Origin of the sequence: Trinickia terrae (assembly GCF_005144415.1) — a bacterium.
In the GTDB taxonomy this organism is placed as follows: Bacteria; Pseudomonadota; Gammaproteobacteria; order Burkholderiales; family Burkholderiaceae; genus Trinickia_A; species Trinickia_A terrae.
Genome location: NZ_SWJE01000001.1, coordinates 1 through 57,671 on the forward strand (window position 1 = coordinate 1; position 57,671 = coordinate 57,671).

General features: G+C 65.6%; 44 protein-coding genes (1 of these 44 running past the window's edge). 29 read left to right on the forward strand and 15 right to left on the reverse strand.

The features are described 5' to 3' along the window. From FAZ69_RS00005 to FAZ69_RS00020, 4 genes are all read right to left on the reverse strand, one after another. The coding region (locus tag FAZ69_RS00005; protein ID WP_304571674.1) for a citrate/2-methylcitrate synthase at positions 1–260 on the reverse strand (260 nt) is incomplete at its 3' end. A 24-nt stretch (positions 261–284) separates the two neighbouring features. Further along, complete coding sequence (gene prpB, locus FAZ69_RS00010; protein ID WP_136891916.1) at positions 285–1,172, reverse strand: methylisocitrate lyase; 888 nt, start codon at positions 1,170–1,172, stop codon at positions 285–287. Further along, positions 1,169–2,185, reverse strand: a complete 1,017-nt coding sequence (locus tag FAZ69_RS00015; RefSeq protein ID WP_136891917.1) for an HpcH/HpaI aldolase/citrate lyase family protein — start codon at positions 2,183–2,185, stop codon at positions 1,169–1,171. Before FAZ69_RS00015 ends, prpB begins: the two co-directional genes overlap by 4 nt. Positions 2,186–2,440: 255 nt before the next feature. After that, positions 2,441–3,424: a malate dehydrogenase gene (locus tag FAZ69_RS00020; RefSeq protein ID WP_136891918.1), complete on the reverse strand. Its 984-nt coding sequence runs from the start codon at positions 3,422–3,424 to the stop codon at positions 2,441–2,443. A gap of 453 nt (positions 3,425–3,877) precedes the next feature. Here FAZ69_RS00020 and FAZ69_RS00025 point away from each other — a divergent pair, with 453 nt between their 5' ends. From FAZ69_RS00025 to leuB, 11 genes are all read left to right on the forward strand, one after another. Next, positions 3,878–4,681: a GntR family transcriptional regulator gene (locus FAZ69_RS00025; RefSeq protein ID WP_136891919.1), complete on the forward strand. Its 804-nt coding sequence runs from the start codon at positions 3,878–3,880 to the stop codon at positions 4,679–4,681. 146 nt (positions 4,682–4,827) lie between these two features. Continuing rightward, positions 4,828–5,244, forward strand: a complete 417-nt coding sequence (gene sdhC, locus FAZ69_RS00030; RefSeq protein WP_136891920.1) for a succinate dehydrogenase, cytochrome b556 subunit — start codon at positions 4,828–4,830, stop codon at positions 5,242–5,244. Between the two features lie 3 nt (positions 5,245–5,247). Further along, complete coding sequence (sdhD, locus tag FAZ69_RS00035; protein WP_136891921.1) at positions 5,248–5,616, forward strand: succinate dehydrogenase, hydrophobic membrane anchor protein; 369 nt, start codon at positions 5,248–5,250, stop codon at positions 5,614–5,616. Between the two features lie 4 nt (positions 5,617–5,620). Next, a complete protein-coding gene (gene sdhA, locus FAZ69_RS00040; RefSeq protein ID WP_136891922.1) occupies positions 5,621–7,396 on the forward strand; it encodes a succinate dehydrogenase flavoprotein subunit in 1,776 nt (591 codons plus the stop codon). Between the two features lie 87 nt (positions 7,397–7,483). Then, positions 7,484–8,188, forward strand: a complete 705-nt coding sequence (locus FAZ69_RS00045; protein WP_136891923.1) for a succinate dehydrogenase iron-sulfur subunit — start codon at positions 7,484–7,486, stop codon at positions 8,186–8,188. Position 8,189: 1 nt separating this feature from the next. Further along, complete coding sequence (locus tag FAZ69_RS00050) at positions 8,190–8,462, forward strand: FAD assembly factor SdhE (RefSeq protein WP_136891924.1); 273 nt, start codon at positions 8,190–8,192, stop codon at positions 8,460–8,462. Positions 8,463–8,533: 71 nt separating this feature from the next. After that, positions 8,534–9,835, forward strand: coding sequence for a citrate synthase (gltA, locus tag FAZ69_RS00055; protein ID WP_136891925.1), 1,302 nt, complete (start codon positions 8,534–8,536; stop codon positions 9,833–9,835). A gap of 311 nt (positions 9,836–10,146) precedes the next feature. Then, on the forward strand, positions 10,147–11,481 hold the full coding sequence (argG, locus tag FAZ69_RS00060) for an argininosuccinate synthase (RefSeq protein ID WP_136891926.1): 1,335 nt from the start codon (positions 10,147–10,149) through the stop codon (positions 11,479–11,481). Between the two features lie 262 nt (positions 11,482–11,743). Further along, entirely contained in the window at positions 11,744–13,153 is a 1,410-nt protein-coding gene (leuC, locus tag FAZ69_RS00065) for a 3-isopropylmalate dehydratase large subunit (RefSeq protein WP_136891927.1), read from the forward strand. A 26-nt stretch (positions 13,154–13,179) separates the two neighbouring features. Further along, positions 13,180–13,830 (forward strand): 3-isopropylmalate dehydratase small subunit, encoded by a 651-nt coding sequence (gene leuD, locus FAZ69_RS00070; RefSeq protein WP_136891928.1) that lies wholly within the window; start codon positions 13,180–13,182, stop codon positions 13,828–13,830. A gap of 34 nt (positions 13,831–13,864) precedes the next feature. Beyond that, positions 13,865–14,932, forward strand: coding sequence for a 3-isopropylmalate dehydrogenase (gene leuB, locus FAZ69_RS00075; protein WP_136891929.1), 1,068 nt, complete (start codon positions 13,865–13,867; stop codon positions 14,930–14,932). 130 nt (positions 14,933–15,062) lie between these two features. Here the strand turns inward: leuB and FAZ69_RS00080 are convergent, their stop codons facing one another. Beyond that, a complete protein-coding gene (locus FAZ69_RS00080) occupies positions 15,063–15,326 on the reverse strand; it encodes a hypothetical protein (RefSeq protein ID WP_136891930.1) in 264 nt (87 codons plus the stop codon). Between FAZ69_RS00080 and asd the strand changes: the two genes are divergently transcribed. The 13 genes from asd to FAZ69_RS00145 all read left to right on the forward strand — a co-directional run bounded on the left by asd (position 15,325) and on the right by FAZ69_RS00145 (position 30,908). After that, positions 15,325–16,446: an aspartate-semialdehyde dehydrogenase gene (asd, locus tag FAZ69_RS00085; RefSeq protein ID WP_136891931.1), complete on the forward strand. Its 1,122-nt coding sequence runs from the start codon at positions 15,325–15,327 to the stop codon at positions 16,444–16,446. The two genes, FAZ69_RS00080 and asd, sit on opposite strands and share 2 nt — an antisense overlap. A 181-nt stretch (positions 16,447–16,627) precedes the next feature. Further along, the gene (locus FAZ69_RS00090; RefSeq protein ID WP_136891932.1) at positions 16,628–19,183 is read left to right on the forward strand and encodes a FimV/HubP family polar landmark protein; all 2,556 of its coding nucleotides are present in this window, start codon (positions 16,628–16,630) and stop codon (positions 19,181–19,183) included. A gap of 11 nt (positions 19,184–19,194) precedes the next feature. Then, positions 19,195–20,004: a tRNA pseudouridine(38-40) synthase TruA gene (gene truA / locus FAZ69_RS00095; protein ID WP_136891933.1), complete on the forward strand. Its 810-nt coding sequence runs from the start codon at positions 19,195–19,197 to the stop codon at positions 20,002–20,004. After that, on the forward strand, positions 19,980–20,693 hold the full coding sequence (locus FAZ69_RS00100; RefSeq protein ID WP_240702041.1) for a phosphoribosylanthranilate isomerase: 714 nt from the start codon (positions 19,980–19,982) through the stop codon (positions 20,691–20,693). Before truA ends, FAZ69_RS00100 begins: the two co-directional genes overlap by 25 nt. A 65-nt stretch (positions 20,694–20,758) precedes the next feature. Continuing rightward, positions 20,759–21,952: a tryptophan synthase subunit beta gene (trpB, locus tag FAZ69_RS00105; protein WP_136891934.1), complete on the forward strand. Its 1,194-nt coding sequence runs from the start codon at positions 20,759–20,761 to the stop codon at positions 21,950–21,952. Between the two features lie 146 nt (positions 21,953–22,098). After that, complete coding sequence (locus FAZ69_RS00110; RefSeq protein ID WP_136892462.1) at positions 22,099–22,947, forward strand: DNA-methyltransferase; 849 nt, start codon at positions 22,099–22,101, stop codon at positions 22,945–22,947. Positions 22,948–22,991: 44 nt separating this feature from the next. Then, positions 22,992–23,807 (forward strand): tryptophan synthase subunit alpha, encoded by an 816-nt coding sequence (gene trpA / locus FAZ69_RS00115; protein WP_136891935.1) that lies wholly within the window; start codon positions 22,992–22,994, stop codon positions 23,805–23,807. A 135-nt stretch (positions 23,808–23,942) separates the two neighbouring features. After that, positions 23,943–24,815 (forward strand): acetyl-CoA carboxylase, carboxyltransferase subunit beta, encoded by an 873-nt coding sequence (accD, locus tag FAZ69_RS00120; RefSeq protein ID WP_136891936.1) that lies wholly within the window; start codon positions 23,943–23,945, stop codon positions 24,813–24,815. Between the two features lie 168 nt (positions 24,816–24,983). Then, positions 24,984–26,294, forward strand: a complete 1,311-nt coding sequence (gene folC, locus FAZ69_RS00125) for a bifunctional tetrahydrofolate synthase/dihydrofolate synthase (RefSeq protein WP_136891937.1) — start codon at positions 24,984–24,986, stop codon at positions 26,292–26,294. Between the two features lie 29 nt (positions 26,295–26,323). Further along, positions 26,324–27,298, forward strand: a complete 975-nt coding sequence (locus tag FAZ69_RS00130) for an SPOR domain-containing protein (protein WP_136891938.1) — start codon at positions 26,324–26,326, stop codon at positions 27,296–27,298. A 15-nt stretch (positions 27,299–27,313) separates the two neighbouring features. Then, complete coding sequence (locus FAZ69_RS00135; protein WP_136891939.1) at positions 27,314–27,808, forward strand: CvpA family protein; 495 nt, start codon at positions 27,314–27,316, stop codon at positions 27,806–27,808. A gap of 57 nt (positions 27,809–27,865) precedes the next feature. Beyond that, positions 27,866–29,413 (forward strand): amidophosphoribosyltransferase, encoded by a 1,548-nt coding sequence (gene purF, locus FAZ69_RS00140; RefSeq protein ID WP_136891940.1) that lies wholly within the window; start codon positions 27,866–27,868, stop codon positions 29,411–29,413. Positions 29,414–29,717: 304 nt separating this feature from the next. Beyond that, positions 29,718–30,908, forward strand: coding sequence for an O-succinylhomoserine sulfhydrylase (locus tag FAZ69_RS00145; RefSeq protein ID WP_136891941.1), 1,191 nt, complete (start codon positions 29,718–29,720; stop codon positions 30,906–30,908). A 78-nt stretch (positions 30,909–30,986) separates the two neighbouring features. Here FAZ69_RS00145 and FAZ69_RS00150 read toward each other — a convergent pair whose 3' ends face one another. From FAZ69_RS00150 to FAZ69_RS00160, 3 genes are all read right to left on the reverse strand, one after another. Further along, complete coding sequence (locus tag FAZ69_RS00150; protein WP_169708511.1) at positions 30,987–32,597, reverse strand: S8 family serine peptidase; 1,611 nt, start codon at positions 32,595–32,597, stop codon at positions 30,987–30,989. Between the two features lie 406 nt (positions 32,598–33,003). Then, the gene (locus tag FAZ69_RS00155) at positions 33,004–33,786 is read right to left on the reverse strand and encodes an AraC family transcriptional regulator (protein ID WP_136891943.1); all 783 of its coding nucleotides are present in this window, start codon (positions 33,784–33,786) and stop codon (positions 33,004–33,006) included. A gap of 10 nt (positions 33,787–33,796) precedes the next feature. Continuing rightward, positions 33,797–34,138, reverse strand: a complete 342-nt coding sequence (locus FAZ69_RS00160; RefSeq protein WP_136891944.1) for an FKBP-type peptidyl-prolyl cis-trans isomerase — start codon at positions 34,136–34,138, stop codon at positions 33,797–33,799. A 124-nt stretch (positions 34,139–34,262) separates the two neighbouring features. On the opposite strand from FAZ69_RS00160, the gene FAZ69_RS00165 reads away from it, so the two are divergent. The 3 genes from FAZ69_RS00165 (at position 34,263) to ilvD (ending at position 38,535) form a co-directional block, all read left to right on the forward strand. After that, complete coding sequence (locus FAZ69_RS00165; RefSeq protein ID WP_240702042.1) at positions 34,263–35,030, forward strand: sensor histidine kinase; 768 nt, start codon at positions 34,263–34,265, stop codon at positions 35,028–35,030. Positions 35,031–35,179: 149 nt separating this feature from the next. Next, positions 35,180–36,514, forward strand: coding sequence for a hemolysin family protein (locus tag FAZ69_RS00170; protein ID WP_136891945.1), 1,335 nt, complete (start codon positions 35,180–35,182; stop codon positions 36,512–36,514). Between the two features lie 158 nt (positions 36,515–36,672). Beyond that, positions 36,673–38,535, forward strand: a complete 1,863-nt coding sequence (gene ilvD, locus FAZ69_RS00175; RefSeq protein ID WP_136891946.1) for a dihydroxy-acid dehydratase — start codon at positions 36,673–36,675, stop codon at positions 38,533–38,535. A gap of 481 nt (positions 38,536–39,016) precedes the next feature. Here the strand turns inward: ilvD and treY are convergent, their stop codons facing one another. From treY to glgX, 4 genes are read right to left on the reverse strand one after another with little or no spacing between them, the layout of a single operon-like run. Further along, positions 39,017–41,854, reverse strand: coding sequence for a malto-oligosyltrehalose synthase (gene treY, locus FAZ69_RS00180; RefSeq protein WP_136891947.1), 2,838 nt, complete (start codon positions 41,852–41,854; stop codon positions 39,017–39,019). Then, positions 41,851–44,106, reverse strand: coding sequence for a 4-alpha-glucanotransferase (malQ, locus tag FAZ69_RS00185; protein ID WP_136892464.1), 2,256 nt, complete (start codon positions 44,104–44,106; stop codon positions 41,851–41,853). Before malQ ends, treY begins: the two co-directional genes overlap by 4 nt. Before the next feature lie 41 nt (positions 44,107–44,147). Next, positions 44,148–46,085, reverse strand: a complete 1,938-nt coding sequence (gene treZ, locus FAZ69_RS00190; protein ID WP_136891948.1) for a malto-oligosyltrehalose trehalohydrolase — start codon at positions 46,083–46,085, stop codon at positions 44,148–44,150. A 53-nt stretch (positions 46,086–46,138) separates the two neighbouring features. Then, complete coding sequence (glgX, locus tag FAZ69_RS00195; protein WP_136891949.1) at positions 46,139–48,331, reverse strand: glycogen debranching protein GlgX; 2,193 nt, start codon at positions 48,329–48,331, stop codon at positions 46,139–46,141. A 204-nt stretch (positions 48,332–48,535) separates the two neighbouring features. Here glgX and FAZ69_RS00200 point away from each other — a divergent pair, with 204 nt between their 5' ends. Together FAZ69_RS00200 and FAZ69_RS00205 are read left to right on the forward strand one after the other, a co-directional pair. Continuing rightward, positions 48,536–49,738 carry a DUF6402 family protein gene (locus tag FAZ69_RS00200; RefSeq protein WP_240702043.1) on the forward strand — a complete coding sequence of 401 codons (1,203 nt, stop codon included), beginning with the start codon at positions 48,536–48,538 and terminating at the stop codon, positions 49,736–49,738. Next, complete coding sequence (locus FAZ69_RS00205; RefSeq protein ID WP_240702044.1) at positions 49,735–50,241, forward strand: hypothetical protein; 507 nt, start codon at positions 49,735–49,737, stop codon at positions 50,239–50,241. Before FAZ69_RS00200 ends, FAZ69_RS00205 begins: the two co-directional genes overlap by 4 nt. 15 nt (positions 50,242–50,256) lie before the next feature. Here FAZ69_RS00205 and glgB read toward each other — a convergent pair whose 3' ends face one another. The 3 genes in view from glgB to FAZ69_RS00220 are tightly spaced (each overlapping or abutting the next) and all read right to left on the reverse strand, a layout consistent with a single transcriptional unit that may run on beyond the window. Continuing rightward, positions 50,257–52,503, reverse strand: coding sequence for a 1,4-alpha-glucan branching protein GlgB (gene glgB / locus FAZ69_RS00210; RefSeq protein WP_439654730.1), 2,247 nt, complete (start codon positions 52,501–52,503; stop codon positions 50,257–50,259). After that, entirely contained in the window at positions 52,496–55,972 is a 3,477-nt protein-coding gene (gene treS / locus FAZ69_RS00215; RefSeq protein WP_136891950.1) for a maltose alpha-D-glucosyltransferase, read from the reverse strand. Before treS ends, glgB begins: the two co-directional genes overlap by 8 nt. Then, a protein-coding gene (locus tag FAZ69_RS00220) for a maltotransferase domain-containing protein (RefSeq protein ID WP_136891951.1) crosses the window boundary here: on the reverse strand, positions 55,962–57,671 show its end. Its footprint extends 1,827 nt past the window's final position; only the last 1,710 of its 3,537 coding nucleotides appear in the window; its start codon lies beyond the right edge, outside the window; its stop codon occupies positions 55,962–55,964. Before FAZ69_RS00220 ends, treS begins: the two co-directional genes overlap by 11 nt.

Below are 57,671 nucleotides of genomic sequence, written 5' to 3' on the forward strand. Positions count from 1 at the left end.
TTGAGCTTGGTCTTGTAGGCGGTGAGCTCGGCTTGCGTCGGCAGCTTTTCGTGCACGAGCAGGTGGGCGATCTCCTCGAACTCGCAGGTGGTGGCGACGTCGAGGATGTCGTAGCCGCGGTAGTGCAGATCGTTGCCGGTGCGCCCGACCGTGCACAGCGCCGTGTTGCCCGCCGTCACGCCCGAGAGCGCGACCGATTTCTTCGGCTTGAAGCCGGGGCCGCCTTGTGCTGCGCCGGCCGGTTGCGTCGTCTCGCTCATCTGTTCCCGTCTCCTTGCGCCTCGTTACGCCTTGTCCTTGCTGAACAACGCGTCGAGCTTCTGCTCGTAGGCGTGGTAGCCGATGCTCTGGTAGAGCTCCTCGCGCGTTTGCATCGTGTCCAGCACGGCCTTTTGCGTGCCGTCGCGGCGAATCGCGCCGTAAACGTTTTCGGCTGCCTTGTTCATCGCGCGGAATGCGGATAGCGGGTACAGCACGAGCGAAACGTCCGCGCCGCGCAGCTCGTCGACCGTAAAGAGCGGCGTCGAGCCGAATTCGGTGATGTTCGCGAGGATCGGCGCCTTCACCGCCTGCGCGAACTGCCGGTACATGCCGAGCTCGGTCATCGCTTCGGGGAAGATCATGTCCGCGCCCGCTTCGACGCAGGCGCAGGCGCGGTCGATCGCGGCCTGCAGCCCAACGACTGCGAGCGCGTCGGTGCGCGCCATGATGACGAAGTCGGGATCGGTGCGCGCGTCGACGGCTGCCTTGATGCGGTCGACCATCTCGTCCTGCGTGACGATCGCCTTGCCCGGCCGGTGGCCGCAGCGCTTCGCGCCGACCTGGTCCTCGATGTGCATTGCGCCCGCGCCTGCCTTGGTGAGCTCCTTGACGGTGCGCGCGATGTTGAACGCCGAGGGGCCGAAGCCGGTGTCGACGTCGACGAGCAGCGGCAGGTCGCAGACGTTGGTGATGCGTCGCACGTCGGTCAGGACGTCGTCGAGCGTCGAGATGCCGAGATCGGGCAGCCCGAGCGAGCCGGCGGCAACGCCGCCGCCGGACAGGTAGATCGCCTTGAACCCGGCGTGCCTGGCGAGCAGCGCGTGGTTCGCGTTGATCGCGCCGACCACTTGCAGCGGCTTTTCAGCGGCGACGGCCGCGCGGAACGCGGCGCCGGCGGAGGGGGAGTTCATCGTGCGGTCTCCTTCGAGAGGTCGTCCGGGCCGAACAGCGGCGCGGCTTCCGCCGGCACCGGCCGGCCGGTCGCGCGCGCTCGGCGCAGCACCGACCAGTAGTACCGGTAGCTCGCGCGGTCGTGGAGGGTATCGCCGTGGCGCGTCGGTCCCCATTGCGCCGCCTGGGCGGCGAGCAGGATCTCGGCGGCCGTCGCGATCTCCTCATCGCGCGGCGCGAATGCGGCCACGATCACGGGAATCTGCGCCGGATGGATGCTCCACATCCGCGTATAGGCGAATTCGTTGCGGGCGCGCGCGGCGTCGTTGGCGACGACGCCCATGTCGCGCACCTCGGTGCTCACGTTGTGCGACGGCACCTTGCCGTGCGCGTGGCAGGCGGCGGCGATCTCCAGCTTCGCGCGGCGCACGAGCGGGTGGTCGAACTGGCCGGGCGAGCGCATCGCCGAATCGGGAATCGCGCCGTTGTGCGCGGAGACGAAGTCCATCAGCCCGAACGAAAGCGCCTCGACGGCCGGCAGCGCGGCGAGCGCGAACGCCTGCGCAAGCGCGCCGTGCGTCTCGATCAGCACCTGGACGGGAATCGGCTTCGCGATGCCGAGCTCGCGGCGCGTGGCCTCGATGAACGCGCACATTTCGGCGGCGTCGCCGGCGTCGCGGACCTTCGGCAGCGTGATGTAGGCGGGCGCGCGGACCGCGCCGCGCAGGATCAGGCGCACGTCGTCGCGCCAATGCGGGTGGTCGAAATCGTGGATGCGCACGCCGACGCGGCCGAACTTGTCGTGCTCGCTGCCGACGAGCGATGCGACCAGCTCCGCATGCTCGGCTTCGCGGCCGACTTCGGCGCCGTCCTCGCAATCGAGCGTGACGTCGAACACGGGCCCAAGCTGCGCCTGCAGCGCGAGCGATTTGAGCATCAATTTCTCGCTGCCCGCGTAGTGGTCGCAGGCGGGCAGGATGGCGGGTGGCGCTTCGCCGTCAAACAGCACAACGGCAGGGAGGAGTGCGCGCATCTTCGGCGTCAGGAGCGTGGGTCGTCGGGAAGAAAACCTGATTCGGACGGGTTCTGTCGCGTTGGATCGTCGCCGGCAGCGAGCCTCGGCTAACGATAAAGCCGGCGTAGTTGCACCGGGATTAGCTGCAAAACGCGTCCGAATCAGGTGCGAAGGCCGGCGTTGCCGGTCCGCTCGCGCGGACCTTCGGCGTCTGCCTTCGCAGAAAACTGCCGGAAACCCGTCGATGACAACGGGCTCCGGCGCATCGGGCGATCAGCCGAGCAGGTGTTGCACGCCGTCGCGCTCTTCGAGCAGCTCGGCCAGCGTGCCGTCCATCTTCTCGCGCGAGAACGCGTCGATTTCCAGGCCTTCGACGCGCTTGTATTCGCCGTTTTCGCAGGTCACGGGCACGCCGTAGATGATGTCTTCGGGGATGCCGTACGAGCCGTCCGACGGGATGCCCATCGTGACCCACTTGCCGTTGGTGCCGAGCACCCAGTCACGCACGTGGTCGATCGCGGCGTTCGCAGCCGATGCCGCCGACGACAGGCCGCGCGCTTCGATGATCGCCGCGCCGCGCTTGCCGACGGTCGGGATGAAGGTGTTGCGGTTCCATTCGTCGTCGCTGATCAGCTTCAGCAGCGATTCGCCTTCGGCGCTCGCGAAGCGGAAATCGGGGTACATCGTCGGCGAGTGGTTGCCCCACACCGCGAGCTTTTCGATCGACGCGACCGGCTTGCCCGACTTGGCGGCCAGTTGCGACAGCGCGCGGTTGTGGTCCAGGCGCAGCATGGCGGTGAAGTTCTTCTTCGGCAGGTCCGGCGCCGACTTCATCGCGATGTAGGCATTGGTGTTGGCCGGGTTGCCGACCACCAGCACCTTCACGTCGCGGCTGGCGGCTTCATTGAGCGCCTTGCCCTGCACCGTGAAGATCTCGGCGTTGGCCGAGAGCAGGTCCTTGCGCTCCATGCCCTTCGAACGCGGACGGGCGCCGACCAGCAATGCGACGTCGGCATCCTTGAAGGCGACCTTCGGTTCGTCGGTGACCACGACGCCCGCGAGCAGCGGGAACGCACAGTCTTCGAGCTCCATCACGACGCCTTTCACGGCGGCCTGCGCTTGCGGCAGGTCGAGCAGTTGCAGGATGACCGGCTGGTCCTTGCCGAGCAGATCGCCGTTGGCGATGCGGAACAGCAGCGAGTAACCGATTTGACCTGCGGCGCCGGTGACGGCGACACGCTTTGCGGGCTTAGCCATTGAGAAATCTCCAGGACGATGCGTTGGACGCTAGGGAAAACGCCATTCTATGCGCGTTACGCGAAGCGTGAATGAAGCACGGTGCAAAAGCGCTGCGCGATGGGCCCGGAAACCGCGCCGGGCTTGGCGCTGCGGCCAATGCCGCCGTGCCGGATAACCGGTGCCGCAAAGGGGGCGGCGAAGCGGGGAATGGGGATGTTCGAAGGCGATCGTCGACGCCTGCCGGACGCGCGAGGGCGCCGGCGACTGCAGCAGCGCGCGTTTCGCGAAGGCCGCGGCCCAAGCGTTCCGCGGCTGGCGGGAAGCGCTTCGCACGACCCGCAAACCCTGGCTCGCGTTGGAGTTTAGGAGGGGGGCACTACAAAGTCAACAGTATCATATGTCTTATATAAGACATATGAATCGCAGGGAAAAATCTGGACGCGAAAGCGGCGTTTGTGATGAAATGCGCGGATGAATGCGAACCCGGCGAGCACAGCGAATCCGATCGGCACGGCGGCCTCCGGCGGGGGCGGCGCGGGTGACGGCTCGAGCGCGCCATCGCCGACCTTCAGCCCGCTCTACCGGCAGATCAAAGGGCTCATCACCCAGAGCCTCGAATCGGGCGAGTGGAAGCCCGGCGAGATCATCCCGAGCGAAGTCGAACTGGCGGCCCGCTACAAGGTGAGCCAGGGCACGGTGCGCAAGGCCATCGACGAGCTCGCCGCCGACAACCTGCTTGTGCGCCGCCAGGGCAAGGGCACGTTTGTTGCGACGCACAACGAAGACCGCGCCCAGTTCCGCTTTCTGCGCCTGCTCGCCGACGACGGCGCCGAACATCCCCACATCAGCAAGCTGCTCGAATGCCGCCGCCTGCGCGCGCCGGCCGAGATCGCGCGCCAGCTCGACCTGAAGCCGGCCGACCCCGTCGTGCTGATCAGGCGCCTCCTGGAATTCGACAGCGAAACTACCGTGCTCGACGAGATCTGGCTGCCGGGCGCCGTGTTCCGCGGTCTCACGCTCGAGCGCTTGAGCGAGTATAAAGGCCCGCTGTACGCGATGTTCGAGACGGAGTTCGGCACGCGCATGATCCGCGCCTCGGAGAAGATCCGAGCGGTGGCGGCGGAGCCGTCGGTGGCCGACCTGCTCGGGGTGCCGGCGGGTTTTCCTTTGCTGTCGGTCGAGCGCGTGTCCTATACCTATGGGGACCGGCCGGTCGAGGTGCGGCGTGGTTGGTATGTCACAACCGGGTATTACTATCAGAACGACTTGAGTTGAGTGGTGCCCGCCGCGCCTTTGTGGGGACGGGTTTCAAGGCGTCATTGTTGCGAGCTCGGCAAAACTTCAGCGTGGGTTTTCGCTGCGCCGCGATATAAAAAGGCGCTAAAATCGCGGATTAGTGTGACTACAAGTAGGGGTCTAGCATGGCAGAAGCCGTAAAAAAACCGAGGCCGGAGTACCGGAATATCGGTATCGGTCAGATATTGACGGCATATCGTCTCCCGCTAGCGGGGCGCGTGTCGATCTTGCACCGCGTAAGCGGCGCGTTGCTCTTCGTGTTCCTTCCGTTCCTGCTTTACCTCTTCGATCAAAGCCTGACTTCCGAGCTCAGCTTCGAAGTCTTCAAGGGCTTCCTCTCCAACATCGTCGTCAAGCTCATCACGCTGGTTCTCGCGTGGGCCTTCCTGTTCCACTTCTGCGCCGGCATCCGTCACCTCGTGATGGACACCAATCACAACGCCGTCACCAAGGAAAAGGGCAAGCAGACCTCGCTCGTCGTCGTCGTCGTGTCCTCGATCCTCACGATCGCCTTCGCGCTCAAACTGTTCGGAGCTTTCTAAAACATGTCAGCCAATAACCGAATCGGCTCGAAGCGCCTTGTCGTGGGCGCGCACTACGGTCTGCGCGACTGGCTCGCGCAGCGCGTCACCGCCACGATCATGGCGATCTACACGATCATCCTGCTCGCCTGGTTCTTCGGCGCACAAGCGTTTTCGTATGACGGCTGGGCCTCGATCTTCGCCACGCAATGGATGAAGCTCGCGACCTTCGTCACGTTGCTGTCGCTCTTCTATCACGCGTGGGTCGGCGTGCGCGACATCTGGATGGACTATGTGAAGCCCGTGGGGGTGCGTCTGGTGCTGCAGGCGCTGACGATCGTCTGGCTGCTCGCCTGTGCGGGCTACGCTGCGCAGATTCTCTGGAGAGTGTAAAAGAATGGCTGCAATCAAGAATTCTCTGCCGCGTCGCCGCTTCGACGTGGTCATCGTCGGCGCAGGCGGCTCGGGGATGCGCGCCTCGCTGCAACTCGCGCGCGCCGGCTTGTCGGTCTGCGTGCTCTCGAAGGTGTTCCCGACTCGCTCGCACACGGTCGCCGCGCAAGGCGGCATCGGCGCGTCGCTCGGCAACATGAGCGAAGACAACTGGCACTACCACTTCTACGACACGATCAAGGGCTCCGACTGGCTCGGCGATCAGGACGCGATCGAGTTCATGTGCCGTGAAGCGCCGAACGCGGTTTACGAGCTGGAGCATTTCGGCATGCCGTTCGACCGCAATGCGGACGGCACGATCTACCAGCGCCCGTTCGGCGGCCACACCGCGAACTACGGCGAGAAGCCCGTGCAGCGCGCGTGCGCGGCGGCTGACCGTACCGGTCACGCGCTGCTCCACACGCTGTACCAGCAGAACGTCGCGGCGAAGACGCAGTTCTTCGTCGAATGGATGGCGCTCGACCTGATCCGCGACGCGGACGGCGACGTGCTCGGCGTAACCGCGCTCGAAATGGAAACGGGCGACGTCTATATCCTCGAAGGCAAGACCACGCTGTTCGCGACGGGCGGCGCAGGCCGGATCTTCGCGGCTTCGACGAACGCGTTCATCAACACCGGCGACGGCCTCGGCATGGCGGCGCGTGCGGGCATCGCGCTGCAGGACATGGAATTCTGGCAGTTCCATCCGACCGGCGTGGCCGGCGCGGGCGTGCTGATCACGGAAGGCGTGCGCGGCGAGGGCGGCATTCTGCGCAACTCGGACGGCGAGCGTTTCATGGAGCGCTACGCGCCGACGCTGAAGGACCTGGCGCCGCGCGACTTCGTTTCGCGCTCGATGGACCAGGAAATCAAGGAAGGCCGCGGCGTCGGTCCGAACAAGGATCACGTGCTGCTCGACCTGTCGCACATCGGCGCCGAGACGATCATGAAGCGTCTGCCGTCGATCCGCGAAATCGCGCTGAAGTTCGCGAACGTCGACTGCATCAAAGAGCCGATCCCGGTCGTGCCGACCATTCACTATCAGATGGGCGGCATTCCGACCAACATCCACGGCCAGGTCGTGGGCACGTCGAAGGGTTACAGCGATCCGGTCAACGGGTTCTATGCGGTCGGCGAATGCTCGTGCGTGTCGGTGCACGGCGCGAACCGCCTCGGCACGAACTCGCTGCTCGACCTCGTGGTGTTCGGCCGTGCGGCGGGCAACCACATCGTCAAGCACGTCAAGGAAATCAAGGAGCACAAGCCGCTGCCGGCCGATGCCGCCGATTTCGCGCTGTCGCGCCTCGCAAAGCTCGATCAGTCGAGCTCGGGCGAATACACGCAAACGATCGCGAACGACATCCGCAAGAACATGCAGGCGCACGCCGGCGTGTTCCGCAACTCGCAACTGCTCGCCGAAGGCGTCGAGAAGATCCAGGAACTGAAGGAGCGCGTTGCGCACGTGCACCTGAAGGACAAGTCGAAGGTGTTCAACACCGCGCGCGTCGAAGCGCTCGAGCTGGCGAACCTGATCGAAGTGGCGCGCGCGACGATCGTGTCGGCCGAGGCCCGCAAGGAAAGCCGCGGCGCCCACGCGCACAACGACTACGAGCATCGCGACGACGAGAACTGGCTGCGCCACACGCTGTGGTTCAGCGAGGGCGACCGCCTCGACTACAAGCCGGTGCAGATGAAGCCGCTGACGGTCGAATCGGTGCCGCCCAAGGCGCGTACGTTCTAAGCGCTCCTGTACTTGATTGCTTGACGCCGCGGCGAACCTTCGAGGCCGCCCGGCGCTTCCTAGAGAGCCAAATCAAAGGACTCTGAAATGGCAAAACGCATTTTTGAAATCTACCGCTACGATCCGGACAAGGACGCGGCACCGCGCATGCAGACGTACGAGATCGAGATCGATTCGCACGAGCGCATGCTGCTCGACGCACTCGTGAAGCTGAAGGCGCTCGACGAAACCTTGTCGTTCCGCCGCTCGTGCCGCGAAGGCGTGTGCGGTTCGGACGCGATGAACATCAACGGCAAGAACGGCCTCGCGTGCCTGACGAACCTGAACGACCTGCCGCAGAAGATCGTGCTGCGTCCACTGCCGGGCCTGCCCGTCGTGCGCGACCTGATCTGCGACTTCACGCAGTTCTTCAACCAGTACCACTCGATCAAGCCGTACTTGATCAACGATACGCCGCCGCCCGAGAAAGAACGCCTGCAGTCGCCGGAAGAGCGTGACGAGCTCGATGGCCTGTACGAGTGTATTCTGTGCGCTAGCTGCTCAACGTCGTGCCCGAGCTTCTGGTGGAACCCGGATAAGTTCGTGGGTCCCGCCGGCCTGCTGCAAGCCTATCGCTTCATCGCGGACAGCCGCGACGAGGCGACCGGCGAGCGTCTCGACAACCTGGAAGACCCGTACCGTCTGTTCCGTTGCCACACGATCATGAACTGCGTCGACGTGTGCCCGAAGGGCCTCAATCCGACGAAGGCGATCGGCAAGATCAAGGAATTGATGGTGCGCCGCGCGGTCTGAGATGGACGAAACTTCGCACCAATCCGACCCGCTTCGCCGGGCGCGCCTTCGCTGGCGCGCCCGGCGCGGATTGCTGGAAAACGATCTCATCTTCGAGCGTTTCTTCAGCCGATATGAGCATGACCTCAGCGACGACGACGTAGGCGCGCTCACGCGCCTGCTTGAGCTGAGCGATAACGACCTGATGGACTTGCTTCTCTCGCGCAAGGAACCGGATGGCGACCTTGCCGACCCGGACGTGGTCCGAGTGCTGGGGCTGTTGCGCGCTGCCTGAGCCCTGCGTAGTCAGTGGAGCCGCGTGCAATTTATCGAAAACCCGTAATAAAACCTTCGATTGAGGATGCTATGACCCCGTCAGAAGTAAAAGCCACGCTATCGTTCAGCGACAATTCGCCCAGCGTCGAGCTGCCGATCTACAAGGGCACGATGGGCCCGGACGTGATCGATATTCGCAAGCTCTATGGTCAAACCGGCAAGTTCACTTATGACCCGGGCTTCATGTCGACGGCGTCGTGCAACTCGGCGATTACTTACATCGACGGCGACAAGGGCGAGCTGCTCTATCGCGGCTACCCGATCGACAACCTCGCGCAAAACGCCGACTTCCTCGAGACTTGCTACCTGCTCCTGAAGGGCGAGCTGCCGAACGTCGAGCAGAAGAAGGAATTCGTCGAGACCGTCACGAAGCACACGATGGTCCACGAGCAGATGCAGTTCTTCTTCCGCGGCTTCCGCCGCGACGCGCACCCGATGGCGATTCTGGTCGCCGCGGTCGGCGCGCTGTCGGCGTTCTATCACGACTCGCTGAACATCAACGACCCGCGTCACCGCGACGTGTCGGCGATCCGCATGATCGCGAAGCTGCCGACGCTGGTGGCGATGGCGTACAAATACAGCATCGGCCAGCCGTTCGTGTATCCGCGCAACAACCTCTCGTACAGCGCGAACTTCATGCACATGATGTTCTCGAACCCGTGCGAGGAGTACAAGGTCAACGACGTGCTGGTGCGCGCGCTCGACCGCATCCTGATCCTGCACGCGGACCACGAGCAGAACGCGTCGACCTCGACGGTGCGCCTTGCCGGTTCGTCGGGTGCGAACCCGTTCGCGTGTATCGCGGCCGGCATCGCGTGTCTGTGGGGCCCGGCGCACGGCGGCGCGAACGAAGCAGCGCTGAACATGCTGGAAGAGATCGGCTCGGTCGACAACATCCCCGAGTTCATCAAGCAAGTGAAGGACAAGAATTCGGGCGTGAAGCTGATGGGCTTCGGTCACCGCGTGTACAAGAACTACGATCCGCGTGCGAAGCTGATGCGCGAAACGTGCCACGAAGTGCTCGAAGAGCTGGGCCTGCACGACGATCCGCTCTTCAAGCTCGCGATGCAGCTCGAGAAGATCGCGCTGGAAGACGAATACTTCGTGTCGCGCAAGCTGTATCCGAACGTCGATTTCTACTCGGGCATCGTGCAGCGCGCGCTGGGCATCCCGACCTCGATGTTCACCTGCATCTTCGCGATGGCGCGTACGGTGGGCTGGATCGCGCAGTGGAACGAAATGATCTCGGAACCCGAGCAGAAGATTGGCCGTCCGCGTCAGCTCTTCATCGGCGAAACGCCGCGCGAAGCGAAGCCGCTGGCGCAGCGTTGATGCGCGGTTGAGCGGGCAGGGCGCGCGGCGTGAGACCGTGTGCTCGGGCTACCGCTCGGCGCCCACGCAAGCCGTATGAAAACACCCCAATGGCGTACGCCGTTGGGGTGTTTTTTTGTGTTAGCCCGAGGAGGAACCGGGACTGCTTCCCCAGGCGGTTAAAATGCAGGGATCGCACCATGCCGCGCGTAAGCAGCGGGCCTGTCCAGCCTGCCCGATTCCGCCAATGCGTCCAGGCTTGCCTCGCTGCCGGCTCGTGTTGAATACTTCGACGTGAAATTCCATTTGACCTCCATTTAACGGTTTTCCTCATGAGCACCATTCTTCAGAATCTCCCGGCCGGTCAGAAGGTCGGTATCGCGTTCTCCGGTGGCCTGGACACGAGCGCCGCGCTTCACTGGATGCGCCTCAAGGGAGCCGTCCCGTATGCCTACACGGCCAATCTGGGGCAGCCGGACGAGGACGACTACGATTCGATCCCGCGTCGCGCGCTCCAGTACGGCGCGGAAGGTGCGCGGCTGATCGACTGCCGCGCACAACTGGTGGCGGAGGGCATTGCGGCGTTGCAAAGCGGCGCATTCCATATTTCCACGGCCGGCGTGACCTACTTCAACACCACGCCGATCGGCCGTGCGGTCACGGGCACCATGCTCGTCGCGGCGATGAAGGAAGACGGCGTCAACATCTGGGGCGACGGCAGCACGTACAAGGGCAACGACATCGAGCGCTTCTACCGCTACGGCCTGCTCGTCAACCCGGACCTGAAGATCTACAAGCCGTGGCTCGATCAGACGTTCATCGACGAGCTTGGCGGCCGCAAGGAAATGTCGGAGTTCATGATCCGCTCGGGCTTCGAGTACAAGATGTCGGTCGAAAAGGCGTATTCGACCGATTCGAACATGCTCGGCGCGACGCACGAAGCCAAGGACCTCGAAAGCCTCGGCAGCAGCATCAAGATCGTCTCGCCGATCATGGGCGTCGCATTCTGGTGCGATGACGTGCAAGTCAAGGCCGAAGAGGTCACGGTCCGTTTCGAGGAAGGCCATCCGGTTGCGCTGAACGGCGTCGAGTTCGCCAATCCGGTCGAACTGCTGCTGGAGGCGAACCGGATCGGCGGCCGCCACGGCCTCGGCATGAGCGACCAGATCGAGAACCGGATCATCGAGGCGAAGAGCCGCGGAATCTACGAGGCCCCCGGGCTCGCGCTGCTTTACATCGCCTATGAGCGGCTCGTCACCGGCATTCACAACGAAGATACGATCGAGCAGTACCGCGAGAACGGCCGCAAGCTCGGCCGCCTGCTGTATCAAGGCCGCTGGTTCGACTCGCAGGCGATCATGCTGCGCGAGACGGCGCAGCGCTGGGTGGCGCGTGCGGTGACGGGCGAAGTGACGATCGAGCTGCGTCGCGGCAACGACTATTCGATCCTGAACACCAGCTCGCCGAACCTGACGTACCAGCCGGAGCGGCTCACGATGGAGAAGGGCGAATCGACTTTCTCGCCGCGCGATCGCATCGGGCAACTGACGATGCGCAACCTCGACATCACCGATACGCGCGACAAGCTGCGCATCTACACGCAAGCGGGCTTGCTGACGCCGGGCGAGGCGTCGGCGCTTCCTCAGATCAAGGGCGACAGCGAGTAAGCGCAAGCCGGCCCGAATAAGCTGCATCAAGCATCGAACTGGATACGGAGCCAGGCTCCGTATCCAACCCCCCGGCGCAAAGAAAAACGACTCGAAAGCGCCCGTGCGAATAACCGGGTAATGCCGATCCAGGTATCGCGACTACCACCCAACCCACTGTTTTTATTCACTTTTCTGCGAAGCTTTGTGCGCCGCAGGCGTGTTGTGCGTGGCATAATCGACCGAACCGGGATTGCCCGATGTCATTACTACCCCGCATACCATGGCACAGACTCTCTACGACAAATTGTGGAATTCGCACGTCGTCCACACTGAAGAAGACGGCACGACCCTGCTCTACATCGATCGCCATCTGCTGCATGAAGTCACGAGCCCGCAGGCCTTCGAAGGCCTGAAGCTGAACCAGCGTCCGGTGTGGCGCATCAGCGCGAACCTCGCGGTGTCGGACCACAACGTGCCGACCACCGATCGCAGCCACGGCATCGCCGATCCGGTCTCGAAGCTGCAAGTCGACACGCTCGATGCGAACTGCGATTCCTTCGGCATCACGCAGTTCAAGATGACCGACACGCGCCAGGGCATCGTTCACATCATCGGGCCCGAGCAGGGTGCGACGCTGCCGGGCATGACGATCGTCTGCGGCGATTCGCACACCTCCACGCACGGCGCGTTCGGCGCGCTCGCGCACGGCATCGGCACGTCGGAAGTCGAGCACGTGCTGGCCACGCAAACGCTGCTGCAAAAGAAGAGCAAGAACATGCTCGTGAGGGTCGAGGGCCAACTGCCGCGCGGCTGCACCGCGAAAGATATCGTGCTCGCGATCATCGGCAAGATCGGCACCGCGGGCGGCACGGGCTATGCGATCGAATTCGGCGGCTCGACCATCCGTTCGCTGTCGATGGAAGGGCGCATGACCGTCTGCAACATGGCGATCGAGGCGGGCGCGCGCGCCGGCATGGTCTCCGTCGACGACACCACGATCGAATACCTGAAGGGCCGTCCGTTCTCGCCGACCGGTGTCGAGTGGGATCAGGCGGTCGAATACTGGAAGACGTTCAAGTCCGATCCCGATGCGCAGTTCGATCGCGTCGTCGAGCTGAATGCCGCCGAGATCGTGCCGCAGGTGACCTGGGGCACGTCGCCGGAAATGGTGACGTCGGTGGATGGCCGCGTGCCGGACCCGGAGAAAGAGAAAGATCCCGTCAAGCGCGACGCGATGGAGCGCGCGCTGCAATACATGGCGCTCGAACCGAACCTGCCGATCGAATCGATCAAGCCGGACAAGATCTTCATCGGCTCGTGCACGAACGCGCGCATCGAAGACTTGCGTGCTGCTGCGTATGTCGTGAAGAAGCTGGGCCGCCGTGTCGCGTCGAACATCCGGCTCGCGATGGTCGTGCCGGGCTCCGGTCTCGTGAAGGCGCAGGCCGAGCGCGAAGGGCTCGACAAGGTGTTCACCGAGGCGGGTTTCGAATGGCGCGAGCCGGGCTGCTCGATGTGCCTCGCGATGAACGCCGACCGGCTCGAGCCGGGCGAGCGCTGCGCGTCCACGTCGAACCGCAATTTCGAAGGGCGCCAGGGCGCGGGCGGCCGCACGCATCTGGTGAGCCCCGCGATGGCCGCGGCAGCGGCGATCGAAGGGCACTTCGTCGATATCCGCAAGCTGGGTTGATGGCAATACGAGTCGAGTGATAGATCATGGATAAATTCGTTGTGCACACGGGCCTCGTTGCGCCCCTCGATCGCGAGAACGTCGATACCGATGCGATCATCCCGAAGCAGTTCCTGAAGTCGATCAAGCGCACCGGCTTCGGCCCGAACGCGTTCGACGAGTGGCGTTACCTGGATCACGGCGAGCCGGGCCAGGACAACTCGAAGCGTCCGCTGAACCCGGACTTCGTGCTGAACCAGCCGTGCTATCAAGGCGCATCGGTGCTGCTCGCGCGCAAGAACTTCGGCTGCGGCAGCTCGCGCGAGCACGCGCCGTGGGCGCTTCAGCAGTACGGTTTCCGCGCGCTCATCGCGCCGAGTTTCGCGGACATCTTCTACAACAACTGCTTCAAGAACGGTCTGCTGCCGATCGTCCTGACCGAGCAGCAAGTCGATCACCTGTTCAACGAAACCTACGCGTTCAACGGCTACGAGCTGACCGTCGATCTCGAAGCGCAAGTCGTGCGTTTGCCGAACGGGACCGCCTATCCGTTCGAAGTCGCGGCGTTCCGCAAATACTGCCTGCTGAACGGTTTCGACGATATCGGCCTCACGCTGCGTCACTCTGACGAAATCCGTAAGTTCGAGGCCGAGCGGCTTGCCAAGCAGCCCTGGCTCGATCACCGCATCGTCGGCTGATGCAACCACTCCCAAAACACACAGGAAACCTCGAATGAAGATCGCATTGCTGCCCGGCGACGGCATCGGCCCGGAAATCGTCAACGAAGCCGTCAAGGTGCTCAACGCTCTCGACGAAAAATTCGAAATGGAAGAGGCGCCCGTCGGCGGCGCGGGCTACGAGGCCAAGGGCCACCCGCTGCCGGACTCGACGCTCGCTCTGGCGAAGGAAGCCGACGCGATCCTGTTCGGCGCCGTCGGCGACTGGAAGTACGACTCGCTCGAGCGCGCGCTGCGCCCGGAGCAGGCGATTCTCGGCCTGCGCAAGCATCTGCAGCTGTTCGCGAACTTCCGTCCGGCGATCTGCTATCCGCAGTTGACGGATGCGTCGTCGCTGAAGCCGGAGATCGTCTCGGGCCTCGACATCCTGATCGTGCGCGAGCTGAACGGCGACGTCTATTTCGGTCAGCCACGCGGCGTGCGCCAGTCGCCTGACGGCGTGTTCGCGGGTGCCAAGGAAGGCTTCGACACGATGCGCTATTCGGAGCCCGAAGTGCGCCGCATCGCGCACGTCGCGTTTCAGGCGGCGCAAAAGCGCGGCAAGAAGCTGACCTCGGTCGACAAGGCCAACGTGCTCGAGACGTCGCAATTCTGGCGCGATGTGGTGATCGACGTCTCGAAGGAGTACGCCGATGTCGAGCTGTCGCACATGTATATCGACAACGCCGCGATGCAGCTCGTGAAGGCGCCGAAGGCGTTCGACGTGATCGTGACGGGCAACCTGTTCGGCGACATCCTCTCGGACGAAGCCGCGATGCTGACGGGCTCGATCGGCATGCTGCCGTCGGCGTCGCTCGATGCGAACAACAAGGGCTTGTACGAGCCGTCGCACGGCTCGGCGCCGGACATCGCCGGCAAGGGCGTCGCGAACCCGCTCGCGACGATCCTCTCGGCTGCGATGATGCTGCGCTACTCGCTGAATCGCGCCGAGCAGGCCGATCGGATCGAAAACGCGGTGAAGAAGGTGTTGGAGCAGGGCTACCGCACCGGCGACATCGCGACGCCGGGCGGCAAGCAGGTCGGCACGGTGGCGATGGGCGACGCGGTGGTCGCTGCGCTGTAACTGTAAGTTTTACCGGGATGCGCAGTCCGAAACACGCAGTTTCCGGCACACAGGACTGCGCATCAATCCACGAACGGACCGCTGCACAAAGCGGTCCGTTCGTGCGAAATACGCCATACAGGGTGTGACTTTACGCAAACGTCACGTTTCGCGAAGGCCGCCAAACGCGGGTTTTCGTGTATATTGTCGCGATGGCGCAGATTTCCAAAATCTCTTCGATTGCAAACTTCCACGGCAAAACGGCCCGTGCGAGCGCATTCGCCATTACCGTCATTAAATCGATTACCCGTAAAACGATCACGAAACGCTGATCGTCCGTCGTGCCCGCTCGTCTTCCCCGCGCGGTCACGCCGGGCAAAGTTGCGGGGAAGCGTCCACTCCAAGGGTTAGTCATGAATGTAGGTCTCGTAGGTTGGCGCGGCATGGTCGGCAGCGTCCTGATGCAGCGTATGCAAGAGGAACGCGATTTCGACCTGATCGAACCGGTGTTTTTCAGCACCAGCAACGCGGGCGGCAATGCGCCGTCGTTCGCCAAGAACGAGACCAAGCTCAAAGACGCGACAAGCATCGACGACCTCAAGAAGTGCGACGTCATCATGACTTGCCAGGGCGGCGACTACACGAACGAGGTGTTCCCGAAGCTGCGCGCGGCGGGCTGGAACGGCTACTGGATCGACGCGGCGTCGTCGCTGCGCATGAAGGATGATGCGGTCATCATCCTCGATCCGGTGAACCTGGACGTGATCAAGGACGCACTCGTCAAGGGCACGAGGAACTTCATCGGCGGCAACTGCACGGTCAGCCTGATGCTGATGGCGCTGGGCGGCCTGTTCCGCGAGAACCTCGTCGACTGGATCACGGCGATGACGTACCAGGCCGCATCGGGTGCGGGCGCGCAGAACATGCGCGAGCTGCTGAGCCAGATGGGCGCGCTGCACGGCGCGGTGAAGAGCGAGCTGGCTGACCCGTCGTCGGCGATTCTCGATATCGACCGCAAGGTGCTCGCCACGATGAACAGCGACAGCATGCCGACCGATCACTTCGGCGTGCCGCTCGCAGGCTCGCTGATTCCGTGGATCGACAAGGATCTCGGCAACGGCATGTCGAAAGAAGAATGGAAGGGCGGTGCCGAAGCCAACAAGATCCTCGGCAAGCCGGCGATGGGCACGCCGGGCTGCGTGCCGGTCGACGGCCTCTGCGTGCGGATCGGCGCGATGCGCTGCCACTCGCAGGCGCTGACCATCAAGCTCAAGAAGGACGTGCCGCTCGACGAAGTCGACAGCATCCTGGCCTCGGCCAACGATTGGGTGAAGGTCGTGCCGAATACGCGTGAAGCGTCGATGCGCGATCTGTCGCCGGCCGTGGTGACGGGCACGCTGTCGGTGCCGGTCGGCCGTGTGCGCAAGCTCGCGATGGGCGGCGAGTATCTGTCGGCGTTTACGGTCGGCGATCAGCTGCTGTGGGGCGCTGCCGAGCCGCTGCGCCGCATGCTGCGCATTCTGCTCGACAAGTAAAGTAAACTACGCGGTCACGACGCGTAGAAAACCAAAAGCGTCGCGCTTGCCGCGGCGCTTTTTTCATTTGCACTTCATGTCCTCTCCCCAACGCCAACCAGGGCCGCGCTTTGCCGCGCCGAAAGTACCAATGATCGTACGATTTACTTCGCATGATGTTGTGCGCACGTCCGTTCGTTTGATGTCCGGCAAGACGACTGCGATCGCGATGGCGTGCGCGTTGTTTGGCGCGGCGGCCGTCGCGCAGGCCGCTTCGGTCGATGCCGGCGCTGCCTCGGCAAGTGCGGCGGCGAGCGCTCCGGCCGCTGCAAGTCAGGCGATGGCGTCCTCCGCCACGCAATACACGGTCAAGCCGGGCCAGTCGCTCAACGATGTCGCGATCGACGTGACGCAGTCGCACGACCGGAACGTGCTCGCGCATGCCGCGAAGGTGCTGTTCGACGCGAATCCGAAAGCGTTCATGGGGAACGATCCGAGCCGGATGAAAGTCGGCGCGGTGTTGAGTGTTCCGGCCCTCGATGCGTCGGGGAATGTGGCGGCGTCGGAGACTGCGGTTGCCGGTGCGGCGCAGGGTGTCGCGGCGTCCGGTGCGGCGGCGGGTGTGGCGGCTTCGGCGGCGGCAGCTTCGAGCGTTGCGGTTCCCGCGAGCGGCGCAGCCGGCGCTTCGGCTGCGGTGGCTGCGCTTGCGGCATCCCATCCGGATGCGGCCAGCGCCGCGCAGCCGGCATCGGCGGCGAGTGCGGGGCAGGGGGCGGTGCAATTGGCCGCCAGCGGGCCTGTCGAAGCCGCAGCGAGTGCGGTAGCGGCTTCGGGCGCGTCGGCGCCCGCCGTTGCGGCGGCATCGGCCGTACCCGCATCGGCCGCATCCGGTGCGCAGCCGCATGTGTCGAGTCTTCAGCAACTGCTTGCGCTGAAGAATCGTGTCTTGATGGCGCTGCAGCAGCACGGTTTCGGCTCGGCTCAACCCGCGACGGGCAATCGCGCACAGGCTGCCAATGCGCAAGCTGCGACCGACCAGCAAACGACGACTCAGAGCAGCGCGCCGTCGACGACGGCTAACGCCGCGCCTGTCGTTGGATCGACGGCCGCGCCCGTGCTGCGGGTCGGAGGCGGCGAGCTGAGCTTCAACGGATGGCAGATCAATATCGGTGCGCTCTCGGCGGTCGTCGCGGCGCTGCTCGCGCTGGTCGTCTGGCTGGTGATGCGCGGCCGCAAGCGCGCGGCTGAGGCGGCTGCGTCTGCAGAAAGCGTCGAACGGCGTGCGCGCGTGGCGTCGGAAGAAGGGGGGGCGATTGAGGGCGATAAGCCCGAGGCCGACGAGGCGAAACACACAGCCGAGGACGGCAGCGCGGATGTCGCCATTTCGCAGCAAGGCCGTGACGCCTCTGCCGACGTGTCGACGGAGTCCGCCGAGGCCGAATTTCTCGCGACGCTCGAACAAAGCCCGAACAGCAAGAGCGCGCTGATGGGCCTGGCCGGCATTTACGCGGAGGCGCGCGACATCGTCCGTTTCGACGATATTGCAAAGCGCGTCTGGCAACTGTCGGGCGGACGTGGCCCGAATTGGAAACACGTGGCGTCGTTGGGGCGTCAGCTCGATCCGCACAACCCGCTGTATGCCGATCCCGCGGCTGGTCCGAGCGCAGGACCTGCACCGCTCGAGCCGAGCGGCGGCGCGGGGGCTTCGCTCGATGCGTCGGCTGGCGAGCGGGCATCCGATGCGAGCGCGGAACATGCGCAGATCGAGCCGCTTTCGCCCGGCGTGACGCTCGGCGAGGCTTCGCCGAGCGCTGCCGATCTTGTTTCTCGGGAGGAACAGGCTGCGCCGCAGGCCGAGGAGCCGGCGTCGAACGCAGAGCGCGACACGGCAGGCACGCCTGTGGCCGAGCAGGCCGAGTCGCACATCGAAGAAGCCGCGCCGCAAATCGCCGATGCCGATTCCCAAGCGAAGCGCGCCAACGCGATCGCGGAGCGTCTCGAAGCGATTGCGGCACGTGTCGAGGCGGCCAAGCGCGACGGCGACACCGCGCCGCCTGCGCCCGATCTGGCGTGGCCCGACGCCGAGCCTCAGCATGCCGAGCCGTCCGCGGCGTCACACGACGATGACGCGGACCTGCTCCCGCCGCCCGTCGCGCCCACGTTCGGCGATGCGAACCGGAACACCTCGGCCTCGCCGTTGGCCGAGCCGTTGTGGCCGCTCGATGGTGCCGGGGCGTCGGATTCCAGCGACGAGCTGCTCGAGCCGCCGCCGCTCCCGCCGGACGCGATTTCCGCGCTCAACAGCCTCGACTTGTCGCTGCCTCCGCGTTTCGATGAGCCCGGCGAGATGGCAGCGCCGTCCCCGGTTTCGTTGGCGACCCAACCCGTCGTCGCGCCCGAGATCACCGAGCAGCAGGCCGTGCCTCCGTTCGCGCCAGAAGCGCCGCGGGCCGCCGAAGCGATCGAAGCTGGCATTGCCGGTCCCGCCGCAGTGGCCGGACTCGGCGCGGCGCGCTTCGGCTCGATGAACCTCAGCTTCGATCTGGACCTGCCTGCCTCAATGCCGCCGTTGCCGACCTTCACGCCGGAAGAGCTCGCGCGGATCGCCCGCAACAAGCTCGATCTCGCGGCCGAATACATCGAGCTCGGCGACCTGGCTGGCGCGCGCACGCTGATCAACGAAGTGATCGAGTCGAACGACGCCGCGACGCGCAACGACGCCCGTGCGCTCCTGTCGACGCTCGCGCCGCTGTCCTGATGCCGGGTTCGATGCGTATCGCTCTCGGCATCCAGTACGACGGCACGGCGTTTTGCGGCTGGCAGTCGCAGCCGCACGGCAAGACGGTGCAGGACGTGCTCGAGCGGGCGCTGCGCGAGTTCGCGCGGATGCCTTTGCAAACGGTCGTGGCCGGCCGCACCGACACCGGCGTGCACGGGCTCGGCCAGGTCGTCCATTTCGATACGGAGCTCGACCGCGAGGAGTTCTCGTGGGTGCGCGGGACGAACGCGTTCTTGCCGGAGACGGTCGCCGTGCAGTGGGCGAAGGTGATGCCGGAGACGTTTCACGCGCGCTTCTCCGCATTCGAGCGGACCTACTTCTACGCGCTCTACGTGAACCCGGTGCGCTCGCCGATGCTCACGGGCCGGGCGGGCTGGATCCACACGCCGCTCGACGTCGACGCGATGCGCGCCGCGGCGGAGTGCCTGATCGGCGAGCACGACTTCTCGGCGTTTCGCTCGTCGGAATGCCAGGCGAAGACGCCCGTCAAGCACCTGTACCAGGTCGACATCCGCCCCCAGGGCGACCTGATCCATTTCCGCTTTCGCGCGAATGCGTTCCTGCACCACATGGTGCGCAACCTGATGGGCAGCCTCGTCGCGGTCGGGCGCGGACGCTATCCCGCGTCCTGGCTCGTCGAGGTGCTCGCAAGCCGCGACCGCAACTTCGCCGCGCCGACGTTCATGCCGGAAGGGCTCTATCTCGCCCATGTCGGCTATCCTGAGGCATTCGCTGTCCCGCCTACCCATCTCGGCAGCGCGCCATGGAGCGACATATGGAACGACCGGCCGGCACCATGAACGAAACCACGCTCCGGCAGTCTGCCGCAGTTGTGCCACACCGCACCCGGATCAAACTGTGCGGCCTGTCCCGCCAGGAAGACGTCGCCTATGCGATCGAGCTGGGCGCCGACGCGATCGGCCTCGTGTTCTATCCGCCGAGTCCGCGCGCGATCGGCGTGGCCGAAGCGCTCGAGTTGACGCACGACATCCCGCCGTTCGTCTCGGTGGTGGGCCTGTTCGTGAATCCGGCGTCTGATTGGTTGAGCGAGGTCACGAGCAACGTGCCGCTCACGATGCTGCAATTTCACGGCGACGAGACAGCAAAAGAGTGTGAGAAGCTCGCCAATCTCGCGGGTTTGCCATGGTTGCGCGCGATACGGATCGCAGCGGATACTCGGCAGGCCGATTTGGTAGAATCGGCACTTAACTATTCAGCAGCTAGCGGCCTCCTGCTCGACGCGCACGTCGAGGGCTACGGCGGCGGCGGGAAGACTTTCGATTGGTCACTTATTCCAGCAGATCTCGGGCATCGGGCCGTTTTGAGTGGTGGCTTGAACGCGCAAAACGTCGGTGATGCGATCCATCGCGTGCGTCCGTTCGCGGTCGATGTCTCGAGTGGCATCGAAGCGCCGGGCGCCAAGGGCGTGAAGGATCACGCCCGGATGGCGGCGTTCGTATGCGCAGTGCGCGAAGCGGACGCCGGATGATCAAAGCGGCGCGGCTCGAAGGGTTCGAAAAATTCGCCACGCCGCCCTCTGCCAAGAGTGACAACATGTACAACTTACCCGATCAACGCGGCCATTTCGGCCCCTATGGCGGCACGTTCGTTGCCGAAACGCTGGTGCACGCACTCGACGAGCTGCGTGCTGCCTACGAGAAGTTCCAGAAAGATCCCGACTTCGTCGCCGAATATCAGCGCGAGTTGAAGTATTTTGTCGGCCGTCCGTCGCCGATCTATCACGCGCAGCGTTGGAGCGAGCTGCTCGGCGGCGCGCAGGTGTTCCTCAAGCGCGAGGACCTGAACCATACCGGCGCGCACAAAGTGAACAACGTGATCGGCCAGGCCCTGCTCGCCAAGCGCATGCGCAAGCCGCGCGTCATCGCCGAGACGGGCGCGGGCCAGCACGGCGTCGCCACCGCCACGATCGCCGCGCGCTTCGGGATGGAATGCGTCGTCTACATGGGCGCCGAAGACGTGCGCCGCCAAGCCGCGAACGTCTACCGGATGAAGCTGCTCGGCGCGACAGTGGTGCCGGTCGAGTCCGGTTCGCGCACGCTGAAGGACGCGCTCAACGAAGCGATGCGCGACTGGGTCACGAACGTCGAGAACACCTTCTACATCATCGGCACGGTGGCCGGGCCGCACCCGTATCCGATGATGGTGCGCGACTTCCAGCGTGTGATCGGCGACGAATGCAAGGTGCAGATGCCCGAGCTGACCGGCCGCCAGCCCGACGCGGTGATCGCCTGCGTCGGCGGCGGCTCCAATGCGATGGGCATCTTCTATCCGTATATCGACGACGCGTCGGTCAAGCTGATCGGCGTCGAAGCGGCCGGCGACGGCATCGAGACCGGCCGCCACGCCGCCTCGCTGACCGCAGGCAGCCCCGGTGTGCTGCACGGCAACCGCACGTACCTGATGCAGGACGAGAATGGCCAGATCATCGAGACCCATTCGGTGTCGGCGGGCCTCGACTATCCGGGCGTCGGCCCCGAGCACGCGTGGCTCAAGGACAGCGGGCGCGCCCAGTACGTGACGATCACCGACGACGAGGCGCTGAAGGCGTTCCACGACTGCTGCCGGATCGAAGGCATCATTCCGGCGCTCGAGTCGAGCCATGCGTTGGCGTACGCGGCGAAGCTGGCCCCGACGCTTGGCCGTGACAAGCACTTGCTCGTCAACCTCTCGGGGCGCGGCGACAAGGACATGCACACGGTCGCCGAGCGATCGGGCATCCAGTTCTGAGCGCCGCGGCGATGCGCGACCTGTTCGACGAATTCGACGAGCCGCAGCCGGCCGCCGCTGCCGGGGCGGCCGAGCGGCCGCCGGCGAAAGCGAAGGCACAGTCAGAGCCGAGGCTGCAATCACAGGCCCCGGACGCGGTCCCCGCCATGGAGACCGAGGAGACCGCGCCGCCAGTTGCAACGGCGGCGTCGCCCGATTTGCCTGAGCTTCCGCGCGGCATCGACATTCGCAACCGCGATTTCCTGACCGATGCGGCAAGCGTGCCGGACGCGTCGATTGACCTGATCGTCTCCGATCCGCCATACGGGCTCGGCAAGGACTACGGCAACGATTCGGACATGCTCACGGGCGAAGCCTTCCTCGCGTGGACGCGCGGCTGGCTCGACGTGGCGGTCCCGAAGCTGAAGCCTTCCGGCTCGCTCTATATCTTCTGCACCTGGCAATACGCGCCTGAAATCTTCTCGTTCCTGAAGACGAAGCTCACGATGGTCAACGAGATCATCTGGGACCGGCGCGTGCCGAGCATGGGCGGCACGACGCGCCGCTTCACGTCGGTGCACGACAACATCGGCTATTTCGCGGTATCGAAGGATTACTACTTCGATCTCGACCCGGTCCGCATCCCGTACGACGCCGCCACCAAGAAGGCCCGCTCGCGCAAGCTGTTCGAAGGCAGCAAGTGGCTGGAGCTTGGCTACAATCCGAAGGATGTCTGGTCGGTCTCGCGCCTGCATCGTCAGCATGCGGAGCGCGTCGATCATCCGACGCAAAAACCTTTGGAAATCGTCGAGCGCATGGTGCTCGCGAGCTGTCCGCCGGGCGGTCGAGTACTCGATCCGTTCATGGGCAGCGGCACCACGGCAGTCGCCTGCGCGCGTCATGCGCGCGAGTTCGTCGGCTATGAGATCAACGAAAGTTACTGCGCGATAGCGCGCGAGCGCGTCAGCGCCGTCTCCGGACGGCTCGAAGCGTCCGCTGCGCCCGTTGCGGGCTAGGCCCGCCGGTTCGTGCATCAGCTAACGATTCCAGAGAAAATTCCATGTCCCGTATTCAAAACACACTCGCGGCGCTCGCCGCACAGGGTAAGAAAGGGCTGATCCCGTTCATCACCGCGGGCGACCCGGACCCAGCGAAGACCGTCGACTTCATGCACGCGCTCGCCGCCGGCGGCGCGGACGTGATCGAATTGGGCGTGCCGTTCTCCGACCCGATGGCCGACGGCCCAGTGATCCAGCGCTCGTCGGAGCGGGCCCTCGCGCGCGGCGTCTCGCTGCGCCAAGTGCTCGCCGATGTGAAGCGCTTCCGCGAGCGCGACGACAAGACGCCTGTCGTGCTGATGGGCTATGCGAACCCGATCGAGCGGATGGGCGCCGAAGCGTTCGCCGCAGCGGCCAAGGAAGCGGGTGTCGATGGCGTGCTGGTTGTCGATTATCCGCCGGAAGAGTCGGTCAACTTCGCTGAACAGATGCGATCTGCCGGCATCGATCCGATATTTTTGCTGGCGCCGACCTCGACCGAGGAGCGCATCGCCCAGGTCGGCAAGATCGCAAGCGGGTACGTCTACTATGTGTCGCTAAAGGGCGTGACCGGCGCCGCAAATCTGGACGTTTCCGATATCGCGAGTAAAATCCCGGCCATCAAGTCGCGCGTACCCCTGCCGGTGGGCGTCGGCTTCGGCATCCGCGACGCCCAGACGGCGCGCGCCGTGGCCGAAGTCTCCGATGCCGTCGTGATCGGCAGTCGTATCGTGCAGTTGCTCGAAGACACGGCGCCCGAGGCTGCCGCAGAGAAGCTGACCCAGTTCATCGCCGAAATCCGGCGCGCGCTGGACAGCATCGGCGCAACTGCCGCTTAATCACGGTATTCAGCGCGATATCCACCTTCATCCGGTTCGGGCGTCCGCCGGTTTTCGCAGTTGCCCGCCTCGCGCGGTGCGGAAACCGGAGCATCGCAGCATGTTGCGGGCGCCGAACCTCTATAAGGACACACGATGAGCTGGCTCGACAAACTGTTGCCGCCGAAAATCAAGCAGACCGATCCGAAGAGCCGCAAGGGGATTCCCGAAGGCCTGTGGGTCAAGTGCCCGTCGTGCGAAGCGGTGCTGTACCGCAACGACGTCGAGGCTAATCTGCACGTCTGCCCCAAGTGCAGCCACCACATGCGCATCGGCGCGCGCGAGCGTCTCGACAGCCTGCTCGACGCCGAAGGCCGCTATGAGATCGGCCAGGAGATCGTGCCGGTCGACGCGCTCAAGTTCAAGGACAGCCGCAAGTATCCCGATCGCATCAAGGAAGCGATGGAGGATACCGGCGAGACCGACGCGATGGTCGTGATGGGCGGCGCGATTCACACGCTGCCGGTCGTCGTCGCATGCTTCGAGTTCGCGTTCATGGGCGGCTCGATGGGCTCGGTGGTCGGCGAACGCTTCGTGCGCGGTGCGCAGAACGCGCTCGAGCAGCAGGTGCCGTTCATCTGCTTCACCGCTTCGGGCGGCGCGCGCATGCAGGAGAGCCTGCTGTCGCTGATGCAGATGGCGAAGACGACTTCGATGCTCACCAAGCTGGCGGACGCGAAGCTGCCGTTCATCTCCGTGCTGACCGATCCGACGATGGGCGGCGTGTCGGCGAGCTTCGCGTTCCTGGGCGACGTCGTGATCGCCGAGCCGAAGGCGCTGATCGGCTTCGCCGGCCCGCGCGTGATCGAGCAGACCGTGCGCGAGAAGCTGCCGGAAGGCTTCCAGCGCGCCGAGTTCCTGCTGCAAAAGGGCGCGATCGACATGATCGTCGATCGCCGCAAGCTGCGCGAGGAGATTGCGCAGTTGATCGCGCTGTTGACGCGGCAGCCTGCCGACGCAGTGGCTTGAGAGCGATAGCGTTATCGATCGGCCGCTCCGTGAAACACCGCGCCGGATAGCGAAAGCAGTCCATAAACACGCGCGCCGCTTGAATCGGATTCAAGCGGCGCGCTGTCATTTCCGCGATAATTACGCGTTTCAGAAAGCGGGCGTTCGACCGCACAACCGATTCATCCGATGATCACATTCCCCACCCTGGACGCCTGGCTGGCGCATCTCGAGACCGCGCATCCGGTCGGCATCGACATGGGGCTCACCCGCATCGGTAAGGTCAAGGACGCGCTGAAGCTGTCGTTCGAATGCCCGGTGATCACGGTCGGCGGCACGAACGGCAAGGGCTCGACCTGCGCGATTCTCGAATCGATCCTGCTGCGCGCCGGCTACAGCGTCGGCTGCCATACGTCGCCGCATCTGCTCGCGTTCAACGAACGCGCACGCGTGAATGGCCAGATCGCCACGGATGAAGACCTCCTGCCGCATTTCGAAGCGGTCGAGGCCGCGCGCACGAGCTTTGCGGAAGCCGTCTCGCTGACCTACTTCGAGTTCACGACGCTCGCGATCATGCATTTGTTCGCCTCGCGCGGGCTCGACGCCGTGATCCTCGAAGTCGGCCTCGGCGGCCGGCTCGACGCGGTCAACATCATCGATACCGATTGCGCGATCGTCACGAGCATCGACATCGATCACACCGAATATCTCGGCGATACGCGCGAGAAGATCGGCTTCGAGAAAGCCGGCATCTTCCGCCCCGGCAAGCCGGCAGTCTGCGGCGATCCCAGCGCGCCGCAGACGCTCGTCGATCATGCGGAAAAGATCGGCGCCGACCTGTGGCTCTTCGGGCGCGATTTCCGCTACGAAGGGCAGGCGGGCAGCGAGCGCCAGCAATGGAGCTACGTCGGCCGCACGCTGCGGCGCTCGGCGCTCGCCTATCCGGCGCTGCGCGGCGCGAATCAGCTGATCAATACGTCGGCGGCGCTCGCGGCGCTCGAGGCGCTGCGCGAGCGGCTGCCGGTATCGGCGCAGGACATCCGCCTCGGGCTCGCCAACGTCGAGCTGCCGGGGCGCTTCCAGGTGCTGCCGGGCAAGCCGTCGATCGTGCTGGACGTGGCGCACAACCCGCATGCCTCCGCCGTGCTCGCGCAAAATCTCGGCAACATGGGCTATTTCCCGTACACCTATGCGGTCTTCGGCGCGATGCGCGACAAGGACATCGCAGGCGTGCTCGCACACCTGAAGGGCGAGATCGACCACTGGTGCGTGACCGACCTGCCGCTGCCGCGCGCCGCCTCGGCGGCGGACCTCGAAGCCGCGCTGCGCCAGGCGGGCGTGACCGATGGCGCGGACCGCAGCGTGACGCGCTTCGCCACCCCTGCCGACGCATATCAAGATGCGCTAAAACGCGCGTCCGAGAATGATAGAATCGTGGTTTTCGGCAGTTTCCATACGGTAGCGGGCGTCATGGCCTATCGTAAATCGCAGCAACACTGACGCGTCAGCCTCGAACACAGCCACCATTCATGGGACTTTTCTCGTTCGGCAACAAAGACGACGCGCCTGGCCGGCGCGGCGCGAATGCCAGCTCCCGCCGCAGCTCTCGCACTGAGTCTTCCCCCGGGGCGCGTGTCGAGCGCCGAACCCGGCGCACGGAACGCGCGGGCGATGTCGACGCGATGATGCTCGATCCCACCCTCCCGGAAAAACAGCGCGCGCGGCGGCGTCTCGTCGGTGCAATTGCGCTGGTGGTCGCGGCGGTCGTCGTGCTGCCGATGGTGCTGGATTCGCACCCGAAGCCCGTCACCGACGACATCTCGATCGATATTCCGAACCGTCCCGCGCACGAGGCGCGGGCCGCGGGCGACGACGATACGCAAGCGGGCGTCGCGCCCGACAATCCCACGCCGGAGGCGACTGCGGCGGCATCAGGCGTGGCGCTGGCCGCGCCGTCGGCCAGCGTCGCCGGCGCCGACAAGGCCGCGGCGAGCGGCCTTGTCACTCAGCAGGCGGCCGCGCAAGCCAATTCGAAATCGCCTGTGCAAAGCAGCGGCGCTCAGGCCGCGGGCCAGTCGACGAAACAGGCCGCGAACACGGCAGCGCCTCAAGCTTCGACGAAGAAGCCTGCCACGGCGCCCGCACAAAGCGCCGCCGCGAAACCGCAGGCGCCCGCTGCGCAACCCGCTCAGCAATCCGCTGCGAACACGGCCGCCCCGAGCGCGCCCGATGCCGATTCCGGCACGCCTGCGGCACCGCTCGGCGCGCGCTTCGCGGTGCAGCTCGGCTCGTTCCCGGACGACGCGACCGCGCGCAATTGGGCGGCGAAGCTGAAGGCCGCAGGCGTGCCCGCCTACACCGAACACTATAAGCAGCCGAACGGCTCGATGCGCACGCTGCTGCGCGCCGGCCCGTTCGCCGATCGCGCGGCGGCGTCCGCGGCCATCGCGAAGGTGCGCGAGGCCGGCCTCGCCGCGAACGCGGGCTCCGGCTCTGCGCAATAAGGGGCGCCAAGACCGATGCTCACCGCGTTCGACTACGCCGTGATGGCCGTGATCGGTCTGTCGGCGCTGCGCGGGGCGTGGCGCGGCTTGCTGTCCGAAGTGTTCGGGTTGATCGGCTGGATCGCGGCTTTTTTTATCGCCTGCCGTTGTGTTGGGCTCGTGGTGCCCTATATTCCAGCTAACTGGCCGGGCGGCCCATTGACGCAATGGGTGATCGCCTTCGCCTTGATCGCCGTCGGCGTCGTGCTGGTGGCCAGCGTCGCGAATGCGCTGCTCGCGCGGATCGTCGAAGTGAGCGGCCTGGGCGGCGTCGACCGCTCGCTCGGATTGATGTTCGGCCTCGCGCGCGGGGTCATATTGGTGGTGCTCCTGGTCGCCGTTGCCGGCTTGACCGAGCTGCCGCAACAGGAATTCTGGCGCAAGGCGCTGCTGCGGCCGTATGCCGAGCAGGGCGTGCGCGAGCTGAAGGCGCTGCTTCCCGAACCGCTTGCCGATTACGTCCGCGTTTGACCCGGCAGCGTGCAGTGACCCGGCGGTTACCTTTTTCGTATCTTTGAAGGACATGCCATGTGCGGCATCGTAGGCGTAGTTTCCCAGTCCCCGGTCAATCAGCTGATCTATGACAGCCTGCTGCTCCTGCAGCATCGCGGTCAGGACGCCGCCGGCATCGCGACGGCGAACGGCAGCAACTTCCACATGTACAAGGCCAACGGCATGGTGCGCGACGTGTTCCGCACGCGCAACATGCGCAGTTTGCCCGGCACGTGCGGCATCGGCCAGGTGCGTTACCCGACCGCGGGTTCCGCGTCGAGCGAGGAGGAGGCCCAGCCGTTCTACGTGAACGCGCCGTTCGGCATCATCCTCGCCCACAACGGCAACCTCACGAACTGGCAGCAGTTGAAGGACGAGATGTTCCGCGTCGACCGCCGCCATGTGAACACGAACTCCGATACCGAAGTGCTGCTCAACGTGCTCGCGCATGAGCTGCAGCTCTCGAGCTCGGGCCTGCAGCTCGATCCGGCGGCGCTGTTCAAGGCGGTGTCGGGCGTGCATCGGCGCGTGCGCGGGTCGTACGCGATCGTGTCGCTGATCGCCGGCTACGGCCTGCTCGCGTTCCGCGATCCGTTCGGCATCCGTCCGCTTTGCCTCGGCAAGCAGGAAACGGTGCATGGCGTCGAGTGGATGGTGGCGTCGGAATCGGTGGCGGTGGAAGGCATCGGCTTCGAGTTCGTGCGCGACCTGGCGCCCGGCGAAGCCGTGTTCGTCGATCTCGACGGCAACCTGCACAGCCAGCAATGCGCGGACAAGCCGAGCCTGAATCCGTGCATCTTCGAATACGTCTACCTGGCGCGGCCGGACTCGGTGCTCGACGGCGTGCCCGTCTACAACGTGCGCCTGCGCATGGGCGACTATCTCGCCGAGAAGATCAAGCGCGAGTTGCCGGACGTCGCGATCGATGTCGTCATGCCGATTCCCGATTCGTCGCGCCCGGCGGCGATGCAGGTTGCGGCGAAGCTCGGCGTCGAGTATCGCGAAGGCTTCTTCAAGAACCGCTACGTCGGCCGCACCTTCATCATGCCGGGCCAGGCGGTACGCAAGAAATCGGTGCGCCAGAAGCTCAATGCGATGGCGATCGAGTTCAAGGGCAAGAACGTGCTGATCGTCGACGATTCGATCGTGCGCGGCACCACTTCGCACGAGATCGTGCAGATGGCGCGCGATGCGGGCGCGAACCAGGTGATCTTCGCGTCGGCGGCGCCGCCCGTGAAGTACCCGAACGTCTACGGCATCGACATGCCGACGCGCGGCGAGCTCGTTGCGCACGGCCGCACCGACGACGAAGTCGCGAAGATCATCGGCGCCGACTATCTCGTCTACCAGGACGTCGACGCGCTCAAGCAGGCCGTGCACGACATCAACCCGGCGCTGTCGCATTTCGAGGCCTCGTGCTTCGATGGCGATTACATTACGGGCGACATCACGACCGAGTACCTCGACAGCATCGAGCGCGCGCGTCTCGCGCCCGCTTCGCAGTCGGATCGCGATGCGGCCAGCGAGGCAATCGACGGCGGCACGACGCGTTCGCAATTGCACTTGCAGCTGTCGGTGGAGTGAGCGTGAGGCGCGAATGCCGCCAGCCATGCTAGGATGCGGTTCAGCGTCGATTTGATTTCAGCTTGCGGACGCGGGGCTACCCCGAAACAGCTAAAGCGAAAGGGCGGGGTTACCGCCCGACGCTCACCGCTGTGACCGCTCCCGAAGCCCGCTTATGCCGACGCGAAGCGGGCTTTTTGCTGGCCGCCGTTTTTGCATGCCTGCAAGCGCGGCTGCCAGGAATCTTGGTTGCGAGCACCGATGAAACGCGAACGCGGCGCATCGGCGCTCAAGTACGGAACACAACGCGGAAAAGACAACGAATATGGACGACTCCCTGAACTTCGACACTCTCGCCGTGCGCTCGGGCACATTGCGCTCCGAATACAACGAGCATTCGGAAGCGCTTTTCCTCACGTCGAGCTTCTGCTTCACGAGCGCGGCACAGGCGGCCGAGCGCTTCAAGCACTCGGAGGATTACTACACGTACTCGCGCTTCACGAATCCGACCGTGACGATGTTCGAAGAGCGCTTGGCCGCGCTGGAGGGCGGCGAGGCGTGCATGGCGACGGCCTCGGGCATGAGCGCGATCCTCTCGGTCGTGATGGCCGCGATGCAGGCAGGCGATCACATGGTCAGCTCGCGCAGCCTGTTCGGCTCGACGCTCGGCATGTTCTCGCAGATCTTTTCGCGCTTCGGCATCACGACGACCTTCGTCGATCCGAACGATCTCGACGCGTGGAAGAACGCCGTGCGTCCCGAGACGAAGATGTTCTTCCTCGAGACGCCGACGAACCCGCTCTGCGAGCTCGCCGACATCGAGGCGATCGGCAAGATCGCGAAGGCGTCGAACGCGATCTTCGTCGTCGACAACTCGTTCTGCAGCCCGGCGCTGCAGCAGCCGCTCAAGCTCGGCGCCGACGTCGTCATGCATTCGGCGACCAAGTTCCTCGATGGGCAGGGGCGCGTGCTGGGCGGCGCGCTGGTCGGCTCGAGGGCGTTCATCATGGAGAAGGTGTTTCCGTTCGTGCGCAGCGCCGGGCCGACGCTCTCCGCGTTCAACGCGTGGGTGCTGCTGAAGGGGATGGAGACGCTGTCGCTGCGCGTCGAGAAGCAGTCGGCGAATGCGCTCGAAGTCGCGCGTTTTCTGGAGGCGCATCCGGCTGTGCAGCGCGTCTGGTATCCGGGGCTCGAATCGCATCCGCAGTACGAGATCGCGAAGCGTCAGCAGAGCGCGGGCGGCGCGGTCGTCGCGTTCGAGCTGAAAGGCGACACGCCCGAGAAGCTGCGCGAAAACGCCTGGCGCGTGATCGACAGCACCAAGATCTGCTCGATCACCGCGAACCTCGGCGACACGCGCACGACGATCACGCATCCGGCGACCACGACGCACAGCCGCGTCGCGCCGGAAGCGCGAGAGGCCGCGGGCATCACGGAAGGGCTGATTCGCCTGGCCGTGGGGCTCGAGAACGCGGGCGATATCTGCAAGGATCTGGCGCGCGGGCTCGAAGGCTGAAAGGCCTGACCTGAAGGAGTGGGATAGGGCTTTTAAGGCGCATGCCTTCGCTTTCGTTGCGAAGGCATGCGCCGCACGTCAGGTGGAATGCTTGTCGATCCAGAGGACCGCCGAGTACACATTCGGCTGCCTGCCGATGAGGTCCTGCTCGCCATGCGTGCCGCCGGTGTAGCCCAGGATGTCGCGCATCCAATAGGGACCGAGCAGGTTTTGATACTTGGTGATCGAATAGCCTTGCAGCACCGCAAGCGCGCCAACCGACAACGGCGTGGCGCTCGACGTTCCCGAAAACGTGCTTGTGTAATTCCTGTCGTTGGACACCCTTTGCAGGCCGCCGTAGCCGGTGGTCGCCACGCTCCAGTCACCCCATGCATTGACGAGAGACGTGTAGTGCCCGTAGTTCGAGAAAGACGCGCGGCGGCCGGTGGTGCTGATGCACGCGCCGGCAAGCATGCTGCCGCTGTCGCCGTAGTCGTTGATCAAGCCGTATTCAGGGCTCAGGTTCTGCCCGCCGTTGCCCGCGGCAACGACGACCGTCGCACGGAGATTGGATAGGGCAAAGATCTTGTTCCACCACGCTTTGCTGTGGATGACGGGCACATGGACGCCGTTCAAGGAAAACTGAATGTCGAGCCCGACAATATCGCCGGGTTGCGCATCTCTCACGATCTTGTCTAAATCGCCCGTATCGTAAAAATAGAATTGGCAATCGTAGGCGATGCCGGTGACGCCGAAGCCGTTGTTGGTCGCGGCGATACACCCGGTCGACGCGGTGCCGTGGTTGCAGTCGTTGGTTTCCGGGCGGCTGTTGACGACGGTGATATTGCCGAGATCCTCATGGTTGCGGTACACGCCGTAATCGAGGTGGCGCACCGTTGCGCCCCGGCCGGTTGCCCCGGCTGTCCACGCGGCGCGAACGTTCAGGGCGATCGTTTTGGTGGTGGCCCAGTCGCCGAGATACTTCTGCCGCGACGTGAAATCGGGCGTCACGTCGCCGAGCGCGAACGGCGGGCTCGGCTCGGCCGCGCCAGTGCCGGCGCGCGGCGGTTCCTCCGGCGGTTTCATGCCGGTCGTGTCGGGTGTCACCGAGCAGTAGATGACGTAGTCGAGCGTTTCGAGCTCTTGCGCGAGCGGGATCAGTTCGTCGCGCGCGATCGCCCCGTGGATTCGGTAGAAATGGGCGAAATGCGTGCCTCCGTGCTTCGCGATGACTTCCGGCGAATAGACCAGCGAGAAGCTGAGCGCTGGCTTCAGTTTGAGAAAGGTCGACAGCGACGAACTGCCGACTTCATTCTGCAGTTTGTCGAGCCCGCCCGGCTGCAGCTTGATTTCGAGGTAATAGTTCTCGACGTTGTCGTAGAAGCAGTGCCCGCCTTTCAAGCTCTTGGCAGGGGCCGCCTGGGCGGATGCCGGCTGCGGGCTCGTGGCGGGGACCAAGAGCGGAGCCGAGTCGACGATCGACGTCGAGCCGTCGGCGAGTTTGATATGGGCCTTGGCCTGGTAGGCGCCGGGCGGCTGCTTGTCGAATTGCGCGGTTTCGCCGGGGCGGATGGCGTCCCGCTCGGCGACGACCACACCGTCCTTCAGCAACTGATAGCGGATCGATTGAACACGCTCGGCGCCGCTATAGCGGACAAATACGGCGCCGTCGAAATCCAGACTCTTGAAGATGAGAAGTTCCGTGGTCATGGCTGGGCCTTTCGTCATATGCGAATCGGATCATAAAAATGCATTCACGGTATTTTCAGCCGGAACGATATCTTTCGATATTCCGGTAATAACGTGAAATGCGACGGACCCCTTTTGCATAAAAGGGCGAAGGGGTGCAGACCTATCTTTCCAAATACTCGTTTCTTTATAACGGATTCAGCGCAACTGCCTGTAGACGATATGAAATTCGGCCCGCTTGATCAAGGTGTTTTTATATTTTCTATATTTCTCATCAAGGCAGTCGTCGCGGCGGGATTCGATTTTTATTGGATCTTTAATTATTTAAATTGTATTTTTGATTTGAAAGGATAAAGGCGTCCGTGACCTTTGGGAGGGCGATAATGCAAATTTCAACGACGGTAATGGCGCGCGGATTGCGGCAATCCTAGTGCCGCCCGGCGCGCCACTGTCCAGGCGCTCGCCCGAACCGTCTCGTGAACGCATGCGTAAACGCGCTCTGGTCGCCGAAGCCGACTTGCAGCGCGACGTCGCTCAACGTGTTGCGCGGATCGGCGAGCAGCGTGATCGCCGTATCGAGCCGCAGGCGCTGCAGATAGCGATGCGGCGTTTCTCCGAACGCGTCATTGAACAGCTGGTGGAAGCGGCGCATGCCGAAGCCGCAGTGCGCGGCGAGGTCCGCTATACGCAGCGGCTCTGCCAGACGCGCGCGCAGCCAGCGGTCGATCCGCGCGTAATCAAGGCCCGCTGCGGGCAGCGTCGTGTTCGGATCGGCGACGAGCGCAGCGCACAGGCGTGCCGCCGCGTCCCAGTGGAAACGATGCGCATCGAGCGCGTCGCCCGAGAGCGTATGGCCTGCCGCGCTTGACGCGACGTTGCGCACGAGTACGGTCAGCGCAGCGTCGATCGGCACGGCGCGGGCGCGCTCGAAGAGCCGCTCGGGCACCGCGAGCGACGTCGCGGGCAAGTCCAGCACGAGCTGGCGGTTCTCGCCGATGCCCACATAGTCGTGACGCGCGCCGGCCGGCACGAGCCACGCGGAGCGGCAGTCGATGCGCTCGCCGACGCCGTCCACCGCCATCTCCATCGAACCGTCGAGCCCGAGCACGATCTGGTGGAAACCGTGCACGTCGGACGCTTCGACGCCGCCAAAGCGGCGCAGCGAAACGGCCGGCGACAGCAACGGTTCGTGGGAATGGGCGGTGCTCATACGAGGCGCATCAAACGTCGAGCAATTCGACTTCGAACACGAGCGTCGCATTCGGCGGAATCACGCCGCCCGCGCCGCGCACGCCGTAGCCGAGTTGCGGCGGAATCGTCAGGCGCCGCACGCCGCCGACCTTCATGCCTTGCACGCCTTCGTCCCAGCCCTTGATGACCATGCCGCCGCCGAGCACGAAGGCGAACGGGTCGTTGCGGTCCTTGCTCGAATCGAACTTCTGGCCGTCGGTGAGCCAGCCGGTGTAGTGGACGCTGACAGTTTTACCGGCGACGGCTTCGGCGCCGCTGCCTTCGGTCAGATCTTCATACTTCAGACCGGATTCGGTGGTGACGATCGACATGGAAATCTCCCGTAAATATCGAAAACCGCCATTGTAGGCGTTAGAGCACCAACGCGCGGGCTGTCGCGCAGTGTGCCGTGCCTATAATTGTCTCTTGCTTCCTTTACGTGTACGAGGGTCGACTGTGACGCCTTCCCCTGCTGCCGATGCCGCACTCGACGAGCGCTTCGCGCGCCTGCGCGCCGAGGCGGCGCTCTTCATGCGCGATCACGTGCTGTCGCTGGTCTCGCACGATTTGCGCAGTCCGTTGAACGCGATTCATAGCTGGGCCTACGTGCTCGAGCGCAAGATCGATAGCGCCGATGCGACCGCGCAGCGCGCACTGGCGGGTATCCGCTCCGGCGTCGAACAGCAGGTGAAGCTGCTGGAGGATGCGGTCGACAACACGCGTGCGCAGACCAAGACGCTCGCGCTTGCGCGTGCGCCGTTCGCGCTGCGGCCGCTGCTCGAGCAGGTTGCCGCCGAAGCGCGCGTGATGCTTGCCGACACGCGGCAGGTCACGCTCTCGGTCGTGTCGCCGCTCGACGCCGAAACGCTCGACGGCGACCGCGAGCGTTTATCGCAGGCGCTGTGGGTGATGCTGATGTTCGCGGTCGAAGCGAGTGCGCCCGGCGGTGTGGTGACGCTTGGCAGCGTGGTCGATGGCGGCCATTGGCAAGTCGAGATCACGCATGCGATGAGTTTCGCCGCGCTTAACAGCGCTGAGTTGCCGCGCGCGTTCGAACCGTTCGCCTGCAAGCAGGCGACGCAGCCGCGCGACGCCGGACGGATCGCCTGGGTGCTGGCGTTGCCGCAACGCGTCGCAACGGCTCACGCCGGCAGTTTGACGCAGGGCGATAGCGTCGATGGCGCGCCGTCCACGCTGACGTTGCGCGTTCCCCTCGCGGGTTGAGCTTGCAAGAGGTGCGCATGACGCGCCCCCCGCGCACCGGATTCGGCTGCGGCCGAGTCGAATCGAATCGATCATCTCGCCCGCCGTTTTCTCTGCTCCGGCCACGACCCGCTCTATACTGAGCCCTTTCGTTTCCGGAGCCCATTGCTTTGATTCAGATCGTCGCCTTGATCGGCGCGTTGTTGCTGGTTGCCCTCAACGGTTTTTTCGTCGCTGCCGAATTCGGCCTCGTCAAATTGCGGTCGACGCGCGTCCAGGCGCTCGCGCGCAAGAACGGCATCCGCGGCAGACTGCTCGCCACGGTGCACAAGCGGCTCGATGCCTACCTCTCCGCCTGTCAGCTCGGCATCACGCTCGCCTCGCTCGGCCTCGGCTGGATCGGCGAGCCGGCCTTCGCGGACCTGCTCTCGCCGGTTTTCAGGCTCCTCGGCGTCACGTCGCCCGATCTGACGCATGCAATCTCGCTCTTCTTTGCGTTCACCGTCATCTCGTTCCTGCACATCGTCGTCGGCGAGCTGGCGCCGAAGTCGATGGCGATCCGGCAGTCCGAGCAGGTCGCGCTGTGGGTGGCGGTGCCGCTTTACGGCTTCTATTGGGCGATGTATCCGGCGATCTGGCTGCTCAATACGAGCGCGAACGCGGTGCTGAAGATCGCTGGCCTGGAGGCCGATCACGGCGGCGATTCGCACTATTCGACCGACGAGCTCAAGCTCATCCTGCGCAGCCGCCGCGGCGCGGGCGGCCCCGCGCCGCGCGTCGCGTATAACGCCGACGAATGGAACACGCTCGCGCATTCGCTCGATTTCTCGTCGATGACGGTGTCGGACCTCATGCGCCCCGCGCACGAGATGATCGGTCTGCGGCGCGACGTGCCGTTGCGCGAGAACATGCAGGTCGTCGCGCGCCACCGGTTCAGCCGCTATCCGCTGTTCGAGGATGCGTCGGGCGAGCGCGTCGCGGGGCTGATCCACCTGAAGGACTTGCTGCTCGCGCGTCATGCCGGTTCGACGCTCGAGGATCTGTCCGATTACGCGCGGCCCGTGCAATACGTGAGGCCCGATACGCCGGCGCTCGAGCTGTTTCGACGCTTCCGCCGCGGCGCGCCGCATTTTGCGCTCGTCGGCCACAAGAACCATAAGCCGATCGGCTTCTTGACGCTCGACAACCTGCTCGGCGCGCTGGTCGGCCAGATTCACGACGAATTCCGCCAGGGCGATGCCGATTGGTCCCGCATGGACGACGGCACGCTGATCGGCAAGGGAAGCCTGCCGGTGGTTTCGCTCGAGCGCGTGCTCGGGATCGATATCGACGAGGGATCGGCGGAATCGGTAGGGGGGCTCGTGATCCATGCGCTCAATGATTTGCCGTCCGAGGGACAGCGCGTGGAGTTCGAGCGCTTCGATGTCGTCGTGAAGAAGATGCACGGACCGCGGATCGTGCTCGTGCGGGTGTATCCGAAGGTGTTCGAGGATGAGGGTGGGTGAGCGAGGCTTGGGCGACTGTCGATTAATATCTTTTCCAACCTTATCGAGCCGAAAAAATATATTGGACGTCTCACCCGCGCTCTTGCACCATTCGTACCTTCCCGGCGCACGCCCGGACCCCATTCCAATTTCGATAACCACAATCCCCGAGAACACACATGCCTGACTACCGCTCACGCACTTCGACCCATGGCCGCAACATGGCCGGCGCCCGCGCCTTGTGGCGCGCCACCGGCATGAAAGACGGCGATTTCGGCAAGCCCATCATCGCCGTGGTGAACTCGTTCACGCAGTTCGTGCCGGGCCATGTGCATCTGCGCGATCTGGGCGCGCTGGTCGCCAAGGAAATCGAAGCGGCCGGCGGCGTGGCCAAGGAATTCAACACGATCGCCGTGGACGACGGCATCGCCATGGGTCACGGCGGCATGCTGTACTCGCTGCCTTCGCGCGAATTGATCGCGGACTCGGTGGAATACATGGTCAATGCGCATTGCGCCGACGCCATGGTCTGCATCTCCAATTGCGACAAGATCACCCCGGGCATGCTGATGGCCGCGATGCGCTTGAACATCCCCGTCGTGTTCGTCTCGGGCGGGCCGATGGAAGCGGGCAAGGTCAAGTCGTCGGCTGACGGCCAGGTGATCGCCAAGATCGACCTGATCGACGCGATGATCAAGGCCGCCGACCCCAACGTCAGCGACGCCGACGTGGCCGAAGTCGAACGCAGCGCCTGCCCGACGTGCGGTTCCTGCTCGGGCATGTTCACCGCGAACTCGATGAACTGCCTGACCGAGGCGATCGGCCTCGCGTTGCCCGGCAACGGCACGATCGTCGCCACGCATGCATGGCGCAAGGGCCTGTTCGAGCAGGCGGGCCGCCTGGTCGTGGACTTGTGCCGCCGCTACTATCAGGAAGAAGACACGTCGGTCCTGCCGCGCAGCATCGCCAGCAAGCAGGCATTCGAGAACGCGATGACGCTCGACGTGGCCATGGGCGGTTCGACCAACACCGTGCTGCACCTGCTCGCGGCTGCGCAGGAAGCCGGCGTCGATTTCACGATGTCCGACATCGATCGCATCTCGCGCAAAGTGCCGTGCCTGTGCAAGGCGGCGCCCGCAACCGACAAATATCACATCGAAGACGTGCATCGCGCCGGCGGCATCCTCGGCATTCTCGGCGAGCTGGCCCGCGCGGAACTGCTCGACTTGTCGTGCGGCAACGTGCATAGCGGCACGCTGGGTAACGCGATTGCCAAGTGGGACGTCATGGGCGGAGCGGGCGAAGACGCGCAGAAGTTCTTCAGCGCGGCTCCGGGCGGCATTCCGACCACTGTCGCGTTCAGCCAGGAAGCGACCTACGCGTCGCTCGATACCGACCGCAAGACCGGCTGCATCCGCAGCAAGGAGAGCGCGTATTCGAAAGACGGTGGCCTCGCCGTGCTCTACGGCAACCTCGCGGAGAAGGGCTGCATCGTCAAGACCGCGGGTGTCGACGAATCGCAGTGGATCTTCTCCGGGCGCGCGCGCGTTTTCGAAAGCCAGGACGACGCCGTCGCCGCCATCCTGGGCGACAAGGTCGTGGCGGGCGATGTGGTCGTGATCCGCTACGAAGGCCCCAAGGGCGGGCCCGGCATGCAGGAGATGCTGTACCCCACGTCGTATCTGAAATCCAAGGGCTTGGGCAAGACCTGCGCGCTGTTTACCGACGGCCGTTTCTCCGGTGGCTCGTCGGGGCTCGTGATCGGGCATGCGTCGCCTGAAGCAGCCGAAGGCGGCACGATCGGCCTCGTGGAAGACGGCGATGTGATCGAGATCGATATTCCCAAGCGCAAGATGCACCTGGCGGTGTCGGATGAAGTATTGGCGCGCCGTCGCGAAGTGATGGAGGCGCGCGGCGACAAGGCGTGGCTGCCGGTGAACCGTGAGCGCGTGGTGTCGCAGGCTTTGCAAGCCTACGCTGCGCTGGCGACCTCGGCCGACCGTGGCGCGGTGCGGGATATTTCGCAACTCAAGCGGAAGTAAGGTGGAATGGCCCTGTCGCCGTCAGGCGACAGGGCTGAATCGATCGATGAGCCGAGTACTGCCCATCGATTGCCGCGCTGGCCAGCTAACGAATCCGCCAGCGACTTTGCGCTCCGACAATAAATGACAATATTCGGAGTGCAAATGGTTGTGACTAGACAAGTCTACGGAGTATAAGTCCGGACGGACCTGAAAATGGTCCCGCATCGCGGCCTCCCCATCCATGCAATCCTGATGCACCAAGCCGCGCCTTTCAAAACAGCCCGCATGAAGCCATGCCTGTCGCGGAGTACGTGCAAGGAGTTGCCACCGGATGATTATCAGCCCCCCGTTTCTCCCACAACTGGACTCGGCGAAGATTGATCCCACCAAACCCGATACATCCCAGCGCGTCGGTGCTCCCACAAGTCATTCTCCTTCTGGATAGTATTGAATTTGTAAATTAATTCGTTTGTGCTTGCCGCACCAAGAGCTAGAAGTCCTACGCAGCCCGCACCCCTTCCTCAACCAGCACCGCCACCGGCAACGCCGCAAGCGCCTCGCTCACCCGAAGCGCCCCCGCTTCATCCACCTTCGGCGCACCGGGACTCAGCCAATCGAACAGCGCCCGCCCGGCAAGCGTGTTCGGCAGCACGACAACCGTGTCCTCCCACTTCGCCGGCTCGACATGCGGCACGTCGCGTCCCTCGTCGAGCAAGGCCATTGCAAAACGCGTCCCGATCACGATCGCATAGGCATCGCCGTGCTGGCGCGCAAACGCAATCGCATGACGCGCCAGCTTTCCGCGCACCGTCAGCGGAACATACGACCCTTCGAGAAACAGCGCCGGCGACGCCGCGCGCAGCGTCAGCGCGCGGTGCACGATGCCGAGCTTCACGCGTCCGTCGCGCCAGTTCGCAAGTTGTTCGCTCGGCGGCTCGCCCGTCAGCCACGCGTGACGCCGCGCGAAATCGACCGGGCGTCGATTGTCGGGATCGACGAGGCTGAAGTCCCACAGCTCGGTGCCCTGGTACAGGTCCGGCACGCCCGGCGAGGTCATCCGCAGCACGGTCTGCAGCAGGCTGTTCACCGCCCCCGCGCGAGCGATGCGCGCGACGAACGCGGGCAGTTCGTGCAGGAAGCCGTCGCGCCGCTGCGGCGCGAGGATGTCGAGCAGGAAGTCGCGCGACGCCTGTTCGTACGCCTCGTCGCGCGCATACCAGCTCGTGCGCAGCTTCGCTTCGCGCAGCGCCTTCTCCTGCCATCCGGCGACGCGCTCCGCGAGCGCCTTCACGCCGGCCTCGTCGCCCGGATCGAGGTCGAGCGGCCAGCAGCCGGCGAGCGTCTGATACAGCATCGCCTCGGCGGCAGGGCCCGGCGCCCAGTCGCGATCGTTGCCGTCCAGCACGCGCCGCTGCGGCGCGTTCAAGGTCGACCACGCGTGCCGCGCCGCATTCCATTCGTGCGCAATCTCGCTCAGCACCGCGAGGCGCGCGCGCACGTCTTCGCCGCGCTTGTGGTCGTGCGTGGCCGTGGTGAGCATCGTGTGCGGGAAATGCTTCGCGCGTGCGAGGTTGGCGGCGTGGAAGTCCTCGACGGACAGCGCAAATTCTCCCGGGTCCGCCCCGACTTCGTTGCGCGAGAGCAAGCGTCCGTAGCGATAGCAGGCGGTGTCTTCGATCGCCTTGGCGGCGAGCGGCGCGGTGAGCTGGGCGAAGAGCGCGGGCGTCGTGCGCTTCTGGGAGTTCGGCGAGTTCGCATGCTGCGTCGTCTGCGCGGGGTTTTCCTCGCGCTCGCGCGTCTTGCCGCCGAGCCATCCGGCCACGCGTTCGAGCACCTGATGATCGGCGCGCGGCAGCGTCTGTCGCGCGGCCTCGAGCGCCTGGTTGAAGTAGGGCTCATCGTCGTCGGTGCGCTGGCCGTTGAGCAGGTAGATCCGGTACACGGGGAAATGCACGGCAAGCTCGGCGACTGCGCGGCGAATCGACGTGAGCGTGAAGTCACGCGTCGCCGGGTGATCGCGCGCGATGCGATGCAGTGCGCGCGCCGAGCGATCGAGTTCCGCCGACAAGTGCTCGGTCAAGATCTTGCGCCGCGCGATCAGCGCTTCGTCGGCGAACGAGCGCGGGTTGCCGGCGAGCTCGGCCCATGCGTCGGCGAGCGGCGCCGCGCCGCCGGGGTCGTGCAGCAGCGCGCCGACGTCGTTCATGAAGTCGTAGCCGGTCGATCCGTCGACGCCCCAGTCGACGGAAAGCGGCTCGCGGCGGGCGAGAATCTTCTCGACGATCAAATACGCGCGCCGGCCGTCGATTTGCTGCGGACGCTCGCCTTCGACGTCGAACAGCCGCTGGCGCAGACGCTGGCAGTATTCGCGCGGGTCGGCGAGGCCGTCGACGTGATCGACGCGCACGCCGTCGATCACCCCTTGCGCGAAGAGCCGCAGGATCAGTGCATGGGTCGCCTCGAAAACCTCGGGGCGCTCCTGGCGCAAGGCGGCGAGCGTGCTGACATCGAAGAAGCGCCGCCAGTTCACTTCGTCGGCGGCGGTGCGCCACCACGCGAGCCGGAAGAACTGCCGCTCGAGCAGGCGATGCAGGCGCTCGCGTCCGCTTGCCGTATCGGGCGCGTAGGCCTGCAGCGCCGCACCGATCGCCGCCATGCCGTGCTCCGTCGCGACGAACTCGCGCAAGGCGTCGCGCGCTTGCTCCGCGCGCGGCTGGTCGGCGGCTTGCGGCGCGAGCCCGGTGAAGCGCTCGGCGAGCGCGGCCAGTTCGGGCTGGTCCACGGTCTGCAGGATCGGCGCGTATTCAGCCGGACAGATCGGGAACACATGATGCGCATAGGCGGCGAAGAATCGTACGGCATCCCGATCGAATTGCAGCGTGATCCTGCCTGCTTCGAGCTCTTCGCCGTAGGGCGCGCCGAGGCACGGCGCGAGCGCCTTGCCGCGCAGCGCCGGATCGGGCGAATGCCAGTCGACGTCGAAATGGCGGCCGAACGCGCTGTGCCGTCCCCATTCGAGGATGTCGAGCCACCACGCGTTGTGCGCGCTGCCGATGCCCATGTGGTTCGGCACGATGTCGGCGATGAGGCCCATCTGGCGTGCGCGCGCGGCGTCGGCCAAGCGCAGGAGCGCCGCCTCGCCGCCGAGCTCCGGGTTCACGCGCGTGTAGTCGACGGTGTCGTAGCCGTGCGTCGAGCCGGGCACGGCGGTCGTGATCGGCGACAGGTACAGATGGCTCACGCCGAGCGAGGCGAAGTAGTCGAGCTGCGCGGCGGCGTCGTCGAGCGTGAAGCCTCGATGCAGCTGAAGCCGGAGCGTGGAGCGCGGAACGGTCATGGTGTGGAGCCGGGATTGGGCCTGGGGCCGGATGGCGTGTCCGGCGACGTTTCCGGACGAGCATCGAGGCATGGATTGCCGCGTGTGACATGAGTTCCGGCCGAGCCGGACGGCATAGGCAGGCCGCGCGCGACATCGTCCCGTGAGCGCGCGACGGCCAGCAGCCGGTCCACGAATACCGCATCTGTAAAGAGCTCGTCGACTGAAGCAGCGATGCGCCGCCGCCAGTTCGGATGCTCGTCGATCGAGCCGGGCAGGTTGGGCTGCTCGGCGAGCCCGAGCAGGTCCTCGAGCGGATAGGTGACGAGCGGCGCCGGCGTCGCCGACACGAACGCCAGCGCTTCGTCGACCGGCGCGTGATCGACGCCCGGCGCGCCCACGTCCCGCGGCGCGAGGCGCGCGTCCTGGAGCGCACGCCAGAGCGCATCGCGATCGGCGGCGCGCTCGGCGTGCGCGAGCGCGACCGGGTCGCGGCCGTCGGCGCGCGCGGCGGTTTGCCCGATCCGGTTGCGCCAGTCGATGTCCTCGCCGCGCCACCAGCCGGCGATGGTCGGCAGGTCGTGCGTCGTCGTGGTGGCGAGCGCGGAGCGTCCCCATTCGCCGGGCGGCTTGAAGGACGCGCCGTAATGGCCGCGCTCGAACCACAGCACGCGGATGCCGAGCAGGCCGTGATCGGCGAGCCGCTCGCGAAAGCCGGGCGGGATCGTGCCGAGATCCTCGCCGATCACGATCGCGCGGTGGCGCGCCGATTCGAGCGCGATCAGGCGCAGCAGGTCTTCGGCCGGATAGCGCAGGTAGGCGCCGTTCATCGCCAGCTCGCCTTCGGGGACGAGCCAGAGGCGCCGCAAGCCGAGGATGTGGTCGATGCGGATGCCGCCCGCGTAGGCGAAGGCGGCGCGCAGCATGTCGATGAACGCGGCGAAGCCTTGCGTGCGCATCGCGCGCGGCGAGAACGTCGTGAGTCCCCACGATTGGCCGGCCTGGTTGAAGATGTCGGGCGGCGCGCCCACCGAGACGCTCTGCAGCATGTCGTCGCGATACGACCAGGCATGGCTGCCGGCGCTGTCGCAGCCGACCGCGAGATCGGCGACGAGGCCAACCGCCATCCCCGCGTCGCGCGCCGCGTGCTGGGCGTGCGCGAGCCCCTTGGCCGCGAGCCATTGCAGGAACAGGTGAAACTCGACGTCGTGCCGATGCGCCTGCGCGAACGCTTCGACTTCCGAGCTGCGCGGATCGGCGAGCGGCGCGGGCCATCGGCGCCAGTGTCCGCTGCCGCCAACGGCCAGCTGCGCGGCCATCAGCGCTTCGAAGCGCGCATGGTCTTCGAGCGGCTGGCCGCCGTTCGCGCAAAACGCATTGAATTCGAGTGCGCGCGGGGCATCCTGCGCGCGCTCGTGCGTGCAGAACTGCTCGAACAGCGTGCGCAGCACCTTGAGCCTGACCGTCACCGCGTGCGGCCAATCGATGAGCGGCAACGCTTCGAGTCTCGCCCACTCGTCCGTGAGCCCGGCGGCGTCGAGCGCCGCGTGCGCCGCCTCTGCGCCGAACACGGCGGCCGGATCGATATGCGCGACGTTCAGGTACAGGCGCGACGACGGCGCGTACGGGCTGTACTTGTGCGGATCGGCGCTGAACGCCGCGTGCATCGGGCTGATCGCGAGCGCGTGCGCGCCGCGTTTCGCGCTTTCGATCGCGAAGGCGGCGAGCGCCGAGTAGTCGCCGATGCCGCCGTCTCCGCGGCGGCGCAGGCCGTAGGCCTGCGCGCCGATGCCCCACAGCGCGGCGGGGCGCTCGACGCCGCCCGCGAACGCGCGCCAGGCATCGTCGACGGTGTAGCAGTGCGAGGGCGCGACAGCGAGGCGCAGGTGTTGGTCGTTGATGAAGAGCGTGTGGTAGCCGGGCTCGCTGATCGGCGCGAGCAGCGCGGCCTCGCCTTTCGGGGCCGTGAAGCGGCCATCGATCAGCTCGCCGCTTTCGAGCTCGATCCGGTAGCGGCTTCCCGACTTGATCGCGGCAGCCGGCAGCGCGATCGCTCGCTCGCATTCGGCGGTCATCAGCGGCGGCAGCTTGCGGCCCGAGAGCTCGGCATCGAGCGTGGCCATGCTGTGCTTGGCGTCGGCAGCCGTCCCGCACGGCAGGCCGATGCGCTCGAGCAGCGCGGCGAGCGTGCCTGCCGGCACGCGCCTCGGCATGCCGTGCGCGTCGTCCCATTGGATCTCGAAGCCGGCGCGCTCGGCCAGGCGTTCGACCATGTCGGCGTCGGCGCCTTCGGCCGCGGTCGATCTGGCCTGGCTCACGCCTGCGGCTCCCGTTCGTCGGCGATGCGCGCGTCGTGCGCGAGCGCGTAGCTGTTCACGTCGCCCGTCATCCAGGCGACGAGCGAGTAGGGCGGCAGCTCGTAGCTGTTGACGCGGTCGCGGGCGCGCGGCGGTGTCTCGAAGATCACCATGCCGTCGGGATGCTCGGGGAACGGCAGGGCGTCGGGCGTGAGGTTGAGCGCGATGGCGAGCGTTTCGCCGTCCGCGAGCCGCCAGCGCGCGACGAGCGCGTTCGCGTGGCGGCCGCTCGACGATGCGAGAACCGTCACGCCGAGCGCGCGCGTTTGCGCCAGGCGTGGCGTGATCAGCTTGGCGCGCACCGCCAGCGCCGATTGATAGAAGTGGCGCCAGGCGTCGCGGTCGCCGGTGCCGCGGGTTGCGCCGGTTTCATCGCTGGCTTCGTCATAGGCGGGGGACGAGAGCGCGAACGTCTGCGGATCGTTCGGATCGGGGATGCGCGTGCGGGCCGATGCGTCGTTGAACGCGGCGAACTTTGCGAACTCGCGGCGGCGTCCTTCGCGGACCGCGTCGGCGAGCTCGCCCGTGTAGTCGGTGAAGAACAGGAACGGCTGCGTCGAGCCGTACTCCTCCTCCATGAAGAGCAGCGGGATTTGCGGCGACAGGAGCAGCAGGCCCGTCGCCGCGAGCAGCGCCTGCGGCGCGCACAGCGAGCGCAGCCGCTCGCCGAACGCGCGATTGCCGATCTGGTCGTGGTTCTGCAGGAACATCACGAAGACCGTCGGCGGCAGGTGCGCGCTCCGTTCACCGCGCGGAGCGCCGTCGTGGACCGGCGAGGCGTCGCCCTGATACGCGAAGCCTTCGGCGAGCACGCGCGCGAGCTTGTCGATGGGCTTGTCGGTGAAGGCCCGGTAGTAGCCCTCCTGCTCGCCCGTCAGCAGCACGTGCAGCGCGTTGTGCGCATCGTCGTTCCATTGCGCGTCGAAATGCGTCTCGAGCAGGTTGGCCTCGTTGTGCTCGTTTTCGAGGACGAGGTGCACGTGCCGGCCGTGCTTGACCGAGCCGTGGACGTGGTCCGCGAGCTCGCGCAGCCAGTCGGTATCGCCGATCGCGTGGACCGCATCGAGCCGCAGCCCGTCGAAGCGGTATTCGTTGATCCAGTAGAGCGCGTTGTCGCAGAAGAAGTCGCGCACTTCGGGCCGCGAGAAGTCGATCGACGGCCCCCAGGGCGTGGCGATGTCGTCGCGGAAGAATTCCCGCGCGTACTCGTGCAGGTAGTTGCCGTCGGGGCCGAAGTGGTTGTAGACGACGTCGAGGAACACCGCGAGCCCGAGGCCATGCGCGCAGTCGATCAGCGCCTTGAGCTCGTCGGGCCTGCCGTATGACGAATCGGGGGCGTAGGGCAGCACGCCGTCGTAGCCCCAGTTGCGCGTGCCGGAGAAATCGGCGAGCGGCATCAGCTCGATGGCGGTCACGCCCAGGCCGGCGATGCGCGGCAGGCGCTTTTGCACGCCCGCATAGCCGCCGAGCGCGCCGACGTGCAGCTCGTAGAGCACCATCTCTTCCCAAGGCCGGCCGCGCCATTCGGTGTTCTGCCATTGGTAGGCGCGCGCGTCGATGACTTCGCTCGGGCCGTGCACGTCGCCGGGCTGGAAGCGCGAGGCCGGGTCCGGCACGGCGAGGTTGGCGTCGAGCCGGTAGCGGTAGCGCGTGCCCGCGCCGCATTCGGCCTCGGCTTCGAACCAGCCGTTGCCGGCGGGCGCCATGTCGATGAGCGCGGCGGCCTCGGGTGCGGCGTCGGGGCCCTCGATCTCGACTTGCACGATGCGTCTCGAGGGCGCCCACAGGCGGAAGCGCGTGCGCGGCGCTGCGCCCTGGGCGCCGAGCAGCTGGGCGCCGAAGGGCAGGCACTGCACGTAGTGGCGAGCATGCGGATCGTAAGGAGACTCGGACATGGTTCTCTACCCTCGGGATGAGCGCCGACCGGTTGATGAGATGAAGTTTAGGTTTACGCGGGGCGGCGGCGAGGGTCGATTGGGCCGCCGGTCCCCGGAAAAGCGCCGGCGGCCGTATAAGGCGGAGCGGCGGGCTGTTCCCCGCGGCTTGCCGGATGCGCGGCCAGGATCGCAAACGCGTGTTCGGCCACCGTCAGCCCGGCCGTCTCGAGCGGGTGCGGCGGCGCCTCGGGGGCGGCGGTGTCGATCAGCACGCTCCACGCGAGACGCGGTGCGGGCGGCGCGAAGTTGAGCGGTGTCGCCGCGCCGTTGAGCATCAACAGCAGCACCTCGATTTCGCCGTCGAGGCCGAGGCCCGCACGGCGCAGCGTCAGCGCGCGCCGCTCCGGGTCCTGCCACGCTTCGCTCGTCAGCGGCTCGCCGCGCTCGTCGAACCAGCCGACGTCGTGGATCCCCGGCAGCACTTCTTTGTCGCCGTGCAGGAAGCGCGTCTCGCGCAGCAGCGGATGGTGCTTGCGCAACGCGATCAGGCGCGCGGCAAAGGCCGTCATCGTCCGGCCTTCGGGCGTGGCTGCCTGGTTCCAGTCGAGCCACGAGATCTCGTTGTCCTGGCAGTAGGCGTTGTTGTTGCCCTTTTGGGTGCGCAGGAATTCGTCGCCCGCCGCGATCATCGGCGTGCCGAGCGAGGTGAGAACGGTCGCGAGCATCGAGCGCGCCGCGCGGGCGCGCGTTTCGCCGATCACGGCGTCGTCGGCCGGCCCTTCGGCGCCCCAGTTCGTGCTCCAGTTCTCGTTATGGCCGTCGCGGTTCTCTTCGCCATTCGCCTCGTTGTGCTTGTGCGCGTAGGAGACGACGTCGGCGAGCGTGAAGCCGTCGTGCGATGCGACATAGTTGACCGACGCCCATGGTTTTCTGAAGCGGCGGTTGAAGAGCTCGGCCGAGCCCGTGAGCCGCGCCGCGAGGTCGGGCCGCATGCCGGCGTCGCCGCGCCAGAAGCGCCGCACGCTGTCGCGGAACTTGTCGTTCCATTCGGCGAAGCCAGGCGGGTGCGCGCCGACCTGGTAGCCGCCGGGGCCGATATCCCACGGCTCGGAGATCAGCTTGCGCGTGGAGAGCACGGGGTCCTGCCGGATCGCGTCGAAAAAGCCCGAGCCGGGATCGAAGCCCGATCCTTCGCGGCCGAGCGTGACGCCGAGGTCGAAGCGGAAGCCGTCGACGTTGTAGGCGGTCGACCAGTAGCGCAGCGAGTCCATCACCATCTGCAGCACGCGCGGATGCGAGAGGTTCAGCGTGTTGCCGCAGCCGGTGTCGTTGATGTAGTGGCGCTCTTCGCCGGGAATCAGGCGGTAGTAGCTCGCGTTGTCGAGGCCGCGCCAGGCGATCGTCGGGCCGAGCTCGTTGCCTTCGCAGGTGTGGTTGTAGACGACGTCGAGAATGACCTCGATGCCGGCCGCGTGCAGTTGCCGCACGGCGATGCGCATTTCGTTCAAGCGGCGCGTCGACAGGTAGGCGGGGTCCGGCGCGAAAAACGTGGCGGTGTTGTAGCCCCAGTAGTTGGTCAGTCCGCGCGAGACCAGGAAGCGCTCGTTGAGAAATGCGTGCACGGGCAGCAGCTCGATCGCCGTGATGCCGAGCTGATGCAGATGGTCGAGAAACTGCGGCGAGCAGAGCGCGGAGAAGGTGCCGCGCTCATGCGGACGCAAGTCCGGGCGCAGCATCGACACGCCTTTCAGATGCGCTTCGTAAATGACGGTTTCGGACCACGGCACGTTGGGACGCACGTCGAGCGACCAGTCGAACGCTTCGTCGATGACGACGCATTTCGGCAGCGCGGGGGCCGAGTCGCGCCGGTCCATCGAGAGGTCGAGCCGGTTCGAATGCACGCGATAGCCGAACAGCGGGTCGGACCAGCGGAACTGGCCGACGAGCTTCTTCGCGTACGGGTCGAGCAGCAGCTTGTACGGATTGAAGCGGTGGCCGTCCTGCGGATGGTAGGGGCCGTGCGCGCGAAAGCCGTACACGGCGCCCGGATGCGCGCCGGGCAGGTAGCCGTGCCAGATCTCGTCGGTGCATTCGGGCAGCGGCAGGCGCGCGAGCTCCTTGCGGCCCGTCGTATCGAAGAGGCAGAGCTCGATCTGCTGCGCATTCGCGGAGAACACCGCGAAGTTGACGCCGAGGCCGTCCCAGGTCGAGCCGAGCGGGTAGGGCATGCCTGGGTCCAGACGGTCGGGGAGGGAGTTGGCCATTTGTCAGCACCCTAGGAGTCGTTTTTACCTGCGGAATGTGGCGGTGTACCTGTGCCGCCGGGAGGATTGCCGTCGCGCCACGCTCAGTTGAACTATAGGCTTTTGATATGCCCGCTGGGTAAAGCAAGAAACGTGTCTAGAATCTGCGAAATCGGGACGGATCTGCGATTGGTCTGAGGTGAAGCGGGGTCGGGAAGAGCTGGTATGGAAATTGATTCGGTGAGCTTGCCGTACTTCAAGATTAACAAGCTGTTATGGCGATGGTCGATATGTGAACGCGCGGAAGGCTGCCATATGGTTCGGGAGGCGCAATTGTCGATGGAACGGGCGCCACCTGAACTGAAGCGATTGGAGCCGCTGACCGAGCGCACCATGCAGGCGGCGCAGCCGGATCCGGCGATGAAAATGCTGGATGACATCGAGCGCATAGCGAAGCCGTTCTTGCGCTTCAAGGCATGGCTCGACGCGCCGGTTCCGCCGAAGACGTCAAAACTCGAGCCGCCGGCTGCCAAAAAGCAGGACGTGGTGCCGCCGTTCGATATCCAGGAGATTCCAGGCGCGATGCGCAAGGAGTTCATGCCGGTGTCGGCCAAGCTGATGGAGCGGTGGTTTGCGGGGGAGCTGAACTATTCGCAGAGTGATAGTGACCAAAAGGACGAAATCAATCAGGACGGCCAGCCTTACTCTGAAAGCATGATCGATCGAACCTCAGTCACGATGGACTGGGTTCTCAAGCACGAGCGGGCTAGGAAGCAATATGAAGAGTTGATCAATACGGCGATCTACAACAGAAAAGCCTATGAAGAAGCCAAAAAAATTCTGCGCCGATATAGGAAGCGTTTGGGCGTATCTCCATGGACGGAATGCGATAACGACATCCGGCAACTCCACAGGAATTTCCAGTTTCAACGTGTAGTAGTTGAAAGCTCGTTCGAACAGAAAGCCGAGCAATATGTTCGGCGGATGGTGCATGAAGGGGTTCCCGATGATTTGACGGGATCGCTGGGGGCGTTCAATTTCTATGCCGCGATTGCTACAGCCGATTTTGACCTGCAGGGCAAGAGCGCTACGGTTACGCATATCGCCGTTTATGTGAGGGACGGCTACTCGTTCGAGGGCGCGTCGGATACGCGGTCTCAATATCTGGGTCACTGGAGCAAGGATGGCGTGATCGTCGTCCCCGGATATGTGGCAATAAACATGGCGGGAGTGCCTTGGCTGGATTATCCCGTGGTTACAGGGAATGTAGCGGAAAATCTGCACAAGAAAGGTAAGGTTTATTATCCAGTGAGAAACAGATCTTTTAGGGAGTGGCAGCTGAAACATCAGCGTGGCGGTGACTTCATCATTTATTCAGACTGGAAGACTGTCCGTCTGGAAAAACCGATAAAGGTGTACTTCGAATGAATGGGTTGGCGGAAGGCATGCAGACATATGCGGTCGGCATGTTTGTTGTGTTTGGAACGGCGGTGCTTCTGATAGCTCTTCTGGTTGTTGTTGCATATGTGTTCTCTGACAGGGAAGGGCGCAGCGTTCGTTTGAAGATAGCGCTAAGAAAGCTTGGTATCCGGCTAGGGTCTATTTTTGTCGTGTGCGTTGCCTGGAACTATTACCAAGACGCGACTGACCGAGCCGAGGTCACGAAATTCCATAGAGAGCTATCCGATGACGCGGCACACAAGGGTGAATACACGGCGGAGTACGCTTATTTGCCTCAGAATCGAATTCTGTTGCGAGTCTATCGGACCGCCGATATGTCATTGCTCGCCGAGCGGACATACGCCTATCCCGATGCGGCCAGGTTGACGTGGACCGCTGATTCGTTGATTTACGATACGGCGATGGACACCGGCGGTGAACTCAGCCTGCCGCCCACGCTTTTCGACAAAATCATGGCGCGATTGCCATAGCGAACCGCCCGCCGATCAATCCGCCCGCAGCACCACCGTCGCGAGCGGCGGCAGCGTCAGCGCCGCCGATTGCGGCGTGCCGTGGCTCGCGATGTCGTCCGTATGGACCTGCCCGCCGTTGCCCATATTCGAGCCGCCATAAACGCCCGCATCGGTATTGAGAATCTCGCTCCAGCGCCCCGCGCGCGGCAGCCCGATCCGATAGCCGTGGCGCGGCACCGGCGTGAAGTTGCAGACGACCACGCACTGATGCCCCGCGCCGTCCATGCGCCGGTAGGCGAACACGCTGTTCGCGGTGTCGTCGCCGACGATCCATTCGAAGCCGGCGGGATCGCTGTCGAGCGCGTACAGGGCGGGCTCGTTCGCATACATCCGGTTCAGGTCGCGCACGAGCGTCTGCACGCCGTGGTGCATCGCATCGTCGAGCAGGTGCCAGTGCGGCGAGCCGTCGTGATCGAACTCGGCGAACTGCGCGAACTCGCCGCCCATGAACAGCAGCTTCTTGCCCGGATGCGTCCACATGAAGCCGAAGTACGCGCGCAGGTTTGCGAAGCGCTGCCAGCGGTCGCCCGGCATCTTGCCGAGCAGCGACCCTTTGCCGTGCACCACCTCGTCGTGCGAGAGCGGCAGCACGAAGCGCTCGGAATAGGCGTAGACCATCCCGAAGGTCATCGTGTGATGGTGATGGCGGCGATGGAGCGGGTCTTCGTGCACGTAGTGGAGCGTGTCGTGCATCCAGCCCATGTTCCACTTGAACGTGAAGCCGAGGCCGCCGTCCTCGAGCCGCGCGGTGACACCGGGCCACGCCGTCGATTCCTCGGCGACGGTGATCGCGCCGCGCACGCCTGGCGCATGCGCGACTTCGTGATTCATGCGCTTCAGGAACGCGATCGCTTCGAGGTTTTCTCGCCCGCCGTGGATGTTCGGCACCCATTCGCCCTCGCCGCGCGAGTAGTCGCGGTAGAGCATCGAGGCGACCGCGTCGACGCGCAGCCCGTCGACGTGATAGCGCAACAGCCACGCGAGCGCCGACGCGATCAGGTACGCGCTCACCTCGTTGCGCCCGAGGTTGTAGATCATCGTGTTCCAGTCCTGGTGATAGCCCTCGCGCGGATCGGCGTGCTCGTAGAGCGGGGTGCCGTCGAAGGCGATCATGCCGTGCGCGTCGTTGGGAAAATGCGCGGGCACCCAGTCGAGGATCACGCCGAGGCCCGCTTCGTGCGCGCGGTTCACGAACGCGGCGAATGCCTCGGGCCGGCCGAAGCGAGCCGACGGTGCGAACTGCGAGAGCGGCTGATAGCCCCACGAGCCGCCGAACGGATGCTCCGCGAGCGGCAGGAACTCGACGTGCGTGAAGCCCATGCTGAGCACGTAGGGGATCAGGCGCTCGGCGAGCTCGGACCAGTCCAGGTTGCGCCCGCCTTCCTCGTTCACGCGCAGCCACGATTCGGCGTGGACCTCGTAGATCGAGACCGGCGCGCCCGGCGTCTGGCGCTCGGCGCGGTCGGCCATCCAGGCGCCGTCGGTCCAGGGGAAGTGCTCGATGCGCCCGGCATCGGCGACGATCGATGCGGTCGCGGGCGGGCGCTCGGTCTGCATCGCGCAGGGGTCGGCCTTGAGCGGCAGCGTGTGGCCGTCGCGCGTCACGATCTCGTACTTGTAGCGCGCGCCGGCGGCGAGGCGCGGCACGAACAGCTCCCAGACCCCGGCCACGTGGCGCAGCCGCATCGGGTGGCGGCGGCCGTCCCAGGTGTTGAAGTCGCCGACCACCGAGACGCGCCGCGCATTCGGCGCCCACACGGCGAAGCGCGCGCCCGGCACGCCGTCCAGCTCCCACGGGCGCGAGCCGAGGCATTCGAGCACCGCGTACGGGTCGGCGTGGGCGAGGCGCTGCAGCGCGTCTTCGGAGAGCACGGCGCCGAACGAGTAGGTGTCTTCGATCTCCTGCCGGGCGCCGTGCCAGTCGATACGCAGACGATACGGCGCCGCGCGCTCGATCACGCCGGCGAACAGGCCGCCGGGGTGGATCTGCGTCAGGTGCCCAAGCGGCGCGCCGCCCTCGCGCTCGATCACCTCGACACCCGCCGCGCCCGGCAGCATCGCGCGCACGGCGGGGCCGTCGGTGGTGCGGTGCAGGCCGAGCTGCGAAAACGGATCGGGATGGCGCACGTCGGCGAGCGCTTCGATGTCGAGCTCGGAGAGGCCCGCTCGCGGGCCGCGTCCGGCGATCGGCTTGACGAGGGGCTGTGCGCTTTCACTCATCGGCGGCTCCCTCGGACGCTGCGTCGGGCCCCGCCGCGTCAGGCGTGCCCGCAGCCGGTACGCCCGCAGCCGGTATGCCGGTGTCGCCGAGCATGCGGCTCGCGAGCGAGGCGAGGCCGCGCACCGGCAGCCCCAGCCACGACGGCCGGTTGGCCGCTTCGTAGCGGATCTCGTAGGCGGCCTTCTCGACCAGGAACAGGTCGAGCAGCGCGGCTTCGGCCTGCGGCTCGACGAGCGGCTGCGGCGCGAGCGCGGCGGCTTCCCGGTACTCGCGCAAAAAGCTCTCCTCGCCGTAGCCGCGCAGACGGTCGAACAGCGCGCGCTTGCGGTCGGCGACTTGCGGCGGCGCGGCTTCCATCGTCGACTGCGCGGCGGCGCTCGCATACGAGAGCGAGCGCAAGAGCCCGGCGGCGTCGCGCAGCGGGCTCGCCTTGCGGCGGCGTTCCTCGAGCGGGCGTGCGGGCTCGCCTTCGAAGTCGATCAGGAACGCGTCGCCCTGTGCGATCAGCACCTGACCGAGGTGGAAGTCGCCGTGCACGCGAGTGCGCCGTGCCTCGACCTCCAGCGGCACGCGTTTCGCGACCGCTTCGACCAGCAGCGCGCGGCGATCGAGGAGGCTTTGCGCGAGCAGTTGCGTGTCTTCGTCGAGCGCGTCGCCCGCCGGCTTCGCGAGGCGCTCGGCGAGCAGGTCGAGCGCGCTCGCGAGCAGCGCCTGGGTGCCGTCGATCCAGGCCTGCACGTCCTCGCGCGTCGCGCTCTCGGGCGCGAACGCGGGGTCGTCGCTGGGCTGGGCGAGCGCGACGTGCAGCTCGCCCAGGCGTTTGCCGATGACGCCCGTCAGCGTCTGGTAGCCCTCGATCTTCTCGACGTCCTCCGCGCTCAGCTCGGCGCCGTCGGCCGACAGCGCCAGCTCGTCGACGACGCGCCGCAAATAGTCGAGCGCCCAGTTCCACGCATCGCCCTGGTTGTCGATGAAGCCCTGCAGGATCGCGAGCGTATGGGGCACGCCGGCCGGATCGACGCGCACGACCTCGCCGTAGAGCGGCGCGGTGTTCGCATAGCCGATGTCGGTCAGATGCCGGCTGATCTCCGCCTCCGGATGGATGCCGCCGACCACGCGCCGCACCAGCTTGAGCACCGCGCGCTCGGCGATCACGAGCGAGCTGTTGCTCTGCTCGGCGGCGATCCAGCGGATCTCGGGCGCGTCGTCGAGGCCGTCGAGCTCGGTGAAGCGCGCGGTCGGCTCGAAGCGGATCTCGCTCTTCTGCACGGTCGGCACTGCGGCGCGCTCGCGCATTTTCTTGAGCACGCCGTGCGCGAACAGCGGCAGCGAGAACGCGTCGGTCAGGTGCCCGATATTGCGGCCGCGCCGCACGCGTGCGAGCGCGAGCTGCATGTAGAGCGGCGCCGTGGTATCCGTGCCCCAGCTGATCGCCAGCGGCAGCACGTAGCGCTCGGTGTGGCTGCCGAGATCGGCCTCGACTTCGGTGAACGCGAAGCCGGTGTCGGGAATCGTCGTCAAGGCGGCCAGGCGCACGCCGTGCAGCCTTTGATCCTTCGACGCGAACCAGCGCCGCCGGCTCAGGTACGACGGCAGCACTTCCGATTCGAGCAGGCGCACGTTCTCGGGCGTCGGCCCCGTCTGCCCGACGCGGATCACGATCGTCACGAACTCGGGCAACTGCTGCGACGGCGCCTGGCTCCACGCGGGACGCGCATCGCCCGAGCACAGCAGGAACCAGAGGAAGCCGTAGGGCGGGAACGTCAGCAGGTAGGTGAGCTGGCCGATCGGCGGGAACACCGAATCGGCGGTCATCTCGATCGGCACGTGGCCTGCGAATTCCGACAGGTCGAGCTCCACCGCCTGCGGCGCGCGCGACAGGTTCGCGACGCAGAGGATCGGCGCCTCGCCCTCCATCTCGCGCAGATAGGCGAGGACCTTGCGGTTGTTCGGCTTCAGAAAGCGAATCGTGCCGCGGCCGAACGCGTGCTTGGCGCGGCGCGTCGCGAGCATGCGGCGGGTCCAGTTCAGGAGCGAATGCGGATCGCGGCTCTGCGCTTCGACGTTGACCGCGTCGAAGCCGTAGAGCGAGCCCATCACGGGCGGCAGCACGAGCTGCTCGGGGTCGGCGCGCGAGAAGCCGCCGTTGCGGTCCGACGACCATTGCATCGGCGTGCGCACGCCGTCGCGGTCGCCGAGGTGGATGTTGTCGCCCATGCCGAGCTCGTCGCCGTAGTAGATGACGGGCGTGCCGGGCATCGACAGCAGCAGCGAGTTGATGAGCTCGATGCGGCGCCGGTCGCGCTCCATGAGCGGCGCGAGCCTGCGGCGGATGCCGAGGTTAAGCCGCGCGCGCCTGTCGCTCGCATAGGTGTTCCAGAGGTAGTCGCGCTCGGAATCGGTGACCATCTCGAGCGTGAGCTCGTCGTGGTTGCGCAGGAAGATCGCCCATTGGCACGTGGGCGGCAGGTCCGGCGTCTGGCGCATGATGTCGGTGATCGGGAAGCGGTCCTCGCTCGCGATCGCCATGTAGATGCGCGGCATCAGCGGGAAATGGAACGCCATGTGGCATTCGTTTTCGCTGCCGAAGTATTCCTGCACGTCCTCGGGCCACTGGTTCGCCTCGGCGAGCAGCATCCGGTTCGGATATTCGGCGTCGATCGTCGCGCGGATCTTCTTCAGGATCTCGTGCGTTTCCGGCAGGTTCTCGTTGATCGTCCCTTCGCGCTCGACGAGATAGGGCACCGCATCGAGCCTGAGGCCGTCGATCCCCATGTCGAGCCAGAAGCGCATCACCTGCAGCACTTCGCGCATCACGGCCGGGTTGTCGAAGTTCAGGTCGGGCTGGTGCGAGTAGAAGCGGTGCCAGAAGTACGCGCCCGCGACCGGGTCGTGCGTCCAGTTCGACGGCTCCGAATCGATGAAGATGATCCGCGTGCCTGCGTACTTCGTGTCGGTGTCGGACCACACGTAGTAGTTGCGATGGTTCGAGCCCGGCTTCGCGCGGCGCGCGCGCTGGAACCACGGGTGCTGGTCCGAGGTGTGGTTGATGACGAGCTCGGTGATCACGCGGATGCCGCGTGAATGCGCCGCCTGGATCAAGCGCTTGACGTCGGCGAGCGTGCCGTAGTCGGGATGGACGCTGCGGTAGTCGGCGATGTCGTAGCCGTCGTCGCGGCGCGGCGAGGGGTAGAACGGCAGCAGCCAGATCGCCGTCACGCCGAGCTCCGCGATGTAGTCGAGTTTCGCGAGCAGGCCCGGGAAGTCGCCGACGCCGTCGTTGTTCGCGTCGAAGAACGACTTCACGTGGACCTGGTAGATCACCGCGTCCTTGTACCAGAGCGGATCGTCGGAAAGCAGCGCCGGTTTCGCGCGCCGCGCCGCGCGCAGGGCTTTCTGCCCCAGCGCGGCCTGCGCTTCCGATACGGTGGCGGGATTCATCTGTTCGCGGTGAGCGTCACGCTTCATCGTGCACCTCTGCGGAGCTGGATGCGGCGCCAGGGAAATGAGTGTCGGCGCGCTCGTCGCGCGGCAGGCCGGCGGCCGGCGCGATCCGGAAAATCGCAAACGGCCGCGTGTTCGGGTCGAGCCGCACGTGCTGCCGGCGGCCGCGCCATTCGAAGCGCTCGCCCGTCATCAGGTCGGTGACCGCGAGCGCGTCCCCGTCGTGCATCCTCCAGCGTTCGCAGGTGTGCCACGAGAGCTCGATATCGGCACCCTGCTCGCTGAACGCATCGAGGTTGATCGCGACGAGGATCACGTTGTCGCGCGCTTCGGTCGCTTTTTCGAAGAACAGGATGTGGTCGTTATAAGCGGGCAGGAACGTGAGCCCCAGGTGCGTGTGCAGCGCCGGATTCGTACGGCGGATGCGGTTGAGCGCCGCGATCGTGGCGGCGATGTTGCCGGGGCGGTGCCAGTCCCAGGCGCGCAGCTGGTACTTCTCGGAGTCGAGGTATTCCTCGCTGTTGGGCAGCGCCGCCGCTTCGCAGAGCTCGAAGCCGCTATAGACGCCCCACAGCCCCGAGAGCATCGACGCCAGCGCCGCGCGGATCATGAAGCCCGCGCGTCCTTGCGATTGCAGGTGGCGCGGGTTGATGTCGGGCGTGTTGACGAAGAAGTTCGGGCGGAAGAACTCGCGCACATTGCTCGTGGTCAGCTCGGTCAGGTAGTCGGTGAAGTCGCGCTTCGATTCGCGCCACGTGAAGTACGTGTATGACTGCGAGAAACCGAGCTTGGCGAGCCGATACATGAGGCGTGGCCGCGTGAACGCCTCCGAGAGGAAGATCACGTCGGGGTGGCGCGAGCGGATGTCGGCGATCATCCATTCCCAGAACGGCAGCGGCTTGGTGTGCGGATTGTCGACGCGGAAAATGCGCACGCCCGCGTCGATCCAGAACTGGATGATGTCGCGCAGCGCGAACCAGAGCGCGGGCTTGGCGTCGTGCGTGTAGAAGTCGGGATTGACGATGTCCTGGTACTTCTTCGGCGGGTTCTCGGCGTAGCGCAGCGTGCCGTCGGGCCGCCATGCGAACCAGGCCGGATTCTCGGCGAGCCAGGGGTGATCGGGCGCGCACTGGATCGCGAAGTCGAGCGCGATCTCGAGGCTGTGCTCGTGCGCGGCGGCGAGCATGCGCTTGAAGTCGTCGAGCGTGCCGAGCTGTGGATGGACCGCCGTGTGGCCGCCTTCCTGGCCGCCGATCGCATACGGGCTGCCGACGTCGCCTTCGAGCGCCTGCAGCGTGTTGTTGCGGCCCTTGCGGTTGATCCTGCCGATCGGGTGGATCGGCGGGAAGTAGAGCACGTCGAAGCCCATGTCGCGGATGCGCGGGAGCTGGGCGATCACGTCGTCGAAGGTGCCGTGGCGGCGCTCGTCGTCGCTCATCGAGCGCGGGAAGATTTCGTACCAGCTTGCGAAGCGCGCGGCGAGGCGCTCGGCGTCGATCCGGTAGATCGTCGCGTCGCGCGTGAGGAACGGGCGGTGGCGGGCGGCGGCGATCGTGTCGGCCGTCGACGGCGCGAGCACGAGATCGAGCCGCCCTTGCGGGCTCGCGTGCGCGAACTGCGTGACGAGGTGCTTGAGCTGGGCGACGGCGGCGCGTTGCGAGGCGTGCTCATGGTGCTGGCGGTGCTCGTGGTGGCTGCTGTGCGCCGTATCCGTTGCCGCAGC

Excerpts from the sequence above, each read along its gene's own strand:
- prpB (WP_136891916.1), bottom strand. The coding sequence starts at position 1,172 with ATGAACTCCCCCTCCGCCGGCGCCGCGTTCCGCGCGGCCGTCGCCGCT.
- FAZ69_RS00015 (WP_136891917.1), bottom strand. The coding sequence starts at position 2,185 with ATGCGCGCACTCCTCCCTGCCGTTGTGCTGTTTGACGGCGAAGCGCCA.
- FAZ69_RS00020 (WP_136891918.1), bottom strand. The coding sequence starts at position 3,424 with ATGGCTAAGCCCGCAAAGCGTGTCGCCGTCACCGGCGCCGCAGGTCAA.
- FAZ69_RS00025 (WP_136891919.1), top strand. The coding sequence starts at position 3,878 with ATGAATGCGAACCCGGCGAGCACAGCGAATCCGATCGGCACGGCGGCC.
- sdhC (WP_136891920.1), top strand. The coding sequence starts at position 4,828 with ATGGCAGAAGCCGTAAAAAAACCGAGGCCGGAGTACCGGAATATCGGT.
- sdhD (WP_136891921.1), top strand. The coding sequence starts at position 5,248 with ATGTCAGCCAATAACCGAATCGGCTCGAAGCGCCTTGTCGTGGGCGCG.
- sdhA (WP_136891922.1), top strand. The coding sequence starts at position 5,621 with ATGGCTGCAATCAAGAATTCTCTGCCGCGTCGCCGCTTCGACGTGGTC.
- FAZ69_RS00045 (WP_136891923.1), top strand. The coding sequence starts at position 7,484 with ATGGCAAAACGCATTTTTGAAATCTACCGCTACGATCCGGACAAGGAC.
- FAZ69_RS00050 (WP_136891924.1), top strand. The coding sequence starts at position 8,190 with ATGGACGAAACTTCGCACCAATCCGACCCGCTTCGCCGGGCGCGCCTT.
- gltA (WP_136891925.1), top strand. The coding sequence starts at position 8,534 with ATGACCCCGTCAGAAGTAAAAGCCACGCTATCGTTCAGCGACAATTCG.
- argG (WP_136891926.1), top strand. The coding sequence starts at position 10,147 with ATGAGCACCATTCTTCAGAATCTCCCGGCCGGTCAGAAGGTCGGTATC.
- leuC (WP_136891927.1), top strand. The coding sequence starts at position 11,744 with ATGGCACAGACTCTCTACGACAAATTGTGGAATTCGCACGTCGTCCAC.
- leuD (WP_136891928.1), top strand. The coding sequence starts at position 13,180 with ATGGATAAATTCGTTGTGCACACGGGCCTCGTTGCGCCCCTCGATCGC.
- leuB (WP_136891929.1), top strand. The coding sequence starts at position 13,865 with ATGAAGATCGCATTGCTGCCCGGCGACGGCATCGGCCCGGAAATCGTC.
- asd (WP_136891931.1), top strand. The coding sequence starts at position 15,325 with ATGAATGTAGGTCTCGTAGGTTGGCGCGGCATGGTCGGCAGCGTCCTG.
- FAZ69_RS00080 (WP_136891930.1), bottom strand. The coding sequence starts at position 15,326 with ATGACTAACCCTTGGAGTGGACGCTTCCCCGCAACTTTGCCCGGCGTG.
- FAZ69_RS00090 (WP_136891932.1), top strand. The coding sequence starts at position 16,628 with ATGTCCGGCAAGACGACTGCGATCGCGATGGCGTGCGCGTTGTTTGGC.
- truA (WP_136891933.1), top strand. The coding sequence starts at position 19,195 with ATGCGTATCGCTCTCGGCATCCAGTACGACGGCACGGCGTTTTGCGGC.
- FAZ69_RS00100 (WP_240702041.1), top strand. The coding sequence starts at position 19,980 with ATGGAACGACCGGCCGGCACCATGAACGAAACCACGCTCCGGCAGTCT.
- trpB (WP_136891934.1), top strand. The coding sequence starts at position 20,759 with ATGTACAACTTACCCGATCAACGCGGCCATTTCGGCCCCTATGGCGGC.
- FAZ69_RS00110 (WP_136892462.1), top strand. The coding sequence starts at position 22,099 with ATGGAGACCGAGGAGACCGCGCCGCCAGTTGCAACGGCGGCGTCGCCC.
- trpA (WP_136891935.1), top strand. The coding sequence starts at position 22,992 with ATGTCCCGTATTCAAAACACACTCGCGGCGCTCGCCGCACAGGGTAAG.
- accD (WP_136891936.1), top strand. The coding sequence starts at position 23,943 with ATGAGCTGGCTCGACAAACTGTTGCCGCCGAAAATCAAGCAGACCGAT.
- folC (WP_136891937.1), top strand. The coding sequence starts at position 24,984 with ATGATCACATTCCCCACCCTGGACGCCTGGCTGGCGCATCTCGAGACC.
- FAZ69_RS00130 (WP_136891938.1), top strand. The coding sequence starts at position 26,324 with ATGGGACTTTTCTCGTTCGGCAACAAAGACGACGCGCCTGGCCGGCGC.
- FAZ69_RS00135 (WP_136891939.1), top strand. The coding sequence starts at position 27,314 with ATGCTCACCGCGTTCGACTACGCCGTGATGGCCGTGATCGGTCTGTCG.
- purF (WP_136891940.1), top strand. The coding sequence starts at position 27,866 with ATGTGCGGCATCGTAGGCGTAGTTTCCCAGTCCCCGGTCAATCAGCTG.
- FAZ69_RS00145 (WP_136891941.1), top strand. The coding sequence starts at position 29,718 with ATGGACGACTCCCTGAACTTCGACACTCTCGCCGTGCGCTCGGGCACA.
- FAZ69_RS00150 (WP_169708511.1), bottom strand. The coding sequence starts at position 32,597 with ATGACCACGGAACTTCTCATCTTCAAGAGTCTGGATTTCGACGGCGCC.
- FAZ69_RS00155 (WP_136891943.1), bottom strand. The coding sequence starts at position 33,786 with ATGAGCACCGCCCATTCCCACGAACCGTTGCTGTCGCCGGCCGTTTCG.
- FAZ69_RS00160 (WP_136891944.1), bottom strand. The coding sequence starts at position 34,138 with ATGTCGATCGTCACCACCGAATCCGGTCTGAAGTATGAAGATCTGACC.
- ilvD (WP_136891946.1), top strand. The coding sequence starts at position 36,673 with ATGCCTGACTACCGCTCACGCACTTCGACCCATGGCCGCAACATGGCC.
- treY (WP_136891947.1), bottom strand. The coding sequence starts at position 41,854 with ATGACCGTTCCGCGCTCCACGCTCCGGCTTCAGCTGCATCGAGGCTTC.
- malQ (WP_136892464.1), bottom strand. The coding sequence starts at position 44,106 with ATGGTCGAACGCCTGGCCGAGCGCGCCGGCTTCGAGATCCAATGGGAC.
- treZ (WP_136891948.1), bottom strand. The coding sequence starts at position 46,085 with ATGTCCGAGTCTCCTTACGATCCGCATGCTCGCCACTACGTGCAGTGC.
- glgX (WP_136891949.1), bottom strand. The coding sequence starts at position 48,331 with ATGGCCAACTCCCTCCCCGACCGTCTGGACCCAGGCATGCCCTACCCG.
- FAZ69_RS00200 (WP_240702043.1), top strand. The coding sequence starts at position 48,536 with ATGGAAATTGATTCGGTGAGCTTGCCGTACTTCAAGATTAACAAGCTG.
- FAZ69_RS00205 (WP_240702044.1), top strand. The coding sequence starts at position 49,735 with ATGAATGGGTTGGCGGAAGGCATGCAGACATATGCGGTCGGCATGTTT.
- glgB (WP_439654730.1), bottom strand. The coding sequence starts at position 52,503 with ATGAGTGAAAGCGCACAGCCCCTCGTCAAGCCGATCGCCGGACGCGGC.
- treS (WP_136891950.1), bottom strand. The coding sequence starts at position 55,972 with ATGAAGCGTGACGCTCACCGCGAACAGATGAATCCCGCCACCGTATCG.